Genomic DNA, 55,072 nt, shown 5'->3' with positions numbered 1-55,072 from the left:
ATGTGCAGCGCCGCGTCGGCCTCCACGAACTCCGTCACCCGGCCCGAGCGCCAGGCGGCCTCCCGGATGGCGAGCGCCGCGTCGAGCGCCGCCAGGTCCGCCGGGGTACGCCGCAGCGCGGCCAGCCGGGCGGCCTCCACCTCGAAGGCGCGCCGGACCTCGATCACCTCGGCCATCCGGTCGTCGGTGAGCCGGCGGGCCACCACCGGGGCCAGTTCGTCGGTGGAGACCACGTACGTCCCGGAGCCCTGCCGGCACTCCAGCACCCCGGCGTGCACCAGCGCGCGGACCGCCTCGCGGACGGTGTTCCGCCCCACCCCGAGCGCCGCGACCAGCTGCGGTTCGGTCGGGATCCGCCCGCCGACCGGCCACTCGCCGCCGAGGATCCGCTCCCTGAGCTGCTCGATCGTCTGGCGTACCCGGTGGCCGCGCGGGGGCACGGCGACGGAATCGACGGTGGGTGTCACCGGTTACACCTGCTGCCGAAATTCATCCCATGATTGTAGGTTCGAGGTCATGACCCCGCCACCCACCTGCACCGAGGCCGAGGCCCCCGCCGCCGACCGGTCCGTCGCCGACCCGGGCGCGCCCACCGCCGACGTGTCGCCCGGGCCCGCGCCGGCCGCCGTCGTGCCCCCGGCCGGCCGGCCCTCAGCGGCCCGCGGCGGTGCGCTGGTGCTGGTCGGGATGCTGCTGGTCGCGCTCAACCTCCGCGCCGCGGTGACCAGCCTGGGCGCCCTCCTCGACGAGGTACGCACCGGACTGGCGCTCTCCGGCACGATGGCCGGTTTCGTCACCACCCTGCCGACGATCGCCTTCGCCGGTCTCGGCGCGCTCACCCCGTGGCTGGTCCGCCGCTACCCGCCGGCCCGGGTGCTGGTGGTGGCGATGCTCGCCCTCACCGTGGGGCAGGTGCTCCGGGTGGCCACCGACTCCGCGCTGGTCTTCGTGCTCACCAGCGCGCTCGCGCTGGCCGGCATCGCGGTGGCGAACATCCTGCTGCCGATGCTGGTCAAGCAGCACTTCCCGCACCGCACCGGGCTGGTCACCGGGGCGTACACGATGGCTCTGACGGTGGGCACGACGGTGGCCGCCGCTTCCGCGGTGCCCGTCGCGCACGCCTTCGGCTCCTGGCGGGCCGGGCTCGGCGTCTGGGCCGGGCTGGCCGCGGTGGCCGTATTCCCGTGGGTGCCGCTGGCGCTGCGGGCCCGCGCCGCCCGGCGGGCCGCGGCCCCGACGGCGGCCCCCGCCGTGCGGGTGCGGATCCGGCCGGAACGCACCCGGCTCGGCTGGGCGATGGCGGTCTACTTCGGCGCGCAGTCGCTCAGCGGATACGCGATCATGGGCTGGCTGGCCCAGCTCTTCCGCGACGCCGGCTACCGCCCCGAGGCCGCCGGACTGCTGCTCGCCGGGGTGACCGCGCTCGGCGTGCCGGTCGCGCTGATGATGCCGACCCTGGCCGGCCGGCTGCGGACGCTACGACCGTTGGTGCTGGCGCTGACCGCCTTCTCCACGGCCGCGTACCTCGGTCTGGCCGTGGCGCCGCACGGCCTCGCGCCGCTCTGGGTCCTGCTGCTCGCCCTGGGTCAGGGCGCGTTCCCGCTGATCCTGACCACCATCGGCCTGCGGGCCCGGACCGCCGAGGGCACGGTGGCGCTCTCCGCCTTCGCGCAGAGCACCGGTTACGTGATCGCGGCCCTCGGGCCGCTGCTGGTCGGCATCCTCTACGAGGCGACCGGAGGCTGGACGGCCCCGCTCGGGTTCCTGGTCGCCGCGCTGGCCGTGCAGACGACCGCGGGCATGGTGATCGCTCGTCCCCGGTTCATCGAGGACGAGCGCTGAGGAGAATTGTCAGGAGGAGGCCGGTGTCGGGTCGCCCGCCACGGCCTGCTCGACCGTCGGGTACGTGTGCAGCACCTCGACCAGACCGCTGACCTCGAGGATGCGCAGCACGCCGCGCTGCGGGGCGGCCAGCCGGACCACGCCACCGGCCTCGTCGCAGCTGTTCTTCGCGCGCACGAAGACCGACAGGCCGGTCGAGTCGCAGAACGACACGTCGGCCAGGTCGAACACGAGACGGCTGCGGCCCTTGTCGAGCAGGTCGGTGATCTGGTCCTGCAGCTGCGGTGCGGTCGCCATGTCGAGCTCGCCCGCGACCGAGACGACGACCACGTCGCCGCGCTGTTCCGTGTGCACCGTCAAGGACATTCGGACCTCCTGTTATCGGTGGAACGGTATCCCACGAAGGCCCGAACACGCAGAACGGGAGTGCGATCCGGTGTGCCTGATCATTTCTTTGCCTCGTGGCAAGTACCGCGCCAGTCGGCGGTGATAGAGTCCGGCCGGCCCAGCTCAGAGGAGGTAACCATGGCGATGACCACGGAAGAGGGTGACCGGCTCGCCGGCCTGCTTACTGAGCATGCCGAGCGGATCGTCCAGCGCTGGACGGAGCTGGTCGCGACCTCGTTGCGTGGCCGGCTCAGCCAGGCGGAACTGCGCCTTCAGGTGCAGGAGCTGCACCGTAGCATGATCAATGCGAGTGCCCGAGGGCTCGCGGACATTTCCTCCGAGTCGGCCGCCGAACTGCGGGCGGTGCTCGGTGAGCTGTCGCGCAATCGGGCCCGGCAGGGCTTCTCCGCCACCGAGACCGCGGTCAGCATCTACGCGCTCAAGCAGGTGCTCGTCGAGCTGGCCGACGCCGCCGACAGCGAACTGTCGCTGCGCGACGTCCTCGCCTTCAACGACGTGGTCGACCAGATGGGCCTGTCCACCTTCGAGACGTACGTGCGGGCCCGCGAGGGCCTGATCGCCGACCAGGCCGAGCAGCTGCTCGAACTCTCCACCCCGGTGGTCAAGATCTGGGACGGCGTGGTCGCCGTGCCGCTGGTCGGCACGCTCGACTCGGCCCGCGCCCAGGTGGTGATGGAGCGGCTGCTGCAGACCCTGGTCGACACCGGCTCGCCGTACGCGATCATCGACATCACCGGCGTGCCGGCGGTCGACACGCAGGTCGCCCAGCACATCCTCAAGACGGTGGTGGCCGCCCGGCTGATGGGCGCCGACTGCATCATCTCCGGCATCCGGCCGCAGATCGCGCAGACCATCGTCGCGCTCGGCATCGAGTTCGGGGACATCGCCACCAAGGCCAGCCTCGCTGACGCGCTGCGGCACGTGCTGCGGCTCACCGGCGTCGAGACCGCTCGCCGCCACCCGCGCCGGGAGGCGTGATGGAGCGGGTGCCGATCCTGAAGATCGGCGACATCCTGCTGGTCTCCATCCAGATCGACATGTCCGATCAGACGGCCGTCGCCCTCCAGGAGGACCTGGCCGAGCGGATCGTGGCCACCGGCTCGCACGGCGTGATCATCGACATCACGGCGCTGGACATCGTCGACTCCTTCGTCGGGCGGATGCTCTCCACCATCGCCTCGATCTCCAAGGTGCTCGACGCCGAGACGGTGGTCGTCGGGATGCGTCCCGCGGTCGCCATCACGCTGGTCGAGCTGGGCCTGTCGCTGCACGGCATCCGGACCGCGCTGAACGTCGAGCGCGGCATGGAGCTGATCGCGGCGAGCCGGGCTGACGACGACTTCGGGTTCGACGACGATCCGGAGGGCGTGGAGTCAGGAACGGCGGCGACATCACCATGACCGCGGGCGTCGACCTGGGCCCGAAAGCACAGGCGATCGGCAGCGACGAGGACGTCGTCCGCGTCCGGCAGCTGGTGCGTACGGTCGCGGTGGCCGCCAAGCTCTCCCTGGTCGACCAGACGAAGCTCGTCACGGCGGCGAGCGAGCTGGCCCGCAACACGCTGATCTACGGCGGGGGCGGCGGTGCCGAGGTGACGGTGGTGGAGGACGGCCGGCGCCGGGGCGTACGGGTGGTCTTCGCCGACACCGGCCCCGGCATCCCCGACCTCGACCTCGCGCTGACCGACGGCTACACCACCGGCGGCGGCCTCGGCCTGGGACTCAGCGGGGCCCGACGCCTGGTCGACGACTTCGACATCCAGACCGTCGTCGGCGAGGGCACCCGGATCACCGTCACCAAGTGGTCCCGGTGAGCAGCCACGCTGTTCCCGATCCCGGCAGCTGGTTCCGGGTCGAGAACAGCAGCGCCGCCAGCTCGGTGCGACGGGCCGCCGAACGCCTCGGTGAGCAGCTCGGCCTCGACCCCAACCGGGTCGCCGAACTCGCCATCGTCGCCGCCGAGCTGACCAGCAACCTGGTCAAGCACGCCGAGGAAGGACTGCTGCTGCTGCGGCCGGTCCGCGACGGCGACCAGGCCGGCGTGGAGCTGATCGCGATCGACTCCGGCCCCGGCATGGCGGACCTGACCGTCTCCTCCCGGGACGGCCACTCCACCACCGGCACCCTCGGCATCGGCCTGGGCGCGATCAGCCGCCAGGCGAGCTGGTACGACGCCTGGTCCCGGCCGGGCAAGGGCACCGTCCTCGCCGTGCAGGTGTGGCCGAAGGCCGCGCCGGTGCGCCCCGCCTGGGCGGCCGGGCTGACCCGGCCGATCAGTGGCGAGCAGGTCAGCGGCGACGGGCACGCCGCACGGGTGATCGAGGGCCGGTACCAGGTGCTGGTCTGCGACGGCCTCGGGCACGGGGCGCTGGCGGGCGCGGCCGCCGACGCCGCACTGGCCGCCTTCCGTACCGCGCCGGCCGCGCCACCCGCCACCGTGGTGCAGCACCTGCACCGCGCGATGACGCACACCCGGGGCGCGGCCCTGGCCGTGGCCGAGCTGGACCCGTCGGCCGGCGTGCTCCGGTACGCCGGGCTGGGCAACATCACCGGCGTCGTCCTCGGGGCCGCCGACGAGCGGCGGGGCCTGGTCTCGCTGCCCGGCATCGCCGGGCACCAGCGACCGTCCGTCCGGGAGTACGACTACGCCTTCCCGCCGGAGGCGACCCTGGTCATGCACAGCGACGGCGTGGTCGACCGGTGGCGGATCGGCGACTACCCCGGGCTGACCGGGCGATCTCCGCTGGTGCTCGCCGCGACGCTGCTGCGGGACGCCGGCGTCCGCCGTGACGACGCCTGCGTCCTGGCGGCGAGGACACCGTCATGAGCGCGGGCGAGCCGCTGCTGCAGATGGCGCTGCGGGTGGAGCAGGACATCTTCCTCGTCCGCCAACGCGGCCGGGAGGTCGCCGCCGCCGTCGGTCTGGAGCACCAGGACCAGGTCCGGCTCGCCACCGCGCTCAGTGAGGTCGCCCGTGATCTGCTGCGTACCGTCGGCGGCGCGGACGTCGCCTTCCATGTGGTGCACGGCCGGGACGGCCGCCGCGCGCTGCGTGTCGACCTCACGCCGGCCAGCCCGCTGCCCGGCGGCCGGTACGAGCCACAGTCGGGCGCGGTGGCGCGTTTGGTGGACACACTGGGGGTGATCAGCGAGGAGGGGGATACGGTCGTGAGGATGTCCCGACGTGTCCCGGCCGCCGCCCAGGCGCTGACCGAGGCGCGGCTGGCCGAGCTGCGCGCCGAGCTCGGGCACAGCGCGCCCGGCAGTGCCCTGGACGAGCTCGCCACCCAGAACGAGCAGCTCATCGCCGCGCTGGACGAGGTCCGCAGCCAGCGCGACGAGCTGGCGGTGCTCAACGCCGAGCTGGAGGAGACCAACCGGGGCGTGATGGCGCTCTACACCCAGCTCTCCGAGGAGTTGGAGGAGACCAACCGCGGCGTGGTGGCGCTCTACGCCGAGCTGGACGAGAAGTCGGCGCAGCTGCGGACGGCGAGCGAGTCGAAGAGCCGCTTCCTGGCCAACGTCAGCCACGAGCTGCGCGCCCCGGTGACCGCGATCATCGGGTTGGGGCGGCTGCTCACCGACGCCGCCTCCGACCCGCTCACCCCCGAGCAGTCCGAGCAGGTGGAGCTGATCCGGGCCTCGGCGGCCGATCTGCTCTCCCTGGTCAACGCCCTGCTGGATCTGGCCAAGGCGGAGTCCGGGCGGATCGAGCCGGAGTGGGCCGACGTCGACCTGCGGGCGGTCTTCGGCCAGCTGCGCGGCACCCTGCGGGCGCTGACCAACCGGTCGGCCGTCGAGTTGGTGGTGGAGGAGCCGCCGGCGCCGGCCGTGCTCCGCTCGGACGAGGTGCTGCTCTCCCAGGTGCTGCGCAACCTGCTGCACAACGCGCTCAAGTTCACCGAGCGCGGCGAGGTGCGGATGACCGCGCAGCGGGACGACGAGCGGTGGCGCCTGTCGGTCTCCGACACCGGCGTCGGCATCCGCCCGGAGCTGCACGAACGGATCTTCGAGGAGTTCTATCAGGTGCCGGGGGCCAGCCGGGTCGGCGGCACCGGCCTCGGCCTGCCGTACGCGCGGCGGTTGGTGACCCTGCTCGGTGGGACGCTGGAGCTGACCAGCGAGCCCGGCCGGGGCAGCACCTTCACCGTCGTCCTACCGGCGAGCGGGGCCTGACGATGGTCGGCGACCAGGCGACGGTGCTGGTGGTCGACGACAGTCGCACCAAGCGTTACCTGCTGGTCAGCTGGCTGACCCGGGCGGGCTTCGTGGTCCGTGAGGCGGAGACCGGCACCGAGGCGCTGGAACGGGTCGCGACGGACCCGATCGACCTGGTGGTGCTCGACGTGCGGCTGCCCGACCTGAGCGGCTTCGACGTCTGCGAGCGGATCAAGGCGGACCACCCGGCGATGCCGGTGATCCACGTGTCCGCGCACGCGGTCGACGTGGTGGACCGGGCGCAGGGGCTGACCCGGGGCGCGGACGCCTACCTGGCCGAGCCGATCGAGCCGGAGGAACTGGTCGCCACCGCCCACGCGGTGCTGCGCTACTACCAGGCGCGGCAGCGCGCGGAGTTGCTCGCCGAGCGACTCACCGGGCTGGCCGACACCACCGTCGCGGTGCACGCCGCCCCGAACTTCGCCCGCCTGCTGGAAGCGGCGGCGGCGGGCGCGGCCGACATCTTCAAGAGCCCGGCGGCGGTGATCGCCGAGACCTTCGACGGCGACTGCCTGGCCGGGATCGCCACCGGACCGGGCGCGAAGCCGACGATCGTGCCCTGGGTGGTGGACGACACCGGCGTACCGACCGGGTCCACCGTACGGGTGAACGACCCGGCCGAGTGGGGCCTGGTGCCCTGGCCGGCGGGGGACACGGTGACGGTGGCCGCCGCCCGGCTGCGCGAGGATCGCGCTCCGCTCTACGTGGTGGTGCCGTCCGCGACCCAGACCGCGCGCACGCCGGTGCTGGTGCAGCTCGCCCAGGCGGTCGCCGCGGCCGTGGAGGCGCAGCGGTCGTTCGACGAGGAGCACCGGATCGCCGTCACCCTGCAACGGAGCCTGCTGCCCCGGCGGCTGCCCGAGGTCGCCGGACTGGACCTGGCCGTCCGGTACGAGCCGGCCAGCGCGCAGACCGAGGTGGGTGGCGACTTCTACGAACTGGTGATGCTCGACGGCCACCTGCTGGTGGCGATCGGTGACGTGGCCGGCCACTCGCTGCACGCCGCCACGGTGATGGCCGAGCTGCGGCACGCCGTGCGGGCGTACGCGGTGGAGGGGCACCAGCCGGGGGTGATCCTGGACCGGCTCAACGAGCTGATGCGCACGCTGCTCCGCAACGAGCTGGCAACCCTCTGCATCCTGCTGCTGCACCCGCCCAGCGGTCGGATCCGGCTGGCCAGCGCCGGGCACCTGCCGGCGTTGGTGAGCGTCGACGGCCGGGTGGACTTCGTCCAGCAGTCGGCGCCCCTGCTGGGCGTACGGGCCGAGCGCCCCGACGACCTGGAGTTCGTCCTGCCGGCCGGCGCGACGCTGGTGCTCTACACCGACGGCCTGATCGAGCGTCGGGACGCCACCATCGACGAGGGGCTGGCCGCGCTGGCCGCGTGTGCCGCCCGGGTGGACGACGACCTCGACCGGTTCTGCCATCGCCTGCTGGTCGAGCTGGCCCCGCCGGAGATCCACGACGACGTCGCCGTGGTCGCCGTCCGCCGCCGCCGCTGACCGCACGGCTCTTTCCCGGCACGCAGGGGTGGCACGAAGAGTGACCTACGGCCGTCCTCACGCAGAGCGACACGACTGGATCCTCCCCACCACCCCTTCACATCCTTTGCTCTGCTGCCTCATCCGCAACACCGCTCTGACGAGCGAACATGGGAATCCCCGCCGGGAGTGGGCCTCCGCGGAACGGTGACTCTCCGCTTGTGTTGCGTGGGCGGCAGCAGAGCAAAGGATGCGGAGTCGGCCTCTGGGGGCGCGGGTGCAGTGACGGTGGGTGAGGTGTGGTGAGGAGTCGCTGCCGGATGGGGGCGCGGTCGGGTCAGCGCAGGGAGCGGACGTAGGCCGTGGGGGAGACGCCGGTGACGGCGGTGAAGTCGCGGACCAGATGGGCCTGGTCGCTGTAGCCGAGGTCGGCGGCGAGCGCGGACCAGTCGGGTGGCCCCTCGGCGGCCCGCTCGATCGCCTCCTGGAGCCGGTAGCGGCGGATCACCCACTTCGGACCGACCCCGACGTGGTCCAGGAAGAGGCGCTGCAATCGGCGGGTGGAGCTGCCGTGCCGGCGCGCAAGGTCGTCCACCCGCAGCACACCGCGGTCGGTGCGGATCGCCTCGGCCAGCGCCATCGCCTCGGTGGCCGCCGGGTCCGGCTCCGGCGCCCAGGCGGTCAGGAAGGCGTCCAGCGCGCGGCGGCGCTCGGTGTCCGTACCCGCGCAGTGGCCCTTGTCCGCCCCGGAGCCGGCGGCGGCCCGGGCGGCGTCGGGGACCTCGGCGAGCGGCCGGCGCTCGCCGGTCAACTCGGCGACCGGGCGTCGCCAGAACGGCCGGAAGCCGCCGGGGCGGAACTGGATCCCGCTGACCCGGCCGGTGCCGGTCAGGGTGATCGAGAAGAGCCGCTGCCCGACGCCGGCGATCTCGGCGGTCTCCGGGCCGCCCTCGACGCGCTGGAAGACGACGTTGACCGCCGGGTGCGGCACCAGCTGCTGCGCGAACGGCGCGCTCAGCGCCCAGTCGATCAGCCAGTAGTGCTCGACCCAGGGGCGCAGCGCGGGGGCCGGCAGGTGCCGGCGAAACCGCACCTCCCGGCGCAGCCGTTCCGGGTCGAGGATGCCCCGGTTGTCCCCGCGTGGCTGTCGCATTCGTTCAAGACCGCCTTCGTACGCTGGCCCTATGGGAACGAAGACTAGCGATCTGCTGGCCGCCGCCGCACCGCGAACCGTGGCGGTGGTCCGGGCGATCACCGACGATCAGCTGGACCTGCCCACGCCGTGCCCGGACTACACCGTCCGGGACCTGGCCAACCACCTGTACGACGTGGTGGTCAACTTCCAGACGCTGGCCCGGCGGCGCGAGGTGGACTGGTCGGCGAAGACGGACCACCTGACCGAGGGGTGGCGGGACCGGTTCGCCGACGAGACCACCCGGCTGGTCGAGGTGTGGGCCGACCCGGCCGCCGAGGAGGGCGCCTCGCCCGGCATGGGGCTGCCCCAGGAGACGGTCGGCCTGATGGGGGTCATCGACCTGGCCGTGCACGGTTGGGACCTGGCCCGGGCCACCGGTCAGCCGTATCAGCCGGCGCCCGAGGTCACCGCCGCCGGTCACCGGTTCCTGGACGAGATGGGCCCGATGGGCCGCCAGATGGGCGCCTTCGGTCCGGAGGTGACGACCGGCCCGGACTGCACCGAGCTGGACCGCCTGCTCGGCCGCGCCGGCCGCGACCCTGCCTGGAGCCGCTGAACCGCATCGACGACGCTTGACACCAGCTATTCACTGAGTGAATAGTGGCCGGGTGTCCACGTCGCACGTCCTGCTGGGGCTGCTCGCCGCCGGGAACCGGCACGGGTACGAGCTGAAGCGTGCCCACGACGCCCGGCTGCCCCGGGCGAAGCCGCTGGCGTTCGGGCAGGTCTACGCGACCCTGGGCCGGTTGGCGCGCGACGGTCTGGTGGTCGCCACCGGGCAGGAGCGCGAGGCCGGCCCGGACCGGACGGCCTACCAGCTCACCGGCCAGGGCCGCGAGGCACTGGACCGGTGGCTGGGCACCGTCGAGCCCCCCGCGCCGTACGTCACCAGCGCGCTCTTCGCCAAGGTGGTGGTGGCGCTGCTGGTCGCCGACGTCAGCGCCGCCCGGTCGTACCTGGTCGCGCAGGGGCGGGCGCACACCGACCGGCTGCGCGAACTCACCGCCGTCAAGACGGCGCCCTCGGCCACCCTCGACGACGTGGTCTCGGCCGACTACGCCATCGCCCACCTCGACGCCGACCTGAGGTGGCTGCGGACCACCCTGGACCGGGTCGCCGACTGGCACCGGGAGGTGCACTCGTGACGCAACTCCAGGCTCGCGGCGTGGTGAAGGCGTACGGGCCGACACCCGCCCTGCGCGGCGTCACCCTCGACGTCGCCGAGGGCGAGATCGTCGCCGTCACCGGCCCCAGCGGCTGCGGCAAATCCACCCTGCTGCACTGCCTGGCCGGGATCCTCCGCCCGGACGCGGGCCAGGTCAGCTGGCGCGGCGAGCGGATCGACACCTGGTCGGAGGCGGACCGGTCCCGGCTGCGGCGCACCGAGTTCGGGGTGCTCTTCCAGTTCGGCCAGCTCGTCGCCGAGCTGACCGCGGCGGAGAACGTCGCCCTCCCGCTGCTTCTCGCCGGCACGGGGCGGCGAGAAGCGCGGGTGGCGGCCCTCGGCTGGCTGGACCGGCTCGGCGTGGCCGAGGTGGCCGACGTCCGGCCCGGCGAGCTGTCCGGCGGGCAGCAGCAGCGGTGCGCCACCGCCCGGGCCCTGGTCACCGAGCCCCGGGTGCTCTTCGCCGACGAGCCGACCGGCGCGCTGGACACGCTCGGCGGCGAGCAGGTGCTCACCCAGCTGGTCCGGCTCGCCCGGCAGCACCGCACCAGCGTCGTGCTGGTCACCCACGAGCCTCGGATCGCCGCGTACGCCGACCGGGAGGTGATGCTCCGCGACGGGGCGGTCGACGCCAGCGGGCTCGGGCTCGACCTGCCGTTCGCCGGTGGTGCCCGGTGACGCCCGCCGTCCTGCTCCGGCTCGCCCTGGCCGGCAACCGCACCGACACCGCCCGGGTGGTGCTGACCGCGCTCAGCGCCGCCCTGGCCACCCTCGCCGGCCTGGCCGCGCTCACCGTGCTGGCCATCCCCACCCCGCCCTGCTGCGACGGCCGCAACATCTCGGAGCAGTACGGCAACGCCCTGCTCCGCGAACCCGGCCTGCGCGGCGGCACCGCGATCGCGCTGCTGCTGCTCACCGTCCCGGTGCTGGCGCTGGCCGGGCAGTGCGCCCGGCTCGGCGCGCCCGCCCGGGACCGGCGGCTCGCCGCCCTGCGCCTGGCCGGCGCCACCCCCGGCCAGGTGACCCGGCTCGCGGTGCTGGAGACCGGCCTGGCCAGCCTGCTCGGGACCCTCCTCGGGCTGGCCGTCTTCCTCGTCGGCCGGCGGCTGCTCGACGCGCCGGACGCGCGGGGGCGGCTCCCGCTCCCCACCGACGTGCTCCCGGCCACCGGAGTGATCGTGGCGGTGGTGCTCGGGCTGCCGCTGGCGGCGGCGCTGGTCGGCGCGGTGCTGCTGCGCCGGGTCACCGCCACCCCGTTCGGCGTGGTGCGCAAGGTCCGCCGGGAACGCGCGCCCGGGCCGTGGGCCGGCCTGCTGATCGTCGGCGGCCTCGCCGCCTTCGCCGCCCTGGACCCGGTGCTCGACTGGTATCAGGACCACCACCGGGAACCCCCGCTGCTGCTACCGCCGCTGCTGCTGCTCGGCGGCGGGCTCGCCGCGCTGACCGGGGTGGTGGTCGGCACCGGCTGGCTGTCGTACACCTCCGGTCGGCTGCTGCACCGGTACGCCCGGCGACCGGCCGCGCTGCTGGCGTCCCGGCGGTTGACCAGCGACCCGTGGGCCGGCAGCCGCACCTTCGCCGCCCTGCTGGCCGCGGTGATCGTGGGTGGCGGCGCGGCCGGGATGCGAGCCTCGTTCGAGGCCCACGCCGAGATCGAACGGCTCACCGGCCAGGACCGAGGCGGCAGCGACGGCTTCTACCTGCGCACGGTGGACCTCGTCGACCTGGCGGTCGGCGTGGCCATGGCGATCGCCGCCGGCGGGCTGATCGTCGCCCTGGTCGAGGGGATCGTCGCCCGGCGGCGGGCGTACGCGGCGCTGGTCGCCACCGGGGTGCCCCGGGGTACGCTCGCCCGGTCGATCGCCTGGCAGGCGCTGGCGCCGGCGGTGCCGGCGGTGGGGCTCGCGCTCACCGTGGGCCTGCTGCTCAGCCGCGGCGTCGCCGGTGACGCGGTGACCGGTGGCGGCTACTCCACCGAGTTCTGCGACGGCGCCGAGTCGCTCTGCGCGGACCCGGCGACCCGGGGGCAGTACCTGCGGACCGGGTGGGTGCCCGAGGTGACGGTGACGCCCGGCGTACCGCTGGGGCAGTTGGCCCTGGTCGGCGCCGGCGCCCTGATCGCGGTGCTGGTGACGGTCGCGGTCGGCCTGCTCCTCCTGCGGGCCAGCACCGCGGTCGAGGAGCTGCGCACGGCCTGACCGTGTAACACCCGGGACGGCCACGGCGCTTGTGATCCGGAAGCCCGCCAGCGGGGGTGGAACCGCGGGCGGCGGGGCAGGGAGATCACCAGATGCACAACCAGCCGGGCGGTGCGCCGCCGGTGTTCGTCGACCGGACCGGAAAGCGGCGCCGGCTCATGACGATCGCCGGCACCGCGATGGGGCTCGGCCTGCTCACCAGCATCGGACTGGTCCTGGCCGGGCTCTTCGGCGACAGCACCGTCCCGCTGCCGGGCTGGACCGACCCCCGGGCGCGGCCACCGATCGAAGCGGGCGTGGACACCCCGGAGGATCTCAGTCAGCCGGGCAGCCCGGCGGCCTCGTCGCAACCGTCGCCGGTGACCAGCACCGCCGCGCCGACGCCCACCGGGACGGCCGGCCCGTCCGTCACCACGACCGCGCGACCGGGGCCCCAGCCGTCCACCAGCGTGCCCGGCCAGGGCGACGTGCGGCGTACCGCCAAGCCCAGCCGCTCGCCCGGCAGGCCCCACTGACGTGGCGCGTCACGTAGCCCGCCGCGACCCGCGGGCCCACTGGGTGCTGCTCCTGCTCGGCCTGTTCCTGCTGCTCGCCGCGCTGACCGTCAACGGGCTGGTCACCGGGCTCGCCGGCGGCTCCGGGCCGTCCGCCGCCCCGGACGTGCCAGCGCCGAGGACGGTCACCGGCGGCGGGCCGGTGCTGCGGCTGGACCAGCCTGAACCGGTCAGCCGGCGGATGCCGGACGGCACGCTGGCGCTCACCTTCGACGACGGGCCGGACCCGCGGTGGACGCCCGAGGTGCTCGACGTGCTGCGCCGGCACGGGGCGCACGCCACCTTCTTCGTGGTCGGCTCCCGGGTCAACGCGCATCCCGAGCTGGTTCGGCGGATCCTCGACGAGGGGCACGAGCTCGGCTCGCACACCTACACCCACGCCGACCTCGCCACGGTCTCCGACCGGCGGGCCGAGCTGGAGCTGTCGCTGACCCGCAAGGCGATCGCCGCGGCCACCGGCCGGGAGGTCACCCTGCTTCGGCCCCCCTTCTCGTCCACCACCCCGACGCTGACCGCCGCCGGGTACGACGCGCTGCGCGCCGCCGCCGGCAGCGGGCACGTGGCCGTGCTCGCCGACCTGGACGCCAAGGACTGGCAGCGCCCCGGCGTACCGGCGATCGTCCGGGCGGCGACCCCGCAGCCGGGGCGGGGCGCGGTGGTGCTCATGCACGACGGCGGCGGTGACCGCGGCCAGACCGTGGCGGCCGTGGACCAGCTGCTCACCCGGCTGTCGAAGCAGGGCTACCGGTTCACCACCGTCTCCGAGGGCGTCGACGCACCGCCGTCGACCGTCCCGGCCGGCGCCGGCACCCGGCTGAGCGGCCACGCGCTGCGCTGGACCCAGACCGGGGCCGAGTGGGCGGCCACCGCGATGAACATCCTGCTCGCCGTCGCGCTGGTGCTCGGCGTCGCCCGGCTCGCCGTGCAGGTGGCCTGCGCGCAGCTGCACGTCCGCCGGGTGCGCCGGCCCCGGCACCCCCGGCCGCCGGTCACCGCGCCGGTCTCGGTGATCGTGCCCGCGTACAACGAGGCGGCGAACATCGCGGCGACGGTGCGGTCGCTGGTGGCCAGCGCGTACCCGACGCTGGAGGTGATCGTGGTGGACGACGGCTCCAGCGACGGCACCGCCGACATCGTCGAGCGGATGGGCCTGCGCGGGGTGCGGGTCATCCGGCAGGCCAACGCCGGCAAGCCGGCCGCGCTGAACACCGGCATCCGGGCCGCCCGGGCCGACCTGCTGGTGCTGGTCGACGGCGACACCGTCTTCCAGCCGGACACCGTGTACCGGCTGGTGCAGGGCTTCGCCGACCGCACCGTCGGGGCGATCTCCGGCAACACCAAGGTCGCCAACCGGCGCCGGCTGCTGGGCCGCTGGCAGCACCTGGAGTACGTGATCGGCTTCAACCTCGACCGCCGGATGTACGACGTGCTGGAGTGCATGCCGACCATCCCCGGCGCGATCGGCGCGTTCCGCCGCGAGGTGCTGCTCGCCGTCGGCGGCGTCCCCTCGGACACCCTCGCCGAGGACACCGACCTGACCATGCAGGTGCTCCGGGCCGGCTGGCGGGTGGTGTACGAGGAGGCGGCGATCGCCTGGACCGAGGCGCCCTCCTCGCTGCGCCAGCTCTGGCGGCAGCGCTACCGCTGGTGCTACGGCACCATGCAGGCGATGTGGAAGCACCGGCACGCGCTGCGCGAGCCGGGGGCCGGGGGCAAGCTGGGCCGGCGGGGCCTGCCGTACCTGACGGTGTTCCAGATCGTGCTGCCGCTGGCCGCCCCGGCGGTCGACGTGTACGCCGTCTACGGCCTGCTCTTCCTGCCCTGGTCGACGCTCGTGCTGGCCTGGCTGGGGCTGCTCCTGCTCCAGGGGCTGACCGCCGCGTACGCGCTGCGACTGGACCGGGAGGGCTTCGGCCCGCTGTGGGCGCTGCCGTTGCAGCAACTGGTCTACCGGCAGGTGATGTACCTGGTGGTGGTGCAGTCGGCGGTCACCGCGGTGATCGGCAACCGGCTGCGCTGGCAGCGGATGGTCCGCACCGGCGAGGCGGCGGCGCTGGTCGGCGCGGCCCCGCCCGGTCGCTCGCGCTGACCGCCCTGGAACGGTGGGGTCAGCGGGAGTCGAGGAGGCCGGCGGACCAGGAGACGGCCAGACCGACCACCGCCGAGCAGCAGCAGATCAGCAGGGTGGCGACGACCACGCCGACGATCAGCCAGGCCGGCCCGCGCCGGGCCACGCCCGGTGCCGCTCCCGCTCCCGGCTCTGCGCCCGGCTCCGGTTCCGGTACGTCCGGACCGGGCGGCTCCTCGTCCGCCCGGCCCTCGTCGTGACTGGTCAAGCCGGCGGCCTCAGGCGCGGCCGAGCTTGTCGAGGATCCAGGCGTTGATGAACGCCTCCTCCCGCCAGGAGTCGTACCGGCCGCTCGGGCCGCCGTGCCCGGCGCCCATCTCGGTCTTGAGCAGGTAGTCGCCCTGCGGGGCGATCGCCCGCAGCCGGGCGATCCACTTCGCCGGCTCGTGGTAGAGCACCCGGGTGTCGTTGAGGCTGGTCACCGCGAGGATGGCCGGGTAGTCCACGGTCGCCACGTTCTCGTACGGGGTGTACGACTTCATGTACGCGTACACCTCCGGGTCGGCGAGCGGGTTGCCCCACTCCTCCCACTCGGTGACGGTCAGCGGCAGCGACGGGTCGAGGATCGAGGTGAGCGCGTCCACGAAGGGCACCTGCGCCACGATCCCGGCGAACGCGTCCGGGGCCAGGTTGGCGACCGCGCCCATCAGCAGCCCGCCGGCCGAGGCGCCCCGGGCGACCAGCCGGTCGGCGGCCGTCCAGCCGGCCTTGACCAGGTGGCGGGCGCAGGCCACGAAGTCGGTGAAGGTGTTCTTCTTGGCCAGCAGCTTGCCCTCGTCGTACCAGCGCCGGCCCAGTTCGCCGCCGCCGCGGATGTGCGCCACGGCGAAGACGACGCCCCGGTCGAGCAGGGAGAGCCGGGCGATGGAGAACCACGGGTCCATGCTGGCCTCGTACGAGCCGTACCCGTAGATCACGCAGGGGGCCGAGCCGTCCTTCGGCGTACCGGCGCGGCAGACCAGCGAGATCGGCACCCGGGTGCCGTCGTCGGCGAGCGCCCAGTCGCGGTGCTGCTCGTAGTCGGCCGGGTCGTACGCCCGCCCGTCCGGCCCCGGCCGGACCGGCTTGCGCCGGCGCAGCACCATCTGGCGGGTGACGAGGTCGTAGTCGTACACCGAGTCCGGGGTGACCAGGGAGGTGTAGCGCAGCCGGATCTCCCGGGTGCGGTACTCCGGGTTGGCGTCCAGGCCGACGCTGTAGATCGGCTCCGGGAAGTCGATGTCGTGGGCGTCGCCGTCGCCGACCGGGATGACCCGCAGGCCGGTGAGGCCGTTGCTGCGCAGCGAGACGACCAGGTGGTCGGAGAACGCGTCGACCGACTCCAGCCGGGTGCCGGGGGAGTGCTCGATCAGCGGCACCCAGTCGCCCGGCGCGTCCGCCGAGGTGTACGCCAGCGCGAAGTCCTCCGCGCCGTCGTTGTGCAGGATCAGGAAACGGTGGCCGTGGTGCTCGACCGTGTACTCGATCCCCTGCCGGCGCGCGGCGATCACGGCCGGCTCGCCGGTGGGGTTGCCGGCCGGGACGACCCGGACCTCGCTGGTCACCTTGCTGTGGATGTCGATGACCACGAAGCGCTCGGAGCGGGTCAGGTCGACGCCGACCCAGAACCGCTCGTCGTCCTCCTGGTGCACCACCACGTCCTCGGTCGACGGGGTGCCGACGGCGTGCCGCCACACCCGGTTGGGCCGCCACGCCTCGTCCACGGTGACGTAGAAGAGCATCGAGGCGTCCGCCGACCAGGCGGTGCCGTAGAAGGTGCCGGGCACCTCGTCGGCGAGCACCTCGCCGGTGGTCAGGTCCTTGATCCGCAGGGTGAACCGCTCGTCGCCGGCGAAGTCCGTCGAGTACGCCAGCCAGCGCCCGTCCGGGCTGACGTCGAACGCGCCGAGGGCGAAGAAGTCGTGCCCCTCGGCGAGCAGGTTGCCGTCGAGCAGCACCTCCTCGCCGTCGAGCGGGGCGCCGTCCGCGCTGACCGGGGGCACGGTCTCGCCGTCGCGGACCGCCCGGCGGCAGTGCACGCCGTACTGCTGGCCCTCGACCGTGCGGGTGTAGTACCAGTAGCCGCCCTTGCGGCTGGGCACCGACAGGTCGGTCTCCTGGGTGCGCCGGCGGGTCTCCTCGAACAGCTCGGCGCGGAGCCCCTCCAGGTGCGCCGTGCGGGCCTCGGTGTACGCGTTCTCGGCGGTCAGGTGGGCGATCGTCGCCGGGTCGTCCTTGGCGGCGAGCCAGGCGTACTCGTCGATGACGATGTCGCCGTGGTGGGTGCGCTCGGCGGGCACCCGGTTCGCGACGGGCGCGGAGGTCTTCTTGGTCACGGGCGTCACGTTACCGGCCGGGCAGCGCCCGGGAGCGGGCCTCTTCGCCCGACCCGCCGCCAGGTCTTTCGAACATGTGTACGATGACCGGCATGGCGGCAGCAGCAGCACGATCCACCGGCGCAATGGAGATCACCCGACGGCTCACCGCGATCTGCGGTCCCTCCTTCGCCCGCTTCGCCGGGGCGGCCGACGAGGTCGCCGGGCGAGCCGCCCGCTGGGTGGCGGTGCCCGGCGGCACCGAGGCCGCCGCCGAGGTGCTGCGGCTGGCCGCCCGGCACGACCTGAGCGTGGTGCCGCGGGGCGCCGGCACGAAGATCGACTGGGGTGCGGCACCGGCCCGGGTCGACGTCATGCTCGACACCGGCCGGCTCGCCGGCCTCGGCCACCAGCCGGTCGGCTCGCCGGTGGCCGAGATCGGCGCCGGCACCCCGCTGCGCGCGGTGCAGTCCATCCTGGAGCGCACCGGCCGGCGGCTGCCGCTGGATCCGTCCTCGCCCGGTGCCACCCTCGGCGGGGTGCTCGCCGCCGACGAGGCCGGCCCGCTGCGCCACCGGTACGGCACCGCCTGCGAGCAACTGATCGGCCTGCGCTGGCTGGACGCCGACGGTGAGCTGGTCAGCGCGGGTGCGGCCGAGCCGCCGGCCGGGCCGGCGCCGGTCGGGCTCGACGTGGGCCGGCTGCTCTGCGGCTCGCAGGGCGGGCTCGGGGTGCTGGTCTCGGCCACGCTGCGGGTGCAGGCCGTGCCGGCCAGCCGGGTCTGGGTGACCCGGCCGGTGTGGACGCCGCTGGAGGTGCACGACCTGGTGTGCGCGGTGCTCGCCGCCCGCCTCGACCCGGCCGCCGTCGAGCTCGACCTGCCCGCCGCCGGGTCCCGGTCGCACCGGCCGGTGCACCCGTCGCTGGCGGCGGCCCGCGCCAACCACCCCTCGATGGCCGGGCGGCGGGGCGAGCAGCCGGCGGTGCGCGGCGGCGCCGGCACCCTGGCGGTGCTGCTGGAGGGGGGCCCGGCCGACGTCACCGAGCGGGCCGAGCGGCTGGTGACGCTCTTCGAGGGCCAGGCGAGCGTGCTGGACGCGGCCCCGCCGTGGTGGCGGCGCTACCCGTTCGGACCGGGCGACACCGCGTTGCGCATCGAGGTGCCGATCACCGACCTGCACGCCGCGGTCTACGCGCTGCGGGACGCGGCCGGCGCCCCGGTCCCGGTGCGCGGCTCCGCCGGCCTGGGCGTGGTGCACGCGGCCCTGCCCGGGGCGCTGCCCGGCGACCGGGTCGCCTCGATCCTCGCCGCCGTCCGCGGGGTGCTGCTCGCCCGGCGGGGGCGGTGCGTGGTGGTCAACGCGCCCGAGCCCGTCCGGCAGGCCGTCGACGTGTGGGGTGAGGCGGCGGTGATTCCCCGGCTCCGGGCGGCGAAGGAGCATCTCGACCCGCACCGGCGGCTCGCCCCGGGCCGCCTGCCCGGCGGGCTGTGAGCGCCGGCGGTCAGTCCAGCCACCACCGCTGCATGTCGTGCAGCGCCGGGGTGAAGCGCAGCACCGTCAGCGCGAGCGTGGTGAGCGTGGCGGCGAGCAGCAGGGCCCGGGCGCGCGGCGGCTGCCGGTCCCGCTCCCGGGCCAGCACCGCCGCGGTGTAGAGGGCCAGCGCCGGCCCGAGCACGACTCCCGCGAGATACAGCAGGGACACGGCCAGGTAGAGCCAGGCGAACGGGTTCGCCCCGCTCATCCCGAACGGCACCATGTCCTTCGGGTCGTACTGGCCGGTGACCATGTCCGCGGGGCCCACCCCGGCACTGGCCATCCGACCCAGGTAGGCCGCCGCCGGCACGACGAGCGCCCCGGCGAGCACGAGGTGCCCGGTGAGGATGACGCCGACCCGCGGGCGGCGTTCCTCACTGACACCCACGACATCCGACATGCGGTCACCGTACTCGCATCGACATACGTGCGACGTCCCCCGCCGCTGATCTGCAGGGCGGCGGCGGCCAGGGCGACGGCTCAGAGGGCGTCGTTGCGGAGCACCAGGATGGCGATGTCGTCCCGGGGCGCCTCCACCGAGAAGTTGATCGCGGTGGCGCGCAGCCGGGCGGCGACCACGTCGGCCGAGTACCCGGCCAGCGGGGCGGCCGCGTCCCGGAGCCGGTCGACGCCGAACAGTTCCCGGCCGCGCCGGCGCTCGGTCACCCCGTCGGTGTAGAAGACCAGCGAGTCGCCGGCCGCGAGGGGGATCTCCGCCGTCGGCGAGGTGATCGTGTCGATCAGCCCCAGCGCGGTGCCGCCGGTGCCGACGAACGCGGCGCCCCCGGTGCCGCGCAGCAGCACCGGGCGGTCGTGGCCGGCCAGGTGCAGCGAGACGTCGAGCTGCCCGTACCGGCCCGGCCGGACGGCGGCGAGCGCGAGGGTGCAGTAACGCCCGCCGCCGCGCTCCACCAGGGTCTCGTTCAGCCGGGCCAGCACCTCGGGCAGCGGCTTGCCGTCGCCGACCAGCACCCGGATCACGTCCCGCACCAGCCCGGTGACCGCCGCCGCCTGCACGCCCTTGCCGGAGACGTCGCCGATCACCACCAGCCAGCGCCCGTCGGGCAGCGGCAGCACGTCGTAGAAGTCGCCGCCGACCTCGGCGTCGTCGCCGGTCGGGACGTACTCGGCGGCGAAGCCGATCCCCTCGACCACCGGCAGCACCGGCGGGAGCAGCGACTGCTGGAGGGTCTGCGCCACCCGGCGCCGCTCGGCGTGGATCCGGGCGTTCTCGATGGCGAGGGCGGCCCGGCGGGCCACGTCCTCCAGCACGGCGATCTCGTCCGGGTCGTGCCGGTGCCGCAGGTGCCGCCCGACCGCCAGGGTGCCCAGCCGCTGGCCGCGGGCGATCAACGGCACGGCGAAGCCCTCCATCGGGGGGCCCAGCGGCACCTGCGCGGCGCTGCGGGACGCCTCCCGCAGCCGGGCCTGGACGGAGTCCGGGCCGACCTCCTGGAGCACCTTGTGCAGCTGGGGCAGCATCGACTCGTCGGCGTGGCTGGAGGCGGCCAGCCGCAGCCGGCCCCACTCGTCGGTGGTGTGCACGGCGCACCACTGGCCGAGCCGGGGCACCACCAGCTGCGGGATCAGCGCCATGGTCAGCTCGACGTCCAGCGACTGGGCGAGCAGCTCGCTCGCCTCGGCGAGGAAGGTCAGCCAGGCCTGCCGGCGGACGTCCGCCCGGCGCAGCCGGTCGTTCTCCAGGTGCAGCGACAGTCGTTCGGCGGCGAGCACGGCGAGCGGTCGGGCGTACGCCGAGGGGGCCGCGTCGAGCTCCAGCTCCCCGGCGTACGGGCGGTGCACCGCCAACGGCACCTGGAGCAGTTCGTTGCCGGGGCGGGGTTGGCGGCCGTACCGGGCCAGCGGCTGGGTGCCCTGCCCGTCGCCCCGGTCCAGCCGGATCACGCCGCCGGCCGCGCCCACCATCTCGGCGACCCGGGTGAGCAGGTCGGCGGCGAAATCGGGCAGCGGGTCGTCGGCGTTCGGGTCGGGGCTGGTCTGGGTCAGCTCGCTCATCGCGGCGGCGCTCGGCGCGGAACTCGCCGCCACGGTGCCGTCCCCGCCGTTCGCGGGGACGTGCTCCATCGCGATCGGGCCGGCCGGCACGGTGCCGCCGGGGCGGTCCAGCCGGAACCAGACCCCCTTGCCGGTGGGCAGGTAGGTCGTCCCCCAGCGGCTGGCGAAGTGGTCGACGAGCAGCAGCCCCCGGCCCCGCTCGGAGACCTCGTCGATGTCCTCGGTGTCGCTGCGGATGCCGACCACCAGCTCGTCCACCGGGCCGGTGGCGAAGTCGGAGACGGTCACGGTGAGCCCGACCGGGTCGGCGACGACCTCGATGTCCAGTTCGGTGCGGGCATGCTCCACCGCGTTGGTGGAGAGTTCGGTGGTCAGCAGCAGCGCCTCGTTGAGCAGCTCGTCGAGGTCGGACTCGGCCAGCACCGAGCGGACCAGCGCCCGTGCGGCGGCGGGCGTACGCCGGTCGGCGGGCAGCCGGACGCGCCGGACGTGCTCATCCCGGCCCCCGTTCGACGCGGGCCCCGTCTCCGCTGACACCCTCGTATCCTCCATCGCCGCCGGGCGGGTGCCAAGCCGGACGGCGCGGCACGGACGGCGCCACACCGGGCGCGCGGCGCACTTCGCGTCCGTGGCATCGACACCCGCGCGGGCACAATGATGGGATGGCGGCGTGTCGGCAAGCGCCGGAGGCCCCGAGCTGAGCGAGGAATGATGAGCGCGAAACAGTCGGTGACCGCGGATCCGTCCGCTTCCGAGCACTCGGCGCTTCTCGTCGAGCTGGCGGAGGCGCTGCGCCGGGTACGGGGCGGCGACTTCAAGGTCCGGCTGCCCCGGCGGGCGGGTGCGGCCGGTGAGGTGGCGGACGTCTTCAACGACGTGGTGTCGATCCAGGAGCGGCAGCACCTGGACCTGCGCCGGATCAGCCGCATCGTCGGCCGGGACGGCCGGCTCACCGAACGCCTCGACGAGGAGGGGTTCGACGGTTCCTGGGCGGAGGGGCAGCGGGCGATCAACTCGCTGATCGACGACCTGGGGCGGCCGACCACCGAGATCGCCCGGGTGATCGTGGCGGTGGCCGACGGCGACCTCTCCCAGCACATGGCGCTGGAGATCGACGGTCGCCCGCTGCGCGGTGAGTACCTGCGCATCGGCCGCACGGTCAACACGATGGTCGACCAGCTGTCGTCCTTCTCCAACGAGGTGACCCGGGTGGCCCGCGAGGTGGGCACCGAGGGCAAGCTCGGCGGCCAGGCCGACGTCCGGGGCGTCGCCGGCACCTGGAAGGACCTCACCGACTCGGTGAACACCATGGCGTCGAACCTGACCGGCCAGGTGCGGTCGATCTCGCAGGTGGCGACGGCGGTGGCCAAGGGCGACCTGTCGCAGAAGATCACCGTCGGGGCGCGCGGCGAGGTGGCCGAGCTGGCCGACACGATGAACTCCCTCACCGACACCCTGCGGCTCTTCGCCGAGCAGGTGACCCGGGTGGCCCGCGAGGTGGGCACCGAGGGCAAGCTCGGCGGTCAGGCGGAGGTGCCGAACGTCGCCGGCACCTGGAAGGACCTGACCGACAGCGTCAACTCGATGGCGTCGAACCTGACCGCCCAGGTGCGCAACATCGCGCAGGTCTCCACGGCGGTGGCCCGGGGTGACCTGTCGCAGAAGATCACCGTGGCGGCGCAGGGCGAGATCCTGGAGCTGAAGGACACCGTCAACACGATGGTGGACCAGCTCTCCTCGTTCGCCGACGAGGTGACCCGGGTGGCCCGCGAGGTGGGCATCGAGGGCAAGCTGGGTGGCCAGGCCCAGGTGCGCGGGGTTTCCGGCACCTGGCGCGACCTCACCGAGAACGTCAACCAGCTCGCCGGCAACCTGACCAGCCAGGTCCGCAACATCTCGCAGGTCTCCACCGCGGTCGCGAAGGGCGACCTGAGCCAGAAGATCACCGTCGACGCGCAGGGCGAGATCCTGGAGCTGAAGAACACCGTCAACACGATGGTGGACCAGCTGTCGTCGTTCGCCGACGAGGTGACCCGGGTGGCCCGCGAGGTGGGCACCGAGGGCAAGCTGGGTGGTCAGGCGCAGGTCAAGGGCGTCTCGGGTACGTGGCGGGACCTGACCGACAACGTGAACTCGATGGCGTCGAACCTGACCTCGCAGGTGCGCAACATCGCCTCGGTCACCACGGCGGTGGCGAAGGGTGACCTGTCGCAGAAGATCACGGTGGATGCCCGGGGCGAGATCCTGGAGCTGAAGTCGACGGTGAACACGATGGTGGACCAGCTGTCGTCGTTCGCCGACGAGGTCACCCGGGTGGCCCGCGAGGTGGGCACCGAGGGCAAGCTCGGCGGCCAGGCCCAGGTGCGCGGCGTGGCCGGCACCTGGCGGGACCTGACCGACAACGTGAACTCGATGGCGTCGAACCTGACCGCCCAGGTGCGCAACATCGCCCAGGTCTCCACCGCCGTCGCCAAGGGTGACCTGTCGCAGAAGATCACCGTCGACGCGCAGGGCGAGATCCTGGAGCTGAAGTCGACGGTGAACACGATGGTGGACCAGCTGTCGTCGTTCGCCGACGAGGTGACCCGGGTGGCCCGCGAGGTGGGCACCGAGGGCAAGCTGGGTGGTCAGGCGCAGGTCAAGGGCGTCTCGGGTACGTGGCGGGACCTGACCGACAACGTGAACTCGATGGCGTCGAACCTGACCTCGCAGGTGCGCAACATCGCCTCGGTCACCACGGCGGTGGCGAAGGGCGATCTCTCCCAGAAGATCACGGTGGACGCGCAGGGCGAGATCCTGGAGCTGAAGTCGACGGTGAACACGATGGTGGACCAGCTGTCGTCGTTCGCCGACGAGGTCACCCGGGTGGCCCGCGAGGTCGGCATCGAGGGCAAGCTGGGTGGTCAGGCGCAGGTCAAGGGCGTCTCGGGTACGTGGCGCGACCTGACCGAGAACGTCAACCAGCTCGCCTCGACGCTCACCACCCAGCTCCGGGCGATCGCCCAGGTGTCCACCTCGGTAACCCGGGGCGACCTGACCCAGCGGATCGCGGTCAAGGCGCAGGGCGAGGTCGCCGAGCTGAAGGACAACATCAACCAGATGATCGTCACCCTCCGGGAGACGACCAAGAAGAACGCCGAGCAGGGCTGGCTCGACTCCAACCTGGCCCGGATCGGCGGCCTCCTTCAGGGCCAGCGGGACCTCGGCGAGGTCTGCCGCATGATCATGATGGAGGTGACCCCGCTGGTCGACGCGCAACTGGGCGCGTTCTTCCTGGCGGACACCTCCGAGGGCGTGATGCGGCTGCGGCTGACCGCCTCGTACGGCTACGTGGCACGCGGCCACGACGTGACCTTCGGGCCCGGGGAGGGGCTGGTCGGTCAGGCGGCGCTGTCCCGCCGCACGATCCGGGTCAACGCGCTGCCCGACGGGCGGCTCACCCTGCGCTCCGGGTTGGCCGAGACGCCCCCGGCCGACCTGGTCGTGCTCCCGGTCCTCTTCGAGGGCGAGCTGCTCGGCGTGATCGAGTTCGCCAGCGTGGCCCGCTTCTCCGAGCTGCACCTGGCCTTCCTGGAGCGGCTGGTGCTGACCACCGGCATCGCGGTCAACACCATCCAGGCCAACCGGCGCACCGAGGAGCTGCTGGCGCAGTCGCAGCGGCTGGCCCTGGAGCTGCAGGACCAGTCGGCGGAGTTGCAGCGCACCAACGCCGAGCTGGAGGACAAGGCCAAGCTGCTCTCCGAGCAGAAGGGCAACATCGAGACCAAGAACCGCGAGATCGAGCTGGCCCGGCTTGGCCTGGAGGAGAAGGCGCAGCAGCTCACCCGGGCCTCGGCGTACAAGTCGGAGTTCCTGGCCAACATGAGCCACGAGCTGCGGACGCCGCTGAACTCGCTGCTGCTGCTGGCCCGCCTGCTGGCCGAGAACTCGGAGCAGAACCTCAGCCGCAAGCAGATCGAGTTCGCCCGCACCATCCACAGCGCCGGCTCCGACCTGCTCTCCCTGATCGACGACATCCTGGACCTGTCCAAGATCGAGGCGGGCCGGATGGACGTCCAGCCGACCGAGATCCGGTTCGACGAGATCCGCGGGTACGTCGAGCAGGCGTTCGCCCCGCAGGCCGAGGAGAAGGGCCTGGACTTCCAGGTACGGGTGGCCAAGGAGCTGCCGCCGGCGCTGGTCACCGACGCCCAGCGGTTGCAGCAGGTCCTGCGCAACCTGCTCTCCAACGCGATCAAGTTCACCGACAACGGGGCGGTGACGTTGCGGATCGCGCCGGCGCCGGAGAACGCCGTGTTCGACGTGCCGGCGCTGACCAACGCCCGGCAGGTGATCGCGTTCACCGTGATCGACACCGGCATCGGGGTCTCGGACGACAAGCTGTCGCTGATCTTCGAGGCGTTCCAGCAGGCCGACGGCACCACCAGCCGCCGCTACGGCGGCACTGGGCTGGGGCTGTCGATCAGCCGGGACCTGGCCCGCCTGCTGGGCGGCACGATCACGGTCACGTCGGCGCCCGGTCAGGGCTCGACGTTCACGCTCTTCGTACCCGACGTGCTGGCGCCGGACGCGGTGGTGGCGCCGCCGCCCCCGTCGCCGCAGCGCGCGGGCCTGCCCTCGTCGTTGCTGATGCCGCCGATGGAGCTGCTGCCCCAGCCGCCGGAGGCCCCGGCCACCCGGCAGCTCGACGGTGCCACCGTGCTGATCGTCGACGACGACGTACGTAACGTGTTCGCGCTGACCTCCGCGTTGGAGTTGCACGGCATGGCCGTGTTGTACTCGGACAACGGGGCGGATGGTGTCCGCCTGCTGGCCGAGCATCCGGAGGTGGACATCGTGTTGATGGACGCGATGATGCCGGATCAGGACGGATACGAGACCACCAGGCAGATCCGCCGCAACCACCGCTTCGCGGACCTGCCGATCGTCTTCCTGACGGCGAAGGCGATGCCGGGTGACCGGGAGTCGGCACTGGCGGCCGGGGGCAGTGACTACATCACCAAACCGGTCGACCTGGACGAGTTGATCGAGCGGATGGCGTCGTGGATCAGCGGCAGCCGAGGCGAGGAGAGTTCGTGACGCAGACAGCCAAGGCGCTGCTGGTGGACGACCGGCGGGAGAACCTGATGGCCCTGGAGGCCATTCTCCAGGGGCTTCCGGTGCAGTCGGTCGCCGTGGAGAGCGGCGAGGCGGCGCTGAAGCAGTTGCTGGTGGACGACTTCGCGGTGATCCTGCTCGACGCTCAGATGCCGGACATGGACGGGTTCGAGACCGCCAGCCACATCAAGCGGCGGGAGCGGACCCGGCACGTGCCGATCATCTTCCTCACCGCCGCCGACAAGGACGCGCAGCTCGCCCTGCGCGGCTACGCGGTGGGCGCGGTCGACTACCTCACCAAGCCCTTCGACCCGTGGGTGCTGCGGGCCAAGGTGTCGGTCTTCGTGGAGCTGTGGGTGAAGACCCGGCAGCTCGCCGCGCAGTCCGACCTGGTGCGGGAGCGGGACGCCCAGTGGCGGGTGCTCACCGACGCGGTGGACGAGGCGTCCTCGCTGCTGCGCGCCAACGACGACCTGGAAACCCGCGACCGGGCGGTGGAGATCCTGGAACAGGCCCGCTGGGGCAACACCGCCTGACCCACCCCACCCCACCCCCGAAGACCCACGCTCTTACCGAGAAAGAGTGGCCATTCCCGCGCGGATGGCCACTCTTTCTCGGTAAGTGCGTGCAGGTGGGGCCGGGCGGGGGTCAGGTGTCGGTGGGGCGGAGGTGGCCGGTGGCGGCGCGGCGGGCGCGCCAGCGTTCGCCGAGGGAGTCGATCTCCTCCTGGACGAAGACGAAGAAGTCGCGCATCTCGGCGACCCGCTCGCCGCCCGGGGTGGCCGGGCCGTGCAGGGCGTCGACCCCGGCGGTCGCGACGTCGATGAAGTTCTTGTAGATGCCGGTCTTGGTGATGGTGGCCTCGTACCAGGGGTTGTCGGGCACCCGGTAGCGGTCCCGGCGGGAGCGGGGCACCGGCTCCCGCAGCAGCATGCCGAACTGGGTGAGGTAGCGGACGGCGCCGGAGACGGCTGCCGCGCTCACCCCCAGCCGTTCGCCGATCTCGCCGGCGGTCAGCGGCTCGTCGGCGCTCATCACCGTGAACAGCACCCGGGCGGCCATCCGGGGGAACCCGACCTCGGCGAAGGCCATCGCCATCCGTTCGACGAAGAGGTGGATCTCCTCGGCGTCGGGGGCGGCACGGCGGTCGTCGGTCATCGGTGGGTGCTCCTCACTGCGGGTCGGACATCGACTATGCCCCGGACCTCAGTAGCTTCACGACTTTGTGAAACGAGTGTAGCTTCTGATGTATGGAAACTCCCATCGCGGTGACCGGCCTGGTCAAGACCTACGGCCGGATCCGGGCGCTCGACGGCCTCGACCTCAGCGTCCGCGCCGGAGAGGTGCACGGCTTCCTCGGGCCCAACGGCTCCGGCAAGTCCACCACCATCCGGGTGCTGCTCGGCCTGCTGCGGGCGGACGCGGGGGCCGTCCGACTCCTCGGCGGCGACCCGTGGCGCGACGCGGTCGCGCTGCACCGCCGGCTGGCGTACGTCCCCGGCGACGTGACGCTCTGGCCCAATCTCTCCGGCGGCGAGGTGATCGACCTGCTCGGCCGGATGCGCGGCGGTCTCGACCCGAAGCGCCGCGCCGAGCTGTTGGAGTCCTTCGAGCTGGACCCGCGCAAGAAGGGCCGGGCCTACTCCAAGGGCAACCGGCAGAAGGTCGGCCTGGTCGCCGCGCTCGCCTCCGACGTCGAACTGCTCATCCTCGACGAGCCGACCTCCGGACTGGACCCGCTGATGGAGGAGGTCTTCCAGCAGTGGGTGCGCCGGGCCAAGCAGGACGGCCGGACGGTGCTGCTCTCCAGCCACATCCTCGCCGAGGTGGAGGCGCTCTGCGACCGGGTCACCATCATCCGCAACGGGCGGAACGTGGAGACCGGGACGCTGACCGAGCTGCGCCACCTGCACCGCACCGCCATCGACGCCGAGATCTCCGCCCCGCTGGACGGCCTGGCGGACCTGCCCGGCGTGCACGACCTGCGGGTGGAAGGCAGCCGGGTGCGCTTCGACGTGGACAACCCGGCGTTGGACGCCGCGCTGCGCCGGCTGGCCGAGCTGGGCGTACGGAGCCTGGTCAGCCAGCCGCCGACGCTGGAGGAGCTGTTCCTGCGGCACTACGGGACGACGGCCGACGAGTCGGCCGGGGCGAACCGATGAGCACCCTCACCGGCACCCGGCACCTCATCCGGCTGATCCTGCGCCGGGACCGCGTCCTGCTGCCGCTCTGGGTGCTGGTGCTGGCGGTGCTCCCGGTGACGTACGCGACGAGCTTCTTCGAGCTCTTCCCGACCGCCGCCGACCGGGCCGCGTACGCCACCGGCACCGCGACGAATCCCTCGATCATCGCCCTGCTCGGCCCGGTGTACGGCGACAGCGTCGGCGCGCTCACCGCCCAGCGGGGCGGCTTCCTCACCCTGATCGTCGGGCTGGTCAGCCTGCTCACCGTCATCCGGCACACCCGCACCGAGGAGGAGGCCGGCCGCCGGGAGCTGCTCGGTGCCACCGTGCTCGGCCGGTACGCCGGCCTGACCGCCGCGCTGGCGGTCACCTACGCGGCGAACCTGCTGCTCGGCCTGCTCACCGCGGCCGGCCTGACCGCCACCGGCCTGCCGGCGGCCGGCTCGCTCTCCTACGGGCTGTCGACCGCGCTCGTCGGGATCGTCTTCGCCACCGTGGGGGGGCTCGCCGCCCAGCTCACCGAGACGGCCGGCGGCGCGCGGGGGATCGCCGTCGGGGTGCTCGGCCTGGCCTTCGCGCTCCGGCTCGCCGGTGACACCGCGGAGCGGGACTGGCCGAGCTGGCTCTCGCCGCTGGGCTGGGCGCCGCGCATCCGGGCGTACGAGGGCGAGCGCTGGTGGGTGCTGGCGCTGCCCGTCGCGCTGACCGTGCTGCTCGGCGCGCTCGCGTACCCGCTGTCGGTGCGCCGCGACCTGGGCGCCGGGCTGCTGCCGCCCCGGCTCGGGCCGGCGTACGCCGGGCGCGGGCTGTCCGGGCCGTTCGGGCTGGCCTGGCGACTGCACCGGGGCGCGCTGCTCGGCTGGTCGGTCGGCTTCGGGCTGCTCGGGCTGATCCTCGGCGGCGCGGCGGAGGCGGCCGGCAAGTCGGTCGAGGGCAACGCCCAGCTGGAGGAGATCATGGCCCGGTTGGGCGGTTCGTCCGCGCTCGCCGAGGCGTACCTGGGCAGCACGCTCGCCTTCGTCGGCCTGGCCGCCGCCGGCTACGGCATCGCCGCCGCGCTGCGGATGCGTACGGAGGAGGCGGCCGGCCGGGCGGAGCCGCTGCTGGCCACCGGGGTGCACCGGTCCCGCTGGCTGGCCTCGCACCTGCTCTTCGCCCTGGTCGGGCCGGTGGTGGTGCTGGCCGTCTCCGGGCTCGCCACCGGGCTCACCTACGGGCTGAGCGTGGGTGACGTGCCGGGCCAGCTGCCCCGGATGCTCGGCGCGGGCCTGGCGCAGGTGCCGGCGGCCTGGGTGCTGGCCGGCCTGGCGGTGCTGCTCTACGGGCTGCTGCCCCGCTTCGCCCCGGTGGCCTGGGGGGTGCTGGTGGTGTGCGTGCTGCTCGGTCAGCTCGGCGCGGTGCTGGAGCTGAGCCAGTGGCTGCTGGACGTCTCCCCGTTCACCCACACCCCGCAGGTGCTCGGCGGCTCGTGGACCGCCACCCCGCTGCTGGCCCTCACCGCGCTGGCCGTCCTGCTGGCCGGGGCGGGACTGACCGGCTTCCGCCGCCGCGACGTGCCCACCATCTGATCCGGTCGTGCGGTGGGCGGCGGCTGAGCCGTCCACCGCACGGTCGCGGCGACGGTCAGGGGGCGGTCTCGTTGCGGATCATCAGGGCGGAGCGCAGGCCGGTGATGTCCAGGACGCGGAGCAGGAAGTCACCGACGTTGCTGAGCACCAGCAGGGTCCGCGCGTGGCTGGCCTTGCGGCTGAGCACGACCAGGGTGCCGAGCCCCTGGGAGTCGCAGAACGTGACGCCGCCCAGGTCGAGCACGATCCGCGGCGGGGGGTCGGTGAGCACCTCGTTGACGACGGTCGACAGTTGGCCGGCCGTGAGCATGTCGATCTCACCGGCCAGGCGAAGCACCACTTCATCGCCCGTCCGGTGTACCGCGATGGACAGTTCGGCACGATCCACCCGGTCAGCCTATCGCGATCTCGACGCCCCGGCCCGGTGAGACCTCATCGGCCGACGGGCACGCGCACCGGGGGTGAGTCTGGTAACCCCCGCCCCGGGGTGGCTGCCGATTGGCCGTTCGGCGCTGACACAATGGCGACATCGTGACCGACATATTTTCCGCCGGATCCGGCCGTTACCCGGCCGACGCGCCGGCCTCCGAGGCCCTGTTCGACCGCGCCAAGGCCATCGTGCCGGGCGGGGTGAACTCCCCTGTGCGCGCCTTCCGTGCCGTCGGTGGCACCCCGCGCTTCATGGTCCGGGGGGAGGGCCCCTGGCTCTACGACGCCGACGGCCGGCGCTACGTCGACCTGGTCTGCTCCTGGGGCCCGCTGATCCTCGGTCACGCCCACCCCGAGGTGGTCGAGGCCATCCGGGCGGCCGCCGGCAAGGGCACCAGCTTCGGCACGCCGACGCCGGGCGAGGTCGAACTGGCCGCGGAGATCGTCGACCGCACCCCGGTCGAGCAGGTCCGGCTGGTCAACTCCGGCACCGAGGCCACCATGTCGGCGATCCGGCTGGCCCGCGGCTTCACCGGCCGTTCGAAGATCATCAAGTTCTCCGGCTGCTACCACGGCCACTCCGACGGGCTGCTCGCCGCCGCCGGCTCGGGCGTGGCCACCCTCGGCCTGCCCGACTCGCCCGGCGTCACCGGCGCGGCCGCGAGCGACACCATCGTGCTGCCGTACAACGACATCACGGCGGTGGAGAAGGTCTTCGCCGACGAGGGCCGGCACATCGCCGCGGTGATCACCGAGGCCGCCGCCGGCAACATGGGCGTCGTCGCCCCGCGCGACGGCTTCAACCAGCGGCTCGCCGCGATCGCCCACGCCGAGGGCGCGCTGCTCATCGTCGACGAGGTGATGACCGGCTTCCGGGTCTCCCGCGCCGGCTGGCACGGGCTCGACCCGTCCGAGGCCGACCTGTGGACGTACGGGAAGGTCATGGGCGGCGGGCTGCCCGCCGCCGCGTTCGGCGGGCGCACCGAGATCATGGCCCGACTCGCCCCCGCCGGCCCGGTCTACCAAGCCGGCACCCTCTCCGGTAATCCGCTCGCCTGCGCCGCCGGCCTGGCCACCCTGCGACTCGCCGACGACGCGCTCTACCGCCGGCTCGACGAGACGGCCGCCGCCGTGGGCCGGCTCGCCGCCGACGCGCTGACCGCCGCCGGGGTCCCGCACCGCCTGTCGTACGCGGGCAACATGTTCTCGATCTTCTTCACCGACGCCGAGGTGCGCGACTACGACAGCGCCCGCACCCAGCAGGTGCCCGCCTTCAAGGCGTTCTTCCACGCGATGCTCGCCGCCGGCGTCTACCTGCCGCCGAGCGCGTTCGAGTCGTGGTTCGTCTCGGCGGCGATCGACGACGCCGCACTGGAGCAGATCGCGGCCGCGCTGCCGACAGCGGCGAACGCGGCGGCAGCAGCGGGCCACGGGGGGTAGGGAACGTGAGCGCAACGGTTGTCCACGTGCTGCGGCACGGCGAGGTGCACAACCCGGACCAGATCCTGTACGGGCGGCTGCCCGGCTTCCGCCTGTCGGAGCTGGGCATCCAGATGGCGAAGGCGGCGGCGGAGGCGCTCGCCGAGCGGGAGATCGTGCACGTGGTGGCGAGCCCCCTGGAGCGCGCCCAGCAGACCGCCGAGCCGATCGCCGCCCAGTTCGGGCTCCCCGTCGGGGTGGACGAGCGGCTGATCGAGAGCGCCAACTGGTTCGAGGGCAAGAAGGTCTCGCCGGGCGACGGCTCGTTCCGCGACCCGCGCAACTGGTGGGTGCTGCGCGACCCGGTCACCCCCTCGTGGGGCGAGGCCTACCAGGCCATCGCGGAGCGGATGTTCGCCGCGCTGCACGCCGCCCGGGTCGCCGCCGAGGGGCGCGAGGCCGTCCTGGTCTCCCACCAGCTGCCGATCTGGACGCTGCGCCGCCACGTCGAGCGCAAGCGGCTCTGGCACGACCCGCGCCGCCGGCAGTGCGGCCTGGCCAGCCTCACCTCGTTCCACTTCGACGGCGCGAAGGTCACCGGGATCGGCTACAGCGAGCCCGCCGCGCACCTGATCGCGATGTCGACGACAGCCCGGACGGCCAAGGGGGCCTGATGCGTTCCCGGAGGCCGATCGCCGTCCTGCTCGCCGCCGTCACCGCCGGTACGGCGCTGGTCGGCTGCTCCGCCGAGAACGGCGAGAGCCGCTGCGCCAACGACGGCGGCATCGTCGCGTGCGCGCCGGACCAGCGCTCGGCCGCCCCGAAGATCGCCGGTGAGCTGCTCACCGGCGGCCGGTACGACGTCGCCGAGGCCCGTGGCCAGGTGGTCGTGCTCAACTTCTGGGGCTCGTGGTGCGCGCCCTGTCGAGCCGAGGCCGACGACCTGGAGGCCACCTACCAGGCCACCAAGGCCGCCGGGGTGACCTTCCTCGGCATCAACGTGCAGGACAGCCGGGACAAGGCGGTCGCCTTCGAGGAGGGCCGGGTCACCTACCCGAGCCTGTTCGACCCGGCGAGCCGGCTGGCGCTCGCCCTGGAGATCCCGCCGAACACCGTCCCGGCCACCGTCGTGCTCGACCGCGACGGCCGGGTCGCCACCGTGATCCGGGCGGCCGTCAAGCAGGACGGCCTGCAACCGATCGTCGAGCGGATCGCGGCCGAGCAGCCGGCCGCCGGTTCCCGCTGATGGGCGAGACGTTCCGCCAGGTCGCCGAGTCGGGGCCGCTGCTGCTGGCGATCGGGGCGGCGGCGCTCGCCGGGCTGGTCAGCTTCCTCTCCCCGTGCGTGCTGCCGCTGATGCCCGGCTACCTGTCGTACGTGACCGGGCTCGCCGGCGCGGACCTGGAGGGGCGGGCGCGGGCCGAAAAGTCCCCGGCCGGCGGCGCGGCCCCCGGTGACGCGGGCGCGGCCGGCGGCGGGGTGGCCGTCGCGACGCCCGTGGCCGCCCGGCCGGTGGCCGCGGTCAAGGGGCGGGTGCTCGCCGGGACGCTGCTCTTCATCGCCGGCTTCACCGTCGTCTTCACCGCCACCGCGATCCTCTTCGCCAGCTTCGGCCGGGTCTTCTTCGACCACGAGCGGACGCTGGAGATCGTCATCGGCGCGCTGGTCGTGCTGCTCGGGCTGAGCTACCTGGGCGTCGTCCCCGGCATGCAGCGGGAGTTCCGCATCCAGCGGCTGCCCGCCGCCGGGCTGCTCGGTGCGCCGGTCCTCGGCGCGGTCTTCGCGCTGAGCTGGCTGCCCTGCACCGGCCCGACGCTCGGCGCGGTGCTCGGCATGGCCACGGCGGCCGGCAAGACCGACCGGGCCGTGGTGCTGGCCGTGGCCTACTGCCTCGGCCTGGGGGTACCGTTCGTCGCCTTCGGGCTGGGCTTCCACCGCATGCTCGGGGTCTTCCGCGCCGTGCGGCGAAACAGCCGCTGGGTGACCCGCATCGGCGGCGCCCTGCTGATCCTGATCGGCCTGGCGCTGGTCACCGGCGGGTGGCAGAACTTCGTGATCTGGCTGCAGACGACCGTGGGCGTGGGCGAGGTGAGCATCTGATGACGACCGTGGACGACCGGCCGGCCACCCCACCGGCCGAGGCGCCCCGGCGGCGGCCCAACCCGGTGCTGGCCCTGGTGCGCAACTCGTGGCGGCAGCTCACCAGCATGCGTACCGCCCTGGTGCTGTTGTTCCTGCTCGCGGTCGCCGCCATCCCCGGCTCGGTGCTGCCGCAGCGCGGCGTCAACCCGGAGAAGGTGAACGAGTACTTTCGGGCGCACCCGGAGCTGGCCCCGCAACTCGACCGGATCGGCGCTTTCGAGGTCTTCGGCTCGGTCTGGTTCTCCGCGATCTACCTGTTGCTGTTCACCTCGCTGGTCGGCTGCGTCCTGCCCCGGATGCGCGACCACCTGCGCGCGCTGCGCTCCCGGCCGCCGGCCGCGCCGAAGCGGCTGGAGCGGCTGCCGCAGCACGCGGTGCTGCCGGCGCACGCGCCCACCGACCCGGCGGCGATCGCCGCCGTGCTGCGCCGGCGCCGTTGGCGGGTCGAGGTACGCGGCAACGAGGTCTCCGCCGAGAAGGGCTACCTCAAGGAGACCGGCAACCTGCTCTTCCACACCTCGCTGGTCGCCGTGCTGATCGGGGTCGCGCTCGGCTCCTGGTACGGCTGGCACGGCAACAAGCTGCTGGTCGCCGGCGAGGAGAACGCCTTCTGCAACACCCGCCAGCAGTACGCCGAGGCATCGCTCGGCCCGCGGGTGGACAGCGCCGACCTGCCCGGGTTCTGCCTGACCCTGGACACCTTCGACGCCCGGTTCCTCCCCTCCGGCCAGCCGGAGCGCTACCGGGCCTCGGTGACCGTGGACGAGCCGGACGGCACGAAGCGGGCGGCCGACTTCTCGGTCAACTCGCCGCTGCGGCTCGGCCCCGCCAACGTCTACCTGCTCGGCCACGGATACGCCCCGATCCTGAAGTACACCGACCGGTACGGGCGCAGCCAGACCAGCACGGTGCCGTTCCTGACCTCCGGGGACGCCAACCTCACCAGCGAGGGCGTGGCCGCCTTCCCGGACGCCAACGTCGACCCGAAGACCGGCAGGCGCGCCGCCGACCAGCAGGTCGCCTTCGACGGGCTCTACCTGCCGACCGCGCCGGACAGCGCGCCCTTCGTCGAGTCGAAGTACCCGACCGAGCGGAACCCGGCGGTGGTGCTGACCGCCTACCGGGGCAACCTGGGGCTGGACGCCGGCATCCCCGGCTCGGTCTACCAGCTCGACCAGCGCCAGGTGACCAGCGGCAAGCTCAAGGAGATCGGCCAGAAGAAGCTGGGCATCGGGGAGAAGTGGACCCTGGACGACGGCAGCAGCCTGGAGTTCGTGGGCACCAGGCCGTACATCACGCTCTCGGTGCGGCACGCCCCCGGCCAGACGCTGATGCTCGGCGCCTGCGTGGTGCTGCTGGGCGGGCTGATGGGTTCGCTCTTCGCCCGGCGCCGGCGGGTCTGGTTCCGGGTGACCCCCGTCGACCCCGCCAGTGGATCTCCGACGAACGGTAGTAGTTTGGTGGAGGCCGGTGGGCTGCCGCGCACCGAGCATCCAGGGTTCGCCGACGAGTTCGCGCAGGTCGTCGCCGCGGTCAGCGGCGACGGGCGGACCGACGGGCGGGCGCGAGAGGGAGTCGAGTGATGTCCGCAGTCTCCGACCAGCTGGTGACGTTCGCGATCCTGGCGTACCTGATCGCGATGATCAGCCACGCCGTCGAGTACGCGCTGGGCAACGTCCGCGCGGTGTCGGCCGCCCCCGCCCGTGAGCTGGTCGGCGCCGCAGTGGGCGCCACCGGCGGCCCGGTCGACGCCCCCGCCGCCCCGGTGGCCGCCGAGGCCCGGCGCAGCCGGTCGGCGCAGCGGGCCCGGCTGGCCGGGCGGATCGCCACCGGGATCACCGTGCTGGCCGCCGCGCTGCACCTCGGGGCGCTGGTCACCCGGGGCATCGCCGCCGAGCGGATGCCCTGGGGCAACATGTACGAGTTCGTGCTGACGGTCACCTGGATCGGCACGGCGGCCTGGCTGGCGGTGCTCGTCAAGCGCCCCGCGCTGCGCCGGCTGGGGCTCTTCCTCACCCTGGTGATGGTGCTGCTGCTCGCCTTCGCCGAGCTGAAGCTCTACGTCCAGGTGGTGCCGCTGATGCCGGCGCTCCAGTCGTACTGGTTCATCGTCCACGTGTCGACGATCGTGTTCAGCTCCGGCATCTTCCTGCTGGGCGTGGTGCCGGCGATGGCGTTCCTGATCCGCAACGGGTACGAGCAGGGCAAGCGGAGCTTCCCGTACACGCTGGCCCGGCGGCTGCCCGCGGCGGCCGGCCTGGAACGGCTGACCTTCGCGCTGCACGCCTTCGCGTTCCCGGTCTTCACCTTCGCGGTGATCGCCGGCGCGATCTGGGCCGAGGCGGCCTGGGGTCGGGCGTGGGGCTGGGACCCGAAGGAGACCTGGGCGTTCATCTCGTGGGTGGTCTACGCCGGCTACCTGCACGCCCGGGCGACGCCGAGCGTGAAGCGCAACGTGGCCACCTGGGTCGCCGTGCTCGGCTTCCTGACCATGCTGATGAACCTGTTCGGGGTGAACTTCTTCTTCACCGGCCTGCACTCGTACGCCGGGGTCAGCTGACCGTCCGGTCTCCGGCCGGGTGGGGACCGGCACCGCATGCAGTCAGCGTCTCCTAGCGGCTGCCGCCTCCACCGGACGAAACAGATGAGTCAGGTCGTCCCAGTGGGTGACACCGAGCCCGACGACGAGCCCGGCGAGCCCGGCGAGCCCGGCGGCCACGTCCACGGTGGCGGCGGGCTGGGCGGTCCACCGCAGCATCAGCCCGGCTGCGGCAGCGCCGGCCAGCACTGCGTTGCGGAGCAGGTGCCCCCGGTTCATCTCGCCACCGTCCCCGAGGAAGCAACGGCAGCGAACGACCCGGCCGCTGTGCAGGGCCCGGCCGACCGCGGCGGTGAAGACGGCCAGGGTGAGCAGCGCCAGGGCGTACCCGTCGGTCACGGTGGCCGGCACGGCCAGACCGGCCACGATCGCCGTCTCGGTCACGGCCACCATCGCCGCCGCCAGGTCACGGCGTCGCCGGGTGCCGACCCCGACGGAGGCCAGCGAGTCGGCGAACGAGGTGAACGCGGCCCGGCTACGGAGCTTCCCGACGGCGGCGAGCCCGAAGACGGTGATCAGCATGGCGCGGAGGAACACGTCCAGGTAGGTCATGGCTAGACCGCCCCGTCGGGTCGGGGCAGGGGAAGCATCTCCACCTGCGGCACCGGATGGCCCTCGATCCAGCCGCGACGGGCCGCCAGCACGCCGAGCTGGATCCGGCTGTGGATGCCGTGGCGCGCCATGAGGGCGGCGATCCGTCGCTCCACCGTCCGTTGCCCGATGTGCAGTTGCCGGGCGACCGCCGCGTCGGTGAGTCCCTGCGCGAGCAGGCCGAGGATCTGGACGAGCTGCACGTCGGCCGCACCGTCCTCAGGTTCCGTGGCGTCGTGCCCTGCGGCCGCCGTAACGCTCACATCGGTCATCCGAACCCCCAGCCCGTCCCCGGATTGAGCAGAGGAAGAATGAACGACAGGTTATCGTTCCGGGTCGATCCGTACTGACCCGGTCACGCGCGGTGGAACGGTTGGCGGTCTTCCGCCATCACGGTCGCCGACTCTTTGCCCGCCCGTGTGGACTCCGTAGCTTTCGGCTCACCAGGAGGGCGCGGCTGCGACGCCGCTACGCCGCAGCCGCCGACGCCCTCACCGACCGTTAGGAGGACAGGGTGAGGACACTTCTCAAGGCCCGACCACTACGCCACGCCGTCGCCGATGTTATCGCGCTCATGGTGCCCCGCACCGAGGCCGGCGCCTGCATCCCCGAGAGCGGGCAGCAGTGCGCGTGCAAGCGGTACTTCATCGGCTGCGACCCGTACTACTGCTACTACAGCTACTACAAGTGGACCTACAACTGCTACGGCACCTGCCGGGAGACCCAGAGCAGCTGCTGAGCAACGGCTCGACCAAGCGCCTCCGCGGTGGGCGGCTAGTCGGCCGCTCTCCGCGGGGCCATCCCAGATCGCGGCACGGCGGGGCCGGCCGCGGGAGAGGACCGAAGGTGGGCACAACCATTCTGGGCGCCGTCGTGGCGGTCATGTCCCTTGTCCTGCTCGGCAACGTCGCCCTGACCCTCGCCGTCGTGCGGCGGCTCCGCGAACTGGAGTCGGGCCGCCGGACCGAGCCCGACAGCGCACTGCCGGCGACCGGTCGTCGGATCGGGCCGTTCGCTCTGCCCACGCTCGACGGCGGGCAGGTCCACGACGAGGACTTCCACTCCGGGTCGTCACTCGCCGTGTTCCTGATGCCCGGCTGCGGGCCGTGCGCCGAGGTGCTCCGCGCCCTGCACGCCGCCCCGGCGGACCCGGGGCCGCTGATCGTCTTCGTGCTCGGCGACGTGGCCGAGACGGAGACCCGGGAGGTCCTGTCCGATCTGCCTGAACGAGCCCGCGTGGTGGTGGTGGGCACCGGCGACACCACCGTGGCCGAGGCGTTCGGGGTGACTGCGTACCCGGCGGTGCTGCGCATCGTGGACGGTGCCGTCGCGTTCGCGTCGAACCGGCTCGCCGCCGCCGAGCCGGCCGGCGCCGGAGGACGAGCGTGACCGAGCGTCCCGACGCGGACGGCGCGGAGCTGCCACCGCGGACGCACCTGGCGCTCGCCGGGCAGGCGCTCCGGCTCGGCTGGGCGGCCTCTCCCGCGGCCTGCCTGGCCGGGCTCGGGGTGATGGCGCTCAGCGGGCTGACGCCGGCCGCGTCCGCCTGGGCGAGCAAGCTGCTCGTCGACGGTCTGACAGGCGCGCGGACGGCCCACGCCGGTGGGCTCGTCATGATTGCTGGCCTCACCCTGGCCCTCGGCGGCATCGGCACGGTGCTGGGCTATCTGGCCAGCCTCGCGACGGCAGCCCAGCAGCGGGCCATCGCCCTGCGAGTCGAGAGCGAGCTGTACGGCGCCGTCAACCGGCTCCCCGGCCTGGCCCGGTTCGAGGACCCCGACTTTCAGGACCGGCTCCGCCTTGCCGAGCAGTCGGCTGCCGCCGCACCCTCCAGCGTCTCGGGGTTCCTGCTGGCGATCGTACGGGTGATGGTGGTGACCACCGGTTTCCTGGGCGTGGTGGCCACCGTGTGGTGGCCGATGGCGGTGCTGTTGCTGATCGTCGGCGCCGCCTCGGTCTGGGCGCAGTTCGCCCTGGCCCGCGAGCAGGCCGGCGTCACTGAGGCGACGATGGCGATGCACCGCCGGCGCTTCTCGTACCAGTCGCTGCTCACGAACCTCGCCGCTGTCAAAGAGATCCGGCTGTACGGGCTCGGGGGGCTGTTTCACGACCGGATGGTCGCCGGTCTTCGCGAGACGAGCGGCCGCGAGCTGCGGATGGAGCAACGCGCGGCGCTCACCCAGAGCGGGTACGCGCTGGTCGGCACGGCGCTGGCGGCTGCGGGAGCGATGGCCGTGGTCTACCGGGCCGCCACGGGGTCGCTCAGCGCCGGCGATGTCGTGCTCTTCGTGGCGGCGGTCGTAGGGGTGCAGGGCGCGTTCGGGGGTACGGTCAGCCAGCTCGCCTCGGCGGCGCGCGAAGTACGGCTGTTCCGGCACTACCGCGCGGTCGTCGGGGCGGAACCGGACCTCGCGGACGGATCCCGGGTGCCTCCTCCGCTCAGCGACGCGATCGAGTTCCACGACGTGTGGTTCCGCTACCACCCCTCCGGCGACTGGGTGCTGCGCGGCGTCGATCTGCGGATCCCCGTCGGACAGGCGTTGGGCGTCGTCGGTGCGAACGGTGCCGGCAAGAGCACCGTGATCAAGTTGCTCTGCCGCTTCTACGACCCAGAGCGGGGGCGCATCACCTGGGACGGGACGGACCTTCGCGAGTTTCGCGTCGCCGACCTGCGGCGACGGATGGGCGCGACGTTCCAGGACTACATGACCTACGAGTTGACCGCGGGCGAGAACGTCGGCGTCGGGGACGTGGACCGGCTGACGGAACTGCCGGCCGTCGTCCGGGCGGCCACCCTCGCAGAGGCCGACGAATTCGTCCGGGCCCTCCCCCGCGGGTACGACACCCTGGTCAGCCGGTTGTTCTTCGAGGGCGCGATCCGGGAGCAGGGCGTGACCCTCTCCGGCGGGCAGGGCCAGCGGCTCGCGTTGGCCCGGTCGCTGATGCGTACCGGGGCCGACCTGCTGATCCTCGACGAGCCCAGCTCAGGCCTGGACGCCCTTGCCGAGCACCGGATCCACCACACGGTACGGGAGCACCGACAGGGCCGGACCAGTCTGCTCGTCTCCCACCGTCTCAGTGGGTTGCGCGACGCCGACCTGATTGTCGTCCTCGACGGAGGGCGGGTGGCGGAGCGGGGGACGCACGACGAATTGATGGCCGCCGGCGGCGGGTACGCCACAATGTTCACCACACAGGCTGCCGGATACCAGGACGAGCGGGTGCCCGTGCCGTCGCCGCTGTTCCCGGGAGCAGTGCCGGTCCGACGGGCGCGGCGGGACGGTCGGCCCTTGGATCTCGCGCCACCGGCATCGATGATGGTTGTCGAGGCGGAGGCCGTCGGGCTCCCGCGGACGTCTGGGGACGGGTGATGACGGAGTTGACGGGGGATCGGCGCCGGGGGTGGGGGGCCACGTGGGCAGTTGCGGTCGTGCTGGCGCTGAGCCTGGCGCCTGCGGCGGCTGGCTGCCGGGCGGAGAATGGGGACGGGATCGCGACGGTCGGTGGCAGGCCGACCGCCACCGCCCTGCCGGCGGACGTGCCCGGCGGCGTGGACGCGGCGATGCGTCGGTACGCGCAGTGCATGCGAGACCACGGGGTCGCCATGCCGGACCCGGATCCCGACGCGACCGCCCGCCCCTCCGCACCGGACATCGATCCGCGGCGGATGGAGGAGGCTACCGCCGCGTGCCGGTCGCTCCTGCCGGCCGGTGAACTGAGGCAGGAGTCGCCGGAGGAGTTCGAGGTGCGCCGGCAGGTGGCTCGCTGCATCCGGGAGAACGGCTACCCGGCGTGGCCGGACCCGGTGCCCAACAGCAACACGCAACGGCTGCCGCGCGACATCGACCCCTACTCGGCCCAGGTCCGAGCCGTGCAGGAGACGTGCGCGAAGCGTTTCCCGGCCCCCGCCGTCAGCTCGGCCGGCTGAGGCGGTCCGGGATGGCGTGGCTGCTCCTGATTCTCGTCGCGGTCGTCGGCTCGGTGCTGCTGGTCCGCCCGCGGCTGCTCGTCGTCCGGGTGAACGGCGGCAGCATGAGTCCGGCACTCTCCGACGGGGACCTCCTGCTGGCGGTGCGCCGCCGGGCGTGCCGGGTGGGTCAGGTGGTCCTCTTCGGCCACCCGGGCGCCGGCCCGAGCGATCCGCCGCACCTGGTCAAGCGGGTCGCGGCGACCGCAGGTCAACCGGTGCCGGCCGACCTGCGCGCCGCGGTGGACGCGGACCGGGTTCCTCCGGGTCATCTCCTGGTACGCGGGGACAACCCGCGGAGCCTGGACTCCCGGCGGCTCGGCTGGATACCCGCCCGAACGGTGACCGGCGTGGTGCTGGTGCGGCTGTCGGCCGCGGTGGACGAGGGCGACGCGACCGGCGGTGGCGACCGATGACGGAACCGTTGCCGGTGGCGCGTCGCCGGCCGGCCCGGCGGGCTCGGATCCTCGTCGTGGCCGGGGCGGTGACGGCGGTGGTCGCCGTGGCCATGGCGTCGGCTGGCGTCGGCCGGGGCACGACCAGGGGCGAGGAACAGGACCGGCTGCCGCCGGCCACGGCTGTGGTGAGCCGCGGCGACCTGGCCGACCTGCGTACCGTCCGCGGGGTACTCGCCTTCGGCGAGCCGACCGCGGTGGTGGGCCGGTTGCCGGGGACGGTCACTCAGCTCGCGCCGGTCGGGTCCGAGGTGCGGCGGGGCGGCGCGCTCTTCTTCGTGGACGACCGGCCGGTGGTGCTCTTCTACGGGCCCCGTCCAATGTGGCGGGAGCTGGGTGTCGGCAGCCGCGGCCGGGACGTGCGCCAGGTGGAGGAGAACCTCGTAGCGCTCGGGTACGACGGCATCACCGTGGACGACCGTTACACCGCGGGCACGGCCCGGGCGGTCCGCCGATGGCAAGAAGCGGGCGGCATGGCCCGCACCGGCCGGATCAGTACCGGCCAGCTCCTCTTCACCGCTGGACCGGTACGGGTGGCCGACCACCGCGCCCGGCTCGGTGACCCGTCGACCGGGCCGGTGGTCGGCGTGACCGGCACGGCCCGACTCGTCTCGGCGCAGCTGCCTGCCGCGGACGAGCGGCTCGCCGTGGTGGGCGCGAAGGTCACCGTGGTCCTGCCCGACGACCGGCCGGTAACGGGGACGGTGGCGGAGGTCCGGGCCGGCACGGGAGGCCAGAACGGGCAGGGGGCCGGTCCGGGGCTCACCGTGCTGGTCCGTGTCCTCGACCAGCAGCGGGTGGCGTCCCTGGACCGTACGGACGTCCAGCTCCAGTTCGTCATCGCCCAACGCCGGGCGGTGCTCACCGTTCCGGTGACCGCCCTGCTGGCGCTCGCTGAGGGCGGGTACGGCGTGGAGCTGGTGGAGGGCGGGGAAACGCGGATCGTGCCGGTGAAGGTCGGCATGTTCGCCAACGGCCGGGTGGAGGTCGAGGGGCCCGCGCTGGCCGAGGGCGTCCGGGTCGGTGTGCCGGCATGACGCCCGCAGTGCGGTTCACGCGGGTGTCGCGGCACTACCCGGGCGGGGTGCAGGCGCTGCGCGGAGTGGACCTGGTGATCGGCCGCGGTGAGCTGGTGGCGGTGGTTGGTCCCTCCGGCTCCGGCAAGTCCACCCTGCTGCATCTCGCCGGCACGCTGGACCGGGCGACGGGCGGGACGGTCGAGGTGGACGGCCACGACGTGGCGACGCTGACCGACCGCCAGTTGTCGGCGTTGCGGGCGCAGCGGATCGGCTTCGTCTTCCAGCAGTTCCATCTGGCCGCCGGGGTGTCGGCGCTGGACAACGTCGCCGAAGGGTTGCTCTACACCGGGGTGGGGCGGCCGCAACGGCGCAGGTCCGCCCGCGCGGCGCTGGAACGGGTGGGGCTGGGCCACCGCCTGGAGCATGCGCCGCACGAGCTGTCCGGTGGCGAGCGGCAGCGGGTGGCCATCGCCAGGGCAGTGGCCGGCGACCCCGCGCTGCTTCTCGCCGACGAGCCGACGGGCAACCTGGACAGCGGGGCGGGCGCGGCGGTGCTGCGGATCCTCGACGACCTCCATGCCACGGGCACCACGATCGTGATCATCACCCATGATCGGGACATCGCGGCGCGCATGCCCTGCCGGATCGAGATGGCCGACGGTCGACTGGTCAACCGTGAGGTGTGCGGATGAACGCGCCATCGTCACCACCCCGGCCGGCCCGGCTCGGCCTGGCCGACGTCGTCCGGGTCGGGGGTGTGGGGCTGCGGACCCGGCCCCTGCGAGGGGTCCTCTCGGCGCTCGGGATCGCCATCGGAATCGCCGCGATGGTGGCGGTCGTTGGCATCACCACCTCCGGTCGTGCCGACCTCGACCGCACCCTCTCCCGGATCGGGACCAATCTGCTCCGGGTCGCCCCTGGTCAGCAGTTCGCGGGAGGTAACGCCCGCCTGCCAACGGAGGCGGAGGCGATGATCGGCCGGATCGGGCCGGTCACCGGTGTGAGCAGCGTGGCCCAGCTCGCCGGGGTCAACGTGTACCGCACCGATCTCGTCCCGGAGGCGGAGTCCGGCGGGATCTCGGTGCTGGCCGCCAGGCAGAACCTGCTGGACGCGGTGGGCGCCGGGATGGCGCAGGGTGGGTGGTTCAGTCCGGCCACCGGGCAGTTCCCCACCGTGGTGCTGGGCGACCGCGCGGCCGGTTGGCTGGGAGTGGGGCGTCTCGTGCCCGGTCTCCAGGTCTGGCTCGGCGGGCAGTGGTTCACCGTGATCGGCGTCCTCGCACCGGCACCGCTGGCGCCCGAGCTGGACGGGGCGGCGCTGATCGGCTGGGAGGCCGCGGTGCATCGGCTCGCCTTCGACGGCCATCCGACCACGGTGTTCGTCCGGGCCCGGGAGTCGGCGATCGCCGGAGTACGGCGGGTTCTCGCGCCGACCGCCAACCCGCAGCACCCGGACGAGGTGCTGGTGTCCCGACCGTCGGACGCCCTGGTGGCCAAGGCTGCGGCGAATCGCGCGCTGACCCGGCTGCTCCTCGGGTTGGGAGCGGTGGCCCTGGTGGTGGGGGGTGTCGGGGTCGCCAACACGATGGTCATCTCGGTGCTCGAACGCCGTTCTGAGGTGGGGCTCCGGCGGGCGCTCGGCGCCACTCGGGGACAGGTCCGACTCCAGTTCTTCGTCGAGTCGTTGCTGCTGTCCTTCCTCGGTGGGACGGCCGGGGCGGCACTCGGTGTCGGGGTGACCGCGGTGTACGCGGTGGCTCAGGGTTGGCCCGTGCTGGTGCCGGCCTGGGCGACGGGATGCGCCCTGCTGCTGACCGTGGCGATCGGCGGAATGGCCGGGCTGTATCCCGCGGTGCGAGCGGCGCGGCTCGCTCCGACCACGGCGCTCGCCGCGCCCTGAAGCTCGGCGCCCGGCGTCTCGGCGGGCCGGCGCTGCGGCGGCGGTCAACCGGCTCGGCGAGCCCTCGTCGTCGCCCGGCCGGTGAGGACCCGGTCCACGCGGAGGGTCACCTGGTAGGCGATCTCCGGCACGTCGGCCAGCTCGATCCGCTCCGCCCGCAGGGCGAGCTGGGCGTGCAGCTCGCGGGCCACCGCGTCGCGGATCTCGGCCAGGAGGGGCGAGAGGCCGTCCGGGTCACCCACCACGTACGCGTCGTCCATTCCGCCATGCTGACCCAAAAGCCGCAGCGCGTCCCGCCGCCCTCCGCAGAATGTAGAACTACACTTCTAAGAACTGTACTTCTACGAAATGCGGGTGACGGGCATGGCCGGGCTGGCGAAGCCGCAAGGGATCTTCGATCGGGACGTCGAGTGGGCCGAGTTGGCCCGCTTCGCCGCTGACGAACGTCCGGGCGCCACGCTCGGGGTGGTCAGTGGTCGACGTCGGCAGGGCAAGACGCTACTGCTGTACGAACTCGCCCTGGCGAGCAGAGGCTTCTACTTCGGCGCCACGGAGGCGACGTCCGCGGAGTCGCTCCGACGGCTCGGCGAAGCGATCGGCGCGTTCACCGGCGCGCCCGGGCCTGTCCACCTCGCGGACTGGGCCGGCGCCGTCGACGCGCTGCTCGCACTCGGGCGCGACCGGCCGACGACCGTGGTGATCGACGAGTTCCCGTACCTGGTCCGCGCCGCACGGGATCTGCCGTCGATCATTCAGCACGCCCTCACGCCCGGGCGGCCGGAGCGGGTCGGGTCGCAGACCCGCCTTCTGCTCTGCGGCTCGGCCCTGTCCTTCATGGGCAATCTCCTTGCCGGTTCGGCCCCGCTGCGCGGCCGGGCCGGGCTGGAACTGTCGGTCCAGCCCCTCGACTACCGCGCGGCGGCGACCTTCTGGGGCATCGAAGACCCGGCGCTGGCGGCGAAGGTGTTCGCCATCGTCGGCGGCACGCCGGCCTACCGGAGGGAGTACGTCCAGGACGACGCGCCGACCGGGCTGGAGGACTTCGACGCCTGGGTCACCCGTGCGGTGCTCAACCCGGCGCGTCCGCTCTTCCGGGAGGCGCGGTACCTGTTGGCGGAGGACCCGGACCTGCGTGACACCGCGCTCTACCACTCGGTGCTTGCCGCGGTCGCCGAGGGGAACGCCAGTCGTGGCGGCATCGCTGACTACATCGGGCGGAAGGCGAACGAGCTGCAACACCCGCTCACCGTGCTGGAGGACGCCGGCCTCCTGCTCCGTGAGCTGGATCCGCTGCGGAGCGGGCGCAGCAGCTACCGGATCACCGAACCCCTCATCACCTTCTACCAGGCGGTGATGCGACCGGCCTGGACGGCTTTGGAGCAGCGCCGGGGCGGGGACGTCTGGCGTCGGTCACAGCGCCGGTACGCCAGCGCGGTGCTCGGGCCGCGATTCGAGGAGATCGTCCGGCAATGGTCGGTGCGCTTCGCCGATCCGGACGTCCTGGGTGGGTTGGTCGGTGAGGCGAGCGCCGCCACGTTGACCGATCCCGCCAGCCGGACCAGTCACGAACTCGACCTCGTCGCGCTCGGCGAGCCGCCCCTCGGCGACGGCCCCCGCCCCCTGCTCGCCATCGGTGAGGTGAAGTGGGGCCGCCGGTTGGGCGTACCCGATCTGGAACGGCTCGGGCGGCTGCGCGAGCTGCTGCTTCCGCGACCCGGCTTCGACGCGCGCGGCACCCGACTGCTGCTGGCGAGCGCGGAGGGTTTCACGGAGGAGTTGACGGGGGCGGCGAACGGTCGCGAGGACGTGGTCCTGGTGGACCTCGACATGCTCTACGCCGGGGCCTGAGGCGAGCAGGACTCGGCGGGTCAGCCGCCGAACCAGCCGGGGACGTCGAGGCGGAAGAAGTTGGGCTGGGCGATCGCGCGCAGGTCGTCCTCCATCGCGCTGACCCGCTCCGCGCCGAGGGTGGCCGCCCAGCGCTCGCGCAGCGCGTCGAAGACGACCGCCGAGCGGCGTAGCCCGTCCGCGCCCCGCTCGGTCATCCGCACCAGCTTGCGCCGGGCGTCGGCGGGGTCGTCGGCGCGTTCCAGGTAGCCGAGCGCGACCAGCCGGTCGACGGTCTTGCCGGCGGCCTGCTTGGAGACGCCGAGGCGCTGGCCCAGATCGCCGGCGGTGGTGCCGTCGACGCCGACGGCCTGCAGGACGAAACCGTGCAGCGGCCGCAGGTCCGGGTGCCCCTGCTTGGCCAGCTCGGCGTGCAGGTCGTCGATGAGGGTCCGGAAGCCGGCCAGCAGCAGCAGCGGCAACACGAAGCCGGGTCGGTCGGACTCAGGCGTTGTCATGTTCGACAACCTCGTTTACTATTTGGTCAACCACGTTGACTATCGTACCCGAGGGGTTCCGCCATGTCCGTCTTCACCGCCCACACCGCCGAGACCGCGCCCGCCGCCGCCCGCCCCACCATGGCCGGCGTGCAGCGCAAGCTCGGTCGCCTCCCCGAGGCCGTCGCCCGGATGGCCGAGTCACCCGAGCTGCTCAAGGGCTTCCTCACCGCCAACGCCACCTTCGAGTCCACCGACCTCGACCCGGTCGAGCGCGAGGTCGTGGTGCTGACCGTCGCCACCCGCAACGAGTGCCACGTCTGCGTGGCGATGCACACCGCCACCCTCACCCGGCAGGGCGTGGACCCGGAGCTGGTCGCCGCGCTGCGGGACGGCGCGCCGCTGGCCGATCCGAGACTGGAGGCGCTGCGCCGGTTCACCCTCGCCGTGCTCGACCACCGGGGCGCGGTGCCGGACGGGGAGCTGCACGCGTTCCTCGACGCCGGCTGGCTGCCCCGGCACGCCCTCGACGTGGTGCTCGGCGTCGGCACGTACACGATCTCCACCTTCGCCAACCGGCTCACCGACGCGCCGCTCGACCCCGCCCTGGCCGGATACGCCTGGGCGCCGGCCGCCTGACCGGCGGGCTCAGTCCCGCAGGAACGGCAGCACCAGAGCAGCCAGCTCCGCCGGCCGCTCCTCGAAGAGCCAGTGGCCGCAGTCCTCGACCACCTCGCCGGTAACTGTGCCGGCGTACCGGCGGACCTGGTCGGCCACCTGCTCGCCGAGGCTGGCCCGGGCGCCGACGGCGAGCACCGGCATGGGCAGCTTCGTCGCCCGGTACGCGGCGTTGTCCGCGACGTCCTGTCCGAACGCCCGGAAGTACGCGAAGCTGGCCCGCAGGTGGGCCGGGTCGCGCAGGTGTCCGGCGTACTCCTCGACGTCCTCCGGCCCGAGGCTGCCCTTGTTCACCATGATCGAGTCGGTGAAGCGCTCCACCCAGAGCGTCTCCCGGCCGACGATCAGCTCCTCGGGCAGACCGTTCGTCACGTTGAAGAAGCCGAAGTTCCACACCGCCGGCCCGGCGCTGCTCAGCGCGGGGAAGGCGTAGATGCTCTCGTCCGGGATGGGAGCCTCGGTCAGCACCAGCCGGGACACCTTGTCGGGGTGGGCGGCGGCGTAGGCGTAGGCGACCATGGTGCCCAGGTCGTGGCCGACCAGCCGGATGTCGCCGGTCAGGCCGAGCCCGGTCAGCAGCCCGTGCAGGTCGGCCGCGAGGGTCTTCTTGTCGTACCCGCCGGGCGGGGCGTTGCTGCCGCCGAAGCCGCGCAGGTCGGGCGCGACCACCTCGTACGACCGCCCCAGCCCGGGCAGCAGGTGACGCCACATCCGCCAGCACTGCGGATAGCCGTGCAGCAGCACCAGGGTGGGTCCCCGGCCGCCCCGGACGTAGTTCATCGCCACGTCGCCGACCTGTGCCCGCTGCTCGGAGAACCCCGCCGGTACCCGCCCGTCGCTCATCGCCGCTCCCCGTCTCGACCGGCGCCTCGACTACCCGGCCGGCCACCGCCCATGCCGTCCGGCCCGGCCGGGACTTCGCCGCCGCGTCGTGTGCCGGATGCGTGGGGAGACGCACACCGCCCGGGCCGACCCGGCGTGGGCGGGCCGTCCCGGGGTGCGGGAGACTGGCGGCATGGCGGCTCGTGGCTTCCCGTACACCGATCTCAAGGACTTCCTCGCGGCGCTGGAGCGCGCGGGCGAGCTGCGGCGGGTGAGCGTCCCGGTCGACCCCACGCTGGAGATCAGCGAGGTGGTCACCCGGACCGTCCGGGCGGGCGGCCCGGCGCTGCTCTTCGAGCGGCCCACCCGGGGCGAGATGCCGGTGGCGATCAACCTCTTCGGCACCGAGAAGCGGATGGCGATGGCGCTCGGCGTCGAGTCGCTGGACGAGATCGGCGACCGGATCGGCGCGCTGGTCAAGCCGGAGCTGCCGGTCGGCTGGTCCGGCATCCGTGAGGGTCTGGGCAAGGTCATGCAGCTCAAGTCGGTGCCGCCGCGCAAGGTGAAGACCGCCCCCTGCCAGCAGGTGGTCTACCGCGGCGAGGACGTGGACCTGAACCGGCTGCCCGGCCTGCAGGTCTGGCCCGGCGACGGCGGGATCTTCCACAACTACGGGCTGACCCACACCAAGCACCCGGAGACCGGCAAGCGCAACCTCGGGCTCTACCGCCTCCAGCAGCACAGCCGCAACACGCTGGGCATGCACTGGCAGATCCACAAGGACTCCACCGCGCACCACGCCGTCGCCGAGCGGCTCGGGCAGCGGCTGCCGGTGGCCGTCGCCATCGGCTGCGACCCGGTGGTCAGCTACGCGGCGAGCGCACCGCTGCCCGGCGACATCGACGAGTACCTGTTCGCCGGATTCCTGCGCGGCGAGCGGGTCGAGATGGTCGACTGCCTCACCGTGCCGTTGCAGGTGCCCGCGCACGCCCAGATCGTGCTGGAGGGCTACCTGGAGCCCGGCGAGCGGCTGCCCGAGGGGCCGTTCGGCGACCACACCGGTTTCTACACCCCGGTCGAGCCGTTCCCGGTGCTGCACATCGAGGCGATGACCATGCAGCGCAACCCGGTGTACCACTCGATCGTCACCTCCAAGCCGCCGCAGGAGGACCACGGCCTGGGCAAGGCCACCGAGCGGATCTTCCAGCCGCTGCTCAAGTTGCTGATCCCGGACATCGTCGACTACGACCTGCCGGCCGCCGGGGTCTTCCACAACTGCGCGATCGTGTCGATCCGCAAGCGCTACCCGAAGCACGCGCAGAAGGTGATGAACGCGATCTGGGGCGCGCACCTGATGTCGCTGACCAAGCTGATCGTGATCGTCGACGAGGACTGCGACGTGCACGACTACAACGAGGTCGCCTTCCGCGCCTTCGGCAACGTCGACTACGCCCGCGACCTGCTGCTCACCGAGGGGCCGGTGGACCACCTCGACCACTCGTCGTACCAGCAGTTCTGGGGCGGCAAGGCCGGCGTCGACGCGACCCGCAAGCTGCCCGCCGAGGGCTACACCCGGGGCTGGCCGGAGGAGATGACCATGTCGCCGGAGGTCGCCTCCCTGGTCGACAAGCGCTGGAAGGAGTACGGAATCTGATGGCGGTCCTCGACGCGCCGGCCGAGAAGCCGGGCCGGATCAAGTCGTTCCTCAAGCTCGTCGCCATCGAGCACTCCGTCTTCGCACTGCCCTTCGCGTACCTGTCGGCGCTGACCGCGATGCGGGTCGACGGCGGGCGGGTGCGCTGGCTCGACCTGCTGCTGATCACCGTGGCGATGGTCGGGGCGCGGACCTTCGCGATGGCCGCCAACCGCATCCTCGACCGGCGGATCGACGCCCGGAACCCGCGTACCGCGAACCGGGAGCTGGTCACCGGGGCGGTGAGCGTGCGCACGGCCTGGACCGGCGCGGCCGTCGCGCTGGTGGTCTTCCTGGCCGCCGCGGCGCTGCTCAACCCGCTCTGCCTGGTGCTCGCGCCGCTCGCGGTGATCCCGCTGGTCGTCTACCCCTACGGCAAGCGGTTCACCAACTGGCCGCACGCCATCCTGGCGATCGCCCAGGCGGTCGGCCCGGTCGGCGCCTGGCTCGCGGTCACCGGCACCCTGGACGGCTCCTGGCCGGCCTGGCTGCTCGGTGCGGCGGTGGGGCTCTGGATCGGCGGCTTCGACCTGATCTACGCCTGCCAGGACGCCGACGTCGACCGGGAGATCGGCGTGCACAGCGTCCCGGCCCGGTACGGCCGGCGCTTCGCGCTGCACGCCTCCACCGTCGCGCACGTGGTCACCTTCGCGCTGTTCATCTGGTTCGGCGCGCTGGTCGGCTTCGGCTGGCTGTGGTGGATCGGCCTGGCGTTCACCGCCCTCGCCTTCGGCTACCAGCACGTGGTGGTCAGCCCCACCGACCTGAGCAAGGTCAACCGGGCGTTCTTCACCGCGAACGGCTTCGTCGGCATCGCCCTCTTCCTCTTCGCCCTGCTCGACCTCACCATCCGCCTCCACCTCCACCCCTGACCGACCCCACCCCGCCCCACCCAAGAGGCGCGCTCTTTCTGAGAAAGCGTGGCTATTCGGCGCGCGAAGGCCACGTTTTCCGGGAAAAAGCGCGCAAGGAGAGGGTGGGGGCGGGAGGTCAGGGGGTGGGGTAGCGGGCGCTCTCGAGGGTCCAGTCGAGGGTGCCGCGGACGGCGTTGGCGACGCCGTCGAGGTGGGTGGTGACGGCCGGGTCCAGGGCGGGGCCGAAGGACGGCACGCCGGCGCGGAGCGCCACGAAGTGGTCCATCGCCGCCCGCCAGCGCTCGGCGATCAGGTCCACGGCGGTGTCCAGCGGCACCCGCCGCTCGTCGGCCACCGCCAGCACCAGGTTGTGCCCGCCGGAGGTGGCCCGGTCCCGCTTCAGCGAGGCGAGGTCGTTGTACCAGGAGAGCAGGTCGTTGCCGAGCTCGCCGATCCGGCGCAGCGCCGGGTGGTGGTATACCGGGTCGGGCAACGGCCGCCCGGTGGCGAACTCGATCAGCGGGTACGAGACGTACGCCGCCGACGTCGCCCGGCGCAACTGCACGTACTCGGCCACCGAGGGGCGCCGCCCGAGGTCCTTGGCGACCGACTCCCGCCACGTGCCGTCCAGGTGGTCGGCGACCGCGTCGGCGAAGCGCAGCCGCCAGCGGGCCGGCATCCGGCGCCGGGGCGCCCGCCAGGCGTCGACCAGCAGCCGGCGCAGCGGCCCGCCGAACCCGGGGTGCCGCCGGCGTGGGCCGTCCCGCAGCAGGCTCAACGCCCCGGCCCGCAGCGCCCTGATCTGCTCCGGCGCGAACCGGTCCGGCCCGTCGCAGGCGTCGTCGACCAGGAAGAACCAGGTGAACAGGGCGGCCAGGGTACGCAGGTCCGGCTCGCTGGCGTCCGGGTAGAGCCGGCCCGCGTACCGGGCGAAGCCGGCCCGGTCCAGCCGCTCCCGGGCGCTGGAGTTCAGCGGTACGCCCAGCCGGGGCAGCCGGTCCAGCAGCCACTCCTGCACCGGGTCCGCGTACGGCGAGAGCCGGGGCGGGATCGGGCACGCGGCCCGCAGCGACCGGAGCACCTCCTCGACCATGGCTCGATCCCTTTCCGTGCGGCGTGGGCCGCCGACGGCAGCATGGCAGGTCCACCGCGCTCCCGCCGTCCCGGCGCACAGCGGGCTGCCGCGGCGACACGCAGCGCAGTGGTCGGGGGGTCGCCGGGCGGGGCGCGGCGGCGACCAGGCAGGCTGGACGACATGCGCGAACCATGGGTGGTCGGGGTCTCCGGCGCGTCCGGCACCCCGTACGCGGCGGCGGTCGTCAACGGGCTGCTCGACGCCGGCGAGCCGGTGGACCTGATCGTCTCCCGGGCCGCCCGGCTGACCGTGCTCGACGAGACCGGCCGCCCGTTCCGGGACGGCCACTGGGCCGAGGACCTGGCCGCCTGGCTGGGCCGCGACCTGGCCGACGCCGACGTGCGGCACTGGCCGGCCGGTGACATCGCCGCCGGCCCGAGCAGCGGCTCCTACCGGGTACGCGGGATGGCGGTGGTGCCGGCGAGCACGGCCGCCTGCGCCGGCATCGCCATCGGGCTCTCCAAGGACCTGTTGCAGCGCGCGGCCGAGGTCAACCTCAAGGAGCGCCGGCCGGTGGTGGTGGTGCCCCGGGAGACGCCGGTGACCCGCAGCCACCTGGAGCACCTGATCGCGTTGCACGACGCCGGAGCGGTGGTAGTGCCGGCCAGTCCGGGCTTCTACGGCTCCGGCGCCTCGGCCACCGCAGCGCAGTTGGTCGACTTCGTGGCCGGCAAGGTGCTGGACGCGCTCGGCGTGCCGCACACGTTGTTCCGGCGGTGGTCGGGGCAGTTGGCCGCCGACCGGTCGTAGCGAAGCGGAACCTCGCCTCAGACGGGCGCGGACCGGACCTGTCGGCCGGCCCGCGATCCGTCTCGCACCATTCAGTACATCCCGGCGTTGGCCGGCCCCGGTCCGGTCGAGGCGGCGGGACCGACATTGCGCGGCTTGCCGATGTCCTCCCCCTCGTCCAGCATGCCCTCCCCTTCCAGCAGGGCCCGCACCTCGGATTCCCGAAACCGGCGATGCCCGCCTGGAGTCCGGATGCTGCCGATCCGGCCGGCCGCCGCCCATCGCGTCACAGTCTTCGGGTCAACCCGAAACAACGCGGCGACCTCACCCGGTGTCAGCAGGCGATCTCCAGTGTCCACAGCCCCCTCCTCGCGTCGACGAAGCCCCCGGCTGAACACACTGCCCCCGGCCGGTGCGAGCCCAGAGCCGTCATGAGGGACGTATGGCAATTACAGCACCAGCGACCTGGCCTGTCCGCCAAACGCGAAAAACGCACTGAGTGGGAAGTTAGGAAATATTACCCGGGTCCGGCCTCCATCACGCTGAGTCTGCACATAGTTACGTGTTGTCATGTTCAACGGGTGCCGGCCGTCCGACGTTACGCCCGGACGGCTAGGGTCACCTTCCGTGGACGCCATCGACCTGAGCCTCGTCGACCTGCTGCGGGGCAACGCCCGACTGTCGTACGCCGAACTCGCCCGGCAGGTCGGCCTCTCCGCCCCGGCCGTGCACGAGCGGGTCGGCAAGCTGGAGTCAAGCGGCGTTATCCGGGCGTACCGGGCGGAGGTGGAGCCGGAGGCGGTCGGGCTCGGCGTGACCGCGCTGATCGGCATCGTCGAGGACTCCGGCGGGGACACCGACGACGTGCTGGAGGCGTTCCGCCAGATGCCCGAGATCGAGTCCTGCTACTTCATGGCCGGCGTCGAGTCCTTCCTGCTCAAGGCGCGGGTCGGCACGATCGCCGAGCTGGAGGCGCTGATCGTGCGGCTCAACCGCACCCCGGGCGTGGCGTCCACCCGCACGGGCATCGCCCTGTCAACCAAGTGGGAGAACCGCCCACAGCCGCTCGGGTCGCCCGGGAGCTGACCGTCCGGCTCTGGCGTCGCCCGCCCGGCGGCGATACCTTGCGCCGATGACGACCCCCGTACGCGGCGCCGCCGTGGTCACCGGTGCGGCCGGCGGGCTGGGGCGGGCCATCGCCGCCGCGCTGTACGCCGACGGCTGGACCGTACTCCTGACCGACCTGGACGCCGGCGTGGCCGCCACCGCCGCCGCGCCGCTCGGTGGCTGGTCCCGGGCGCTGGACGTGCGCGACGAGGCGGCCTGCGCCGGGGTCGCCGCCGAGGCGGCCGGCGGGACGGCCGGTGGGCTCGGGCTCTGGGTCAACAACGCCGGCATCCTGGTCACCGGGCCGTCCTGGGAGCACGACGCGGCGACCCGGCGACGGGTGGTCGAGGTGAACGCGCTCGGCGCGATGACCGGCACCCTGGCCGCGCTGGCCGTGATGCGCGCGCAGGGGCACGGGCACGTGCTCAACGTCGTCTCCCTCGCCGGCCTGATCGCCGCGCCGGGCGAGACCGTCTACGCGGCCAGCAAGCACGCGCTGCTGGCGTTCAGCCTCGGCACCCTGGCCGACCTGCGGATGGCCGGCCTGACCGACGTACACGTGTCGTGCCTGTGCCCGGACGGGATCTGGACGCCGATGCTGCACGACCGGCTCGACGACCCGGGGGCGCTGGCCTCCTTCACCGGGACGATGCTGACCCCGCAGCGGGTCGCGGCGCGGGCCGCCCGGCTGGCCCGGCACCCCCGCCCGGTGGTCAGCCTGCCGCGCTGGCGCGGCGTGCAGGTACGGCTGCTGGACGCGCTGCCGCGGCTGGCGCTCGCGCTGACTCCGGTGGTCCGGGCCGCCGGGCGGGCCGGGCAGCGCCGGCAGCGGCACCGGGTCGGGCCGGACGGGAGCTGAGCTCACTTGTAACGTTGCCGGCGTGACTCATCTCGACCGGTGCGACGAGGCCAGCCGGACCTGGGTGACCGAGGCGATCGCCGCGGTCGAGGCGGACGCCAACCGCTCCGCCGACACCCACCTGCTGCCCTTCCCGCTGCCCCGGGCCTGGGGGATCGACCTCTACCTCAAGGACGAGTCGGTCCACCCCACCGGCTCGCTCAAGCACCGGCTGGCCCGCTCGCTCTTCCTCTACGGGCTCTGCAACGGCTGGATCGGCCCGGAGACCACCATCATCGAGGCGTCCTCCGGCTCCACGGCGGTCTCCGAGGCGTACTTCGCCCGGATGCTGGAGCTGCCGTTCGTGGCGGTGATGCCCGCCTCCACCTCACCCGAGAAGATCGCCCAGATCGAGTTCCACGGCGGGCGCTGCCACCTGGTCGAGGACCCGGCCAAGGTGGTGATCGAGGCGCGCTGGCTGGCCGAGGAC

The 55,072-nt window shown here is 73.3% G+C and carries 56 protein-coding genes (2 of these 56 running past the window's edge); 40 read left to right on the top strand and 16 right to left on the bottom strand.

Going from position 1 to position 55,072, the window contains the following annotated elements:
- Positions 1–467 carry the 5' portion of a FadR/GntR family transcriptional regulator gene (locus tag GA0074696_RS01045; protein ID WP_088959358.1) on the bottom strand. 217 nt of this gene lie to the left of the window's left edge, so 467 of the gene's 684 nt are visible here — the first part of the coding sequence; its start codon is at positions 465–467; the stop codon falls past the left edge of the window.
- Between the two features lie 49 nt (positions 468–516).
- Here GA0074696_RS01045 and GA0074696_RS01040 point away from each other — a divergent pair, with 49 nt between their 5' ends.
- On the top strand, positions 517–1,842 hold the full coding sequence (locus GA0074696_RS01040; RefSeq protein ID WP_088959357.1) for an MFS transporter: 1,326 nt from the start codon (positions 517–519) through the stop codon (positions 1,840–1,842).
- A 9-nt stretch (positions 1,843–1,851) separates the two neighbouring features.
- Here GA0074696_RS01040 and GA0074696_RS01035 read toward each other — a convergent pair whose 3' ends face one another.
- On the bottom strand, positions 1,852–2,208 hold the full coding sequence (locus GA0074696_RS01035) for an STAS domain-containing protein (protein ID WP_088959356.1): 357 nt from the start codon (positions 2,206–2,208) through the stop codon (positions 1,852–1,854).
- A 159-nt stretch (positions 2,209–2,367) separates the two neighbouring features.
- Between GA0074696_RS01035 and GA0074696_RS01030 the strand changes: the two genes are divergently transcribed.
- The 6 genes from GA0074696_RS01030 to GA0074696_RS01005 are packed head-to-tail and all read left to right on the top strand — an operon-like array spanning position 2,368 to position 7,969.
- On the top strand, positions 2,368–3,228 hold the full coding sequence (locus GA0074696_RS01030; RefSeq protein ID WP_088959355.1) for an STAS domain-containing protein: 861 nt from the start codon (positions 2,368–2,370) through the stop codon (positions 3,226–3,228).
- The gene (locus GA0074696_RS01025; protein WP_088959354.1) at positions 3,228–3,650 is read left to right on the top strand and encodes an STAS domain-containing protein; all 423 of its coding nucleotides are present in this window, start codon (positions 3,228–3,230) and stop codon (positions 3,648–3,650) included. Before GA0074696_RS01030 ends, GA0074696_RS01025 begins: the two co-directional genes overlap by 1 nt.
- Entirely contained in the window at positions 3,647–4,063 is a 417-nt protein-coding gene (locus tag GA0074696_RS01020; protein ID WP_088959353.1) for an ATP-binding protein, read from the top strand. Before GA0074696_RS01025 ends, GA0074696_RS01020 begins: the two co-directional genes overlap by 4 nt.
- Positions 4,051–5,076 carry a SpoIIE family protein phosphatase gene (locus GA0074696_RS01015; RefSeq protein WP_407940530.1) on the top strand — a complete coding sequence of 342 codons (1,026 nt, stop codon included), beginning with the start codon at positions 4,051–4,053 and terminating at the stop codon, positions 5,074–5,076. Before GA0074696_RS01020 ends, GA0074696_RS01015 begins: the two co-directional genes overlap by 13 nt.
- Positions 5,073–6,425 carry a sensor histidine kinase gene (locus GA0074696_RS01010; RefSeq protein WP_088959352.1) on the top strand — a complete coding sequence of 451 codons (1,353 nt, stop codon included), beginning with the start codon at positions 5,073–5,075 and terminating at the stop codon, positions 6,423–6,425. Before GA0074696_RS01015 ends, GA0074696_RS01010 begins: the two co-directional genes overlap by 4 nt.
- A gap of 2 nt (positions 6,426–6,427) precedes the next feature.
- Positions 6,428–7,969: a SpoIIE family protein phosphatase gene (locus GA0074696_RS01005; protein ID WP_088959351.1), complete on the top strand. Its 1,542-nt coding sequence runs from the start codon at positions 6,428–6,430 to the stop codon at positions 7,967–7,969.
- Positions 7,970–8,285: 316 nt separating this feature from the next.
- On the opposite strand, the gene GA0074696_RS01000 is transcribed toward GA0074696_RS01005, so the two are convergent.
- Positions 8,286–9,101 (bottom strand): helix-turn-helix domain-containing protein, encoded by an 816-nt coding sequence (locus tag GA0074696_RS01000; RefSeq protein WP_088959350.1) that lies wholly within the window; start codon positions 9,099–9,101, stop codon positions 8,286–8,288.
- A gap of 31 nt (positions 9,102–9,132) precedes the next feature.
- Between GA0074696_RS01000 and GA0074696_RS00995 the strand changes: the two genes are divergently transcribed.
- The 6 genes from GA0074696_RS00995 (at position 9,133) to GA0074696_RS00970 (ending at position 15,149) form a co-directional block, all read left to right on the top strand.
- Positions 9,133–9,699, top strand: a complete 567-nt coding sequence (locus tag GA0074696_RS00995; RefSeq protein WP_088959349.1) for a TIGR03086 family metal-binding protein — start codon at positions 9,133–9,135, stop codon at positions 9,697–9,699.
- A 52-nt stretch (positions 9,700–9,751) separates the two neighbouring features.
- Entirely contained in the window at positions 9,752–10,288 is a 537-nt protein-coding gene (locus GA0074696_RS00990; protein WP_088959348.1) for a PadR family transcriptional regulator, read from the top strand.
- The gene (locus GA0074696_RS00985) at positions 10,285–10,986 is read left to right on the top strand and encodes an ABC transporter ATP-binding protein (protein WP_088959347.1); all 702 of its coding nucleotides are present in this window, start codon (positions 10,285–10,287) and stop codon (positions 10,984–10,986) included. Before GA0074696_RS00990 ends, GA0074696_RS00985 begins: the two co-directional genes overlap by 4 nt.
- Positions 10,983–12,506 carry an FtsX-like permease family protein gene (locus tag GA0074696_RS00980; RefSeq protein WP_088959346.1) on the top strand — a complete coding sequence of 508 codons (1,524 nt, stop codon included), beginning with the start codon at positions 10,983–10,985 and terminating at the stop codon, positions 12,504–12,506. Before GA0074696_RS00985 ends, GA0074696_RS00980 begins: the two co-directional genes overlap by 4 nt.
- Before the next feature lie 92 nt (positions 12,507–12,598).
- On the top strand, positions 12,599–13,021 hold the full coding sequence (locus GA0074696_RS00975; protein ID WP_088959345.1) for a hypothetical protein: 423 nt from the start codon (positions 12,599–12,601) through the stop codon (positions 13,019–13,021).
- Between the two features lies 1 nt (position 13,022).
- Positions 13,023–15,149 (top strand): bifunctional polysaccharide deacetylase/glycosyltransferase family 2 protein, encoded by a 2,127-nt coding sequence (locus tag GA0074696_RS00970; RefSeq protein WP_088959344.1) that lies wholly within the window; start codon positions 13,023–13,025, stop codon positions 15,147–15,149.
- 19 nt (positions 15,150–15,168) lie between these two features.
- Here the strand turns inward: GA0074696_RS00970 and GA0074696_RS30600 are convergent, their stop codons facing one another.
- Both GA0074696_RS30600 and GA0074696_RS00965 read right to left on the bottom strand, forming a co-directional pair.
- Positions 15,169–15,396 carry a hypothetical protein gene (locus tag GA0074696_RS30600; RefSeq protein ID WP_157745747.1) on the bottom strand — a complete coding sequence of 76 codons (228 nt, stop codon included), beginning with the start codon at positions 15,394–15,396 and terminating at the stop codon, positions 15,169–15,171.
- Between the two features lie 10 nt (positions 15,397–15,406).
- A complete protein-coding gene (locus GA0074696_RS00965; protein WP_088959343.1) occupies positions 15,407–17,503 on the bottom strand; it encodes a S9 family peptidase in 2,097 nt (698 codons plus the stop codon).
- Between the two features lie 92 nt (positions 17,504–17,595).
- Here GA0074696_RS00965 and GA0074696_RS00960 point away from each other — a divergent pair, with 92 nt between their 5' ends.
- Positions 17,596–18,975: an FAD-binding oxidoreductase gene (locus tag GA0074696_RS00960; RefSeq protein WP_231925216.1), complete on the top strand. Its 1,380-nt coding sequence runs from the start codon at positions 17,596–17,598 to the stop codon at positions 18,973–18,975.
- A gap of 10 nt (positions 18,976–18,985) precedes the next feature.
- Here GA0074696_RS00960 and GA0074696_RS00955 read toward each other — a convergent pair whose 3' ends face one another.
- A complete protein-coding gene (locus GA0074696_RS00955; protein WP_157745746.1) occupies positions 18,986–19,417 on the bottom strand; it encodes a hypothetical protein in 432 nt (143 codons plus the stop codon).
- A gap of 80 nt (positions 19,418–19,497) precedes the next feature.
- Positions 19,498–21,585 carry a SpoIIE family protein phosphatase gene (locus GA0074696_RS00950; RefSeq protein WP_172894118.1) on the bottom strand — a complete coding sequence of 696 codons (2,088 nt, stop codon included), beginning with the start codon at positions 21,583–21,585 and terminating at the stop codon, positions 19,498–19,500.
- Between the two features lie 156 nt (positions 21,586–21,741).
- On the opposite strand from GA0074696_RS00950, the gene GA0074696_RS00945 reads away from it, so the two are divergent.
- Together GA0074696_RS00945 and GA0074696_RS00940 are read left to right on the top strand one after the other, a co-directional pair.
- Complete coding sequence (locus tag GA0074696_RS00945; protein WP_088959339.1) at positions 21,742–26,112, top strand: HAMP domain-containing protein; 4,371 nt, start codon at positions 21,742–21,744, stop codon at positions 26,110–26,112.
- Positions 26,109–26,666: a response regulator gene (locus GA0074696_RS00940; protein ID WP_088959338.1), complete on the top strand. Its 558-nt coding sequence runs from the start codon at positions 26,109–26,111 to the stop codon at positions 26,664–26,666. Before GA0074696_RS00945 ends, GA0074696_RS00940 begins: the two co-directional genes overlap by 4 nt.
- A gap of 112 nt (positions 26,667–26,778) precedes the next feature.
- On the opposite strand, the gene GA0074696_RS00935 is transcribed toward GA0074696_RS00940, so the two are convergent.
- Complete coding sequence (locus GA0074696_RS00935) at positions 26,779–27,288, bottom strand: GbsR/MarR family transcriptional regulator (RefSeq protein ID WP_088959337.1); 510 nt, start codon at positions 27,286–27,288, stop codon at positions 26,779–26,781.
- Between the two features lie 92 nt (positions 27,289–27,380).
- Between GA0074696_RS00935 and GA0074696_RS00930 the strand changes: the two genes are divergently transcribed.
- Positions 27,381–28,292, top strand: a complete 912-nt coding sequence (locus GA0074696_RS00930; protein WP_088959336.1) for an ABC transporter ATP-binding protein — start codon at positions 27,381–27,383, stop codon at positions 28,290–28,292.
- The gene (locus GA0074696_RS00925; RefSeq protein WP_088959335.1) at positions 28,289–29,881 is read left to right on the top strand and encodes an ABC transporter permease; all 1,593 of its coding nucleotides are present in this window, start codon (positions 28,289–28,291) and stop codon (positions 29,879–29,881) included. The genes GA0074696_RS00930 and GA0074696_RS00925 overlap by 4 nt, the downstream gene beginning before the upstream one ends.
- A gap of 55 nt (positions 29,882–29,936) precedes the next feature.
- On the opposite strand, the gene GA0074696_RS00920 is transcribed toward GA0074696_RS00925, so the two are convergent.
- Complete coding sequence (locus tag GA0074696_RS00920) at positions 29,937–30,269, bottom strand: STAS domain-containing protein (RefSeq protein ID WP_088959334.1); 333 nt, start codon at positions 30,267–30,269, stop codon at positions 29,937–29,939.
- 143 nt (positions 30,270–30,412) lie between these two features.
- On the opposite strand from GA0074696_RS00920, the gene hemL reads away from it, so the two are divergent.
- Genes hemL through ccsB form a run of 6 tightly spaced genes read left to right on the top strand, consistent with a single transcriptional unit; the run spans position 30,413 to position 36,431 of the window.
- A complete protein-coding gene (gene hemL, locus GA0074696_RS00915; protein ID WP_088959333.1) occupies positions 30,413–31,750 on the top strand; it encodes a glutamate-1-semialdehyde 2,1-aminomutase in 1,338 nt (445 codons plus the stop codon).
- Positions 31,751–31,755: 5 nt separating this feature from the next.
- A complete protein-coding gene (locus tag GA0074696_RS00910) occupies positions 31,756–32,403 on the top strand; it encodes a histidine phosphatase family protein (protein WP_088959332.1) in 648 nt (215 codons plus the stop codon).
- Positions 32,403–32,975, top strand: a complete 573-nt coding sequence (locus GA0074696_RS00905) for a TlpA family protein disulfide reductase (RefSeq protein WP_088959331.1) — start codon at positions 32,403–32,405, stop codon at positions 32,973–32,975. Before GA0074696_RS00910 ends, GA0074696_RS00905 begins: the two co-directional genes overlap by 1 nt.
- Complete coding sequence (locus tag GA0074696_RS00900) at positions 32,975–33,829, top strand: cytochrome c biogenesis CcdA family protein (protein WP_088959330.1); 855 nt, start codon at positions 32,975–32,977, stop codon at positions 33,827–33,829. Before GA0074696_RS00905 ends, GA0074696_RS00900 begins: the two co-directional genes overlap by 1 nt.
- The gene (locus GA0074696_RS00895; protein ID WP_088959329.1) at positions 33,829–35,454 is read left to right on the top strand and encodes a cytochrome c biogenesis protein ResB; all 1,626 of its coding nucleotides are present in this window, start codon (positions 33,829–33,831) and stop codon (positions 35,452–35,454) included. The genes GA0074696_RS00900 and GA0074696_RS00895 overlap by 1 nt, the downstream gene beginning before the upstream one ends.
- Entirely contained in the window at positions 35,454–36,431 is a 978-nt protein-coding gene (gene ccsB, locus GA0074696_RS00890) for a c-type cytochrome biogenesis protein CcsB (RefSeq protein WP_088959328.1), read from the top strand. The genes GA0074696_RS00895 and ccsB overlap by 1 nt, the downstream gene beginning before the upstream one ends.
- A 42-nt stretch (positions 36,432–36,473) precedes the next feature.
- Here the strand turns inward: ccsB and GA0074696_RS00885 are convergent, their stop codons facing one another.
- Positions 36,474–37,022 (bottom strand): MauE/DoxX family redox-associated membrane protein, encoded by a 549-nt coding sequence (locus GA0074696_RS00885; RefSeq protein ID WP_088959327.1) that lies wholly within the window; start codon positions 37,020–37,022, stop codon positions 36,474–36,476.
- A 2-nt stretch (positions 37,023–37,024) separates the two neighbouring features.
- Entirely contained in the window at positions 37,025–37,264 is a 240-nt protein-coding gene (locus GA0074696_RS00880; protein WP_197700802.1) for a response regulator transcription factor, read from the bottom strand.
- Between the two features lie 371 nt (positions 37,265–37,635).
- Here GA0074696_RS00880 and GA0074696_RS30595 point away from each other — a divergent pair, with 371 nt between their 5' ends.
- From GA0074696_RS30595 to GA0074696_RS00845, 8 genes are all read left to right on the top strand, one after another.
- Positions 37,636–37,800 (top strand): hypothetical protein, encoded by a 165-nt coding sequence (locus tag GA0074696_RS30595; RefSeq protein ID WP_157745745.1) that lies wholly within the window; start codon positions 37,636–37,638, stop codon positions 37,798–37,800.
- Positions 37,801–37,907: 107 nt separating this feature from the next.
- Entirely contained in the window at positions 37,908–38,450 is a 543-nt protein-coding gene (locus GA0074696_RS00875; RefSeq protein ID WP_088959325.1) for a thioredoxin domain-containing protein, read from the top strand.
- Positions 38,447–40,432 (top strand): ABC transporter ATP-binding protein, encoded by a 1,986-nt coding sequence (locus tag GA0074696_RS00870; RefSeq protein WP_231925215.1) that lies wholly within the window; start codon positions 38,447–38,449, stop codon positions 40,430–40,432. Before GA0074696_RS00875 ends, GA0074696_RS00870 begins: the two co-directional genes overlap by 4 nt.
- A 59-nt stretch (positions 40,433–40,491) precedes the next feature.
- The gene (locus GA0074696_RS00865) at positions 40,492–40,989 is read left to right on the top strand and encodes a hypothetical protein (RefSeq protein WP_088959324.1); all 498 of its coding nucleotides are present in this window, start codon (positions 40,492–40,494) and stop codon (positions 40,987–40,989) included.
- Between the two features lie 11 nt (positions 40,990–41,000).
- Positions 41,001–41,444 (top strand): S26 family signal peptidase, encoded by a 444-nt coding sequence (locus GA0074696_RS00860; protein WP_088959323.1) that lies wholly within the window; start codon positions 41,001–41,003, stop codon positions 41,442–41,444.
- Positions 41,441–42,520 carry a peptidoglycan-binding domain-containing protein gene (locus tag GA0074696_RS00855; RefSeq protein ID WP_088959322.1) on the top strand — a complete coding sequence of 360 codons (1,080 nt, stop codon included), beginning with the start codon at positions 41,441–41,443 and terminating at the stop codon, positions 42,518–42,520. Before GA0074696_RS00860 ends, GA0074696_RS00855 begins: the two co-directional genes overlap by 4 nt.
- Positions 42,517–43,194, top strand: coding sequence for an ABC transporter ATP-binding protein (locus GA0074696_RS00850; protein WP_088959321.1), 678 nt, complete (start codon positions 42,517–42,519; stop codon positions 43,192–43,194). Before GA0074696_RS00855 ends, GA0074696_RS00850 begins: the two co-directional genes overlap by 4 nt.
- Positions 43,191–44,402, top strand: coding sequence for an ABC transporter permease (locus tag GA0074696_RS00845; RefSeq protein ID WP_088959320.1), 1,212 nt, complete (start codon positions 43,191–43,193; stop codon positions 44,400–44,402). Before GA0074696_RS00850 ends, GA0074696_RS00845 begins: the two co-directional genes overlap by 4 nt.
- A 44-nt stretch (positions 44,403–44,446) precedes the next feature.
- Here GA0074696_RS00845 and GA0074696_RS00840 read toward each other — a convergent pair whose 3' ends face one another.
- Positions 44,447–44,662, bottom strand: coding sequence for a hypothetical protein (locus tag GA0074696_RS00840; RefSeq protein WP_088959319.1), 216 nt, complete (start codon positions 44,660–44,662; stop codon positions 44,447–44,449).
- A gap of 103 nt (positions 44,663–44,765) precedes the next feature.
- On the opposite strand from GA0074696_RS00840, the gene GA0074696_RS00835 reads away from it, so the two are divergent.
- On the top strand, positions 44,766–46,250 hold the full coding sequence (locus tag GA0074696_RS00835) for an AAA family ATPase (protein WP_088964281.1): 1,485 nt from the start codon (positions 44,766–44,768) through the stop codon (positions 46,248–46,250).
- Positions 46,251–46,270: 20 nt separating this feature from the next.
- On the opposite strand, the gene GA0074696_RS00830 is transcribed toward GA0074696_RS00835, so the two are convergent.
- Positions 46,271–46,747, bottom strand: coding sequence for a MarR family winged helix-turn-helix transcriptional regulator (locus tag GA0074696_RS00830; RefSeq protein ID WP_088959318.1), 477 nt, complete (start codon positions 46,745–46,747; stop codon positions 46,271–46,273).
- 63 nt (positions 46,748–46,810) lie between these two features.
- Here GA0074696_RS00830 and GA0074696_RS00825 point away from each other — a divergent pair, with 63 nt between their 5' ends.
- Positions 46,811–47,365 carry a carboxymuconolactone decarboxylase family protein gene (locus GA0074696_RS00825; protein WP_088959317.1) on the top strand — a complete coding sequence of 185 codons (555 nt, stop codon included), beginning with the start codon at positions 46,811–46,813 and terminating at the stop codon, positions 47,363–47,365.
- Positions 47,366–47,374: 9 nt separating this feature from the next.
- Here the strand turns inward: GA0074696_RS00825 and GA0074696_RS00820 are convergent, their stop codons facing one another.
- Positions 47,375–48,247, bottom strand: coding sequence for an alpha/beta fold hydrolase (locus tag GA0074696_RS00820; protein WP_088959316.1), 873 nt, complete (start codon positions 48,245–48,247; stop codon positions 47,375–47,377).
- Positions 48,248–48,419: 172 nt separating this feature from the next.
- Here GA0074696_RS00820 and GA0074696_RS00815 point away from each other — a divergent pair, with 172 nt between their 5' ends.
- The gene (locus GA0074696_RS00815) at positions 48,420–49,880 is read left to right on the top strand and encodes a menaquinone biosynthesis decarboxylase (RefSeq protein WP_088964280.1); all 1,461 of its coding nucleotides are present in this window, start codon (positions 48,420–48,422) and stop codon (positions 49,878–49,880) included.
- Positions 49,880–50,791: a menaquinone biosynthesis prenyltransferase MqnP gene (mqnP, locus tag GA0074696_RS00810; protein WP_088959315.1), complete on the top strand. Its 912-nt coding sequence runs from the start codon at positions 49,880–49,882 to the stop codon at positions 50,789–50,791. The genes GA0074696_RS00815 and mqnP overlap by 1 nt, the downstream gene beginning before the upstream one ends.
- Before the next feature lie 118 nt (positions 50,792–50,909).
- On the opposite strand, the gene GA0074696_RS00805 is transcribed toward mqnP, so the two are convergent.
- The gene (locus GA0074696_RS00805) at positions 50,910–51,866 is read right to left on the bottom strand and encodes a terpene synthase family protein (protein ID WP_088959314.1); all 957 of its coding nucleotides are present in this window, start codon (positions 51,864–51,866) and stop codon (positions 50,910–50,912) included.
- Positions 51,867–52,028: 162 nt separating this feature from the next.
- Between GA0074696_RS00805 and GA0074696_RS00800 the strand changes: the two genes are divergently transcribed.
- Positions 52,029–52,658, top strand: coding sequence for a UbiX family flavin prenyltransferase (locus tag GA0074696_RS00800; protein WP_088959313.1), 630 nt, complete (start codon positions 52,029–52,031; stop codon positions 52,656–52,658).
- 71 nt (positions 52,659–52,729) lie between these two features.
- Here the strand turns inward: GA0074696_RS00800 and GA0074696_RS00795 are convergent, their stop codons facing one another.
- Positions 52,730–52,996 (bottom strand): BldC family transcriptional regulator, encoded by a 267-nt coding sequence (locus GA0074696_RS00795; RefSeq protein WP_088959312.1) that lies wholly within the window; start codon positions 52,994–52,996, stop codon positions 52,730–52,732.
- 268 nt (positions 52,997–53,264) lie between these two features.
- Between GA0074696_RS00795 and GA0074696_RS00790 the strand changes: the two genes are divergently transcribed.
- The 3 genes in view from GA0074696_RS00790 to cds1 are tightly spaced (at most 46 nt apart) and all read left to right on the top strand, a layout consistent with a single transcriptional unit that may run on beyond the window.
- A complete protein-coding gene (locus GA0074696_RS00790; protein WP_088959311.1) occupies positions 53,265–53,723 on the top strand; it encodes an Lrp/AsnC family transcriptional regulator in 459 nt (152 codons plus the stop codon).
- Positions 53,724–53,769: 46 nt separating this feature from the next.
- Entirely contained in the window at positions 53,770–54,603 is an 834-nt protein-coding gene (locus tag GA0074696_RS00785; RefSeq protein ID WP_088959310.1) for an SDR family NAD(P)-dependent oxidoreductase, read from the top strand.
- Positions 54,604–54,625: 22 nt separating this feature from the next.
- Positions 54,626–55,072 carry the 5' portion of an L-cysteine desulfhydrase Cds1 gene (gene cds1 / locus GA0074696_RS00780; protein ID WP_088959309.1) on the top strand. The gene runs 645 nt beyond the window's last position, so the window shows 447 of its 1,092 coding nt (coding positions 1–447); it begins with the start codon at positions 54,626–54,628; the stop codon falls past the right edge of the window.

The organism is Micromonospora purpureochromogenes, assembly GCF_900091515.1.
GTDB classification, from domain to species: domain Bacteria; phylum Actinomycetota; class Actinomycetes; order Mycobacteriales; family Micromonosporaceae; genus Micromonospora; species Micromonospora purpureochromogenes.
Note: the sequence above shows the minus strand (reverse complement) of the source record. Positions and strands in the feature narration are given on the sequence as shown.

Excerpts from the sequence above, each read along its gene's own strand:
- GA0074696_RS00825 (WP_088959317.1), top strand. The coding sequence starts at position 46,811 with ATGTCCGTCTTCACCGCCCACACCGCCGAGACCGCGCCCGCCGCCGCC.
- GA0074696_RS01030 (WP_088959355.1), top strand. The coding sequence starts at position 2,368 with ATGGCGATGACCACGGAAGAGGGTGACCGGCTCGCCGGCCTGCTTACT.
- GA0074696_RS00945 (WP_088959339.1), top strand. The coding sequence starts at position 21,742 with ATGATGAGCGCGAAACAGTCGGTGACCGCGGATCCGTCCGCTTCCGAG.
- GA0074696_RS01020 (WP_088959353.1), top strand. The coding sequence starts at position 3,647 with ATGACCGCGGGCGTCGACCTGGGCCCGAAAGCACAGGCGATCGGCAGC.
- GA0074696_RS01000 (WP_088959350.1), bottom strand. The coding sequence starts at position 9,101 with ATGCGACAGCCACGCGGGGACAACCGGGGCATCCTCGACCCGGAACGG.
- GA0074696_RS01040 (WP_088959357.1), top strand. The coding sequence starts at position 517 with ATGACCCCGCCACCCACCTGCACCGAGGCCGAGGCCCCCGCCGCCGAC.
- ccsB (WP_088959328.1), top strand. The coding sequence starts at position 35,454 with ATGTCCGCAGTCTCCGACCAGCTGGTGACGTTCGCGATCCTGGCGTAC.
- GA0074696_RS00785 (WP_088959310.1), top strand. The coding sequence starts at position 53,770 with ATGACGACCCCCGTACGCGGCGCCGCCGTGGTCACCGGTGCGGCCGGC.
- GA0074696_RS00900 (WP_088959330.1), top strand. The coding sequence starts at position 32,975 with ATGGGCGAGACGTTCCGCCAGGTCGCCGAGTCGGGGCCGCTGCTGCTG.
- GA0074696_RS01005 (WP_088959351.1), top strand. The coding sequence starts at position 6,428 with ATGGTCGGCGACCAGGCGACGGTGCTGGTGGTCGACGACAGTCGCACC.
- GA0074696_RS00950 (WP_172894118.1), bottom strand. The coding sequence starts at position 21,585 with ATGGAGGATACGAGGGTGTCAGCGGAGACGGGGCCCGCGTCGAACGGG.
- GA0074696_RS00855 (WP_088959322.1), top strand. The coding sequence starts at position 41,441 with ATGACGGAACCGTTGCCGGTGGCGCGTCGCCGGCCGGCCCGGCGGGCT.
- GA0074696_RS00885 (WP_088959327.1), bottom strand. The coding sequence starts at position 37,022 with ATGACCTACCTGGACGTGTTCCTCCGCGCCATGCTGATCACCGTCTTC.
- GA0074696_RS00995 (WP_088959349.1), top strand. The coding sequence starts at position 9,133 with ATGGGAACGAAGACTAGCGATCTGCTGGCCGCCGCCGCACCGCGAACC.
- GA0074696_RS00815 (WP_088964280.1), top strand. The coding sequence starts at position 48,420 with ATGGCGGCTCGTGGCTTCCCGTACACCGATCTCAAGGACTTCCTCGCG.
- GA0074696_RS00935 (WP_088959337.1), bottom strand. The coding sequence starts at position 27,288 with ATGACCGACGACCGCCGTGCCGCCCCCGACGCCGAGGAGATCCACCTC.
- GA0074696_RS00975 (WP_088959345.1), top strand. The coding sequence starts at position 12,599 with ATGCACAACCAGCCGGGCGGTGCGCCGCCGGTGTTCGTCGACCGGACC.
- GA0074696_RS01010 (WP_088959352.1), top strand. The coding sequence starts at position 5,073 with ATGAGCGCGGGCGAGCCGCTGCTGCAGATGGCGCTGCGGGTGGAGCAG.
- GA0074696_RS00930 (WP_088959336.1), top strand. The coding sequence starts at position 27,381 with ATGGAAACTCCCATCGCGGTGACCGGCCTGGTCAAGACCTACGGCCGG.
- GA0074696_RS01025 (WP_088959354.1), top strand. The coding sequence starts at position 3,228 with ATGGAGCGGGTGCCGATCCTGAAGATCGGCGACATCCTGCTGGTCTCC.
- GA0074696_RS00860 (WP_088959323.1), top strand. The coding sequence starts at position 41,001 with ATGGCGTGGCTGCTCCTGATTCTCGTCGCGGTCGTCGGCTCGGTGCTG.
- GA0074696_RS00925 (WP_088959335.1), top strand. The coding sequence starts at position 28,289 with ATGAGCACCCTCACCGGCACCCGGCACCTCATCCGGCTGATCCTGCGC.
- GA0074696_RS00845 (WP_088959320.1), top strand. The coding sequence starts at position 43,191 with ATGAACGCGCCATCGTCACCACCCCGGCCGGCCCGGCTCGGCCTGGCC.
- GA0074696_RS00800 (WP_088959313.1), top strand. The coding sequence starts at position 52,029 with ATGCGCGAACCATGGGTGGTCGGGGTCTCCGGCGCGTCCGGCACCCCG.
- GA0074696_RS01035 (WP_088959356.1), bottom strand. The coding sequence starts at position 2,208 with ATGTCCTTGACGGTGCACACGGAACAGCGCGGCGACGTGGTCGTCGTC.
- GA0074696_RS00895 (WP_088959329.1), top strand. The coding sequence starts at position 33,829 with ATGACGACCGTGGACGACCGGCCGGCCACCCCACCGGCCGAGGCGCCC.
- GA0074696_RS00960 (WP_231925216.1), top strand. The coding sequence starts at position 17,596 with ATGGCGGCAGCAGCAGCACGATCCACCGGCGCAATGGAGATCACCCGA.
- GA0074696_RS00850 (WP_088959321.1), top strand. The coding sequence starts at position 42,517 with ATGACGCCCGCAGTGCGGTTCACGCGGGTGTCGCGGCACTACCCGGGC.
- GA0074696_RS30595 (WP_157745745.1), top strand. The coding sequence starts at position 37,636 with ATGGTGCCCCGCACCGAGGCCGGCGCCTGCATCCCCGAGAGCGGGCAG.
- GA0074696_RS00840 (WP_088959319.1), bottom strand. The coding sequence starts at position 44,662 with ATGGACGACGCGTACGTGGTGGGTGACCCGGACGGCCTCTCGCCCCTC.
- GA0074696_RS00905 (WP_088959331.1), top strand. The coding sequence starts at position 32,403 with ATGCGTTCCCGGAGGCCGATCGCCGTCCTGCTCGCCGCCGTCACCGCC.
- GA0074696_RS00805 (WP_088959314.1), bottom strand. The coding sequence starts at position 51,866 with ATGGTCGAGGAGGTGCTCCGGTCGCTGCGGGCCGCGTGCCCGATCCCG.
- GA0074696_RS00835 (WP_088964281.1), top strand. The coding sequence starts at position 44,766 with ATGGCCGGGCTGGCGAAGCCGCAAGGGATCTTCGATCGGGACGTCGAG.
- GA0074696_RS00830 (WP_088959318.1), bottom strand. The coding sequence starts at position 46,747 with ATGACAACGCCTGAGTCCGACCGACCCGGCTTCGTGTTGCCGCTGCTG.
- mqnP (WP_088959315.1), top strand. The coding sequence starts at position 49,880 with ATGGCGGTCCTCGACGCGCCGGCCGAGAAGCCGGGCCGGATCAAGTCG.
- GA0074696_RS00820 (WP_088959316.1), bottom strand. The coding sequence starts at position 48,247 with ATGAGCGACGGGCGGGTACCGGCGGGGTTCTCCGAGCAGCGGGCACAG.
- GA0074696_RS00955 (WP_157745746.1), bottom strand. The coding sequence starts at position 19,417 with ATGTCGGATGTCGTGGGTGTCAGTGAGGAACGCCGCCCGCGGGTCGGC.